The 55773-nt window shown below is 67.3% G+C and carries 54 protein-coding genes and 1 other RNA gene (1 of these 55 only partly in view); 30 read left to right on the top strand and 25 right to left on the bottom strand.

The annotated features are described in order from the left end of the window. The 4 genes from ssrA to ompA all read right to left on the bottom strand — a co-directional run. Positions 1-201, bottom strand: a transfer-messenger RNA (tmRNA) gene (ssrA, locus tag JC881_RS21865); it reaches 186 nt to the left of the window's first position. A gap of 12 nt (positions 202-213) precedes the next feature. After that, positions 214-882, bottom strand: coding sequence for a phosphoglycolate phosphatase (gph, locus tag JC881_RS21860; protein WP_198787781.1), 669 nt, complete (start codon positions 880-882; stop codon positions 214-216). After that, positions 879-1607, bottom strand: a complete 729-nt coding sequence (ubiG, locus tag JC881_RS21855) for a bifunctional 2-polyprenyl-6-hydroxyphenol methylase/3-demethylubiquinol 3-O-methyltransferase UbiG (RefSeq protein ID WP_198787780.1) — start codon at positions 1605-1607, stop codon at positions 879-881. The genes gph and ubiG overlap by 4 nt, the downstream gene beginning before the upstream one ends. Before the next feature lie 129 nt (positions 1608-1736). After that, on the bottom strand, positions 1737-2387 hold the full coding sequence (ompA, locus tag JC881_RS21850; RefSeq protein WP_198787779.1) for an outer membrane protein OmpA: 651 nt from the start codon (positions 2385-2387) through the stop codon (positions 1737-1739). Between the two features lie 224 nt (positions 2388-2611). On the opposite strand from ompA, the gene gyrA reads away from it, so the two are divergent. The 21 genes from gyrA (at position 2612) to mnhG (ending at position 24931) form a co-directional block, all read left to right on the top strand. Beyond that, positions 2612-5257 (top strand): DNA gyrase subunit A, encoded by a 2646-nt coding sequence (gene gyrA, locus JC881_RS21845; RefSeq protein WP_198787778.1) that lies wholly within the window; start codon positions 2612-2614, stop codon positions 5255-5257. After that, positions 5254-5841 (top strand): DUF2059 domain-containing protein, encoded by a 588-nt coding sequence (locus JC881_RS21840; RefSeq protein ID WP_198787777.1) that lies wholly within the window; start codon positions 5254-5256, stop codon positions 5839-5841. The genes gyrA and JC881_RS21840 overlap by 4 nt, the downstream gene beginning before the upstream one ends. A 69-nt stretch (positions 5842-5910) precedes the next feature. Further along, a complete protein-coding gene (gene serC, locus JC881_RS21835; protein WP_233101967.1) occupies positions 5911-6978 on the top strand; it encodes a 3-phosphoserine/phosphohydroxythreonine transaminase in 1068 nt (355 codons plus the stop codon). Between the two features lie 26 nt (positions 6979-7004). After that, positions 7005-8126, top strand: coding sequence for a prephenate dehydratase (gene pheA / locus JC881_RS21830; protein WP_198787775.1), 1122 nt, complete (start codon positions 7005-7007; stop codon positions 8124-8126). 14 nt (positions 8127-8140) lie between these two features. After that, positions 8141-9034, top strand: coding sequence for a prephenate dehydrogenase (locus tag JC881_RS21825; protein WP_198787774.1), 894 nt, complete (start codon positions 8141-8143; stop codon positions 9032-9034). Position 9035: 1 nt separating this feature from the next. Beyond that, the gene (locus JC881_RS21820; protein WP_198787773.1) at positions 9036-11048 is read left to right on the top strand and encodes a bifunctional 3-phosphoshikimate 1-carboxyvinyltransferase/cytidylate kinase; all 2013 of its coding nucleotides are present in this window, start codon (positions 9036-9038) and stop codon (positions 11046-11048) included. A gap of 230 nt (positions 11049-11278) precedes the next feature. Beyond that, complete coding sequence (rpsA, locus tag JC881_RS21815; protein ID WP_012746757.1) at positions 11279-12967, top strand: 30S ribosomal protein S1; 1689 nt, start codon at positions 11279-11281, stop codon at positions 12965-12967. 86 nt (positions 12968-13053) lie between these two features. Continuing rightward, positions 13054-13377, top strand: a complete 324-nt coding sequence (locus tag JC881_RS21810) for an integration host factor subunit beta (protein WP_013540224.1) — start codon at positions 13054-13056, stop codon at positions 13375-13377. A 46-nt stretch (positions 13378-13423) separates the two neighbouring features. Then, the gene (locus JC881_RS21805; protein WP_198787772.1) at positions 13424-13765 is read left to right on the top strand and encodes a LapA family protein; all 342 of its coding nucleotides are present in this window, start codon (positions 13424-13426) and stop codon (positions 13763-13765) included. Further along, complete coding sequence (gene lapB, locus JC881_RS21800; RefSeq protein ID WP_198787771.1) at positions 13755-14924, top strand: lipopolysaccharide assembly protein LapB; 1170 nt, start codon at positions 13755-13757, stop codon at positions 14922-14924. The genes JC881_RS21805 and lapB overlap by 11 nt, the downstream gene beginning before the upstream one ends. A 140-nt stretch (positions 14925-15064) precedes the next feature. Further along, the gene (locus JC881_RS21795; RefSeq protein WP_198787770.1) at positions 15065-15376 is read left to right on the top strand and encodes a ComEA family DNA-binding protein; all 312 of its coding nucleotides are present in this window, start codon (positions 15065-15067) and stop codon (positions 15374-15376) included. Positions 15377-15520: 144 nt separating this feature from the next. After that, complete coding sequence (locus tag JC881_RS21790) at positions 15521-16489, top strand: TRAP transporter substrate-binding protein (RefSeq protein WP_198787769.1); 969 nt, start codon at positions 15521-15523, stop codon at positions 16487-16489. Between the two features lie 21 nt (positions 16490-16510). Then, complete coding sequence (locus JC881_RS21785; protein ID WP_198787768.1) at positions 16511-17020, top strand: TRAP transporter small permease; 510 nt, start codon at positions 16511-16513, stop codon at positions 17018-17020. After that, positions 17013-18314 (top strand): TRAP transporter large permease, encoded by a 1302-nt coding sequence (locus JC881_RS21780; protein WP_198787767.1) that lies wholly within the window; start codon positions 17013-17015, stop codon positions 18312-18314. Before JC881_RS21785 ends, JC881_RS21780 begins: the two co-directional genes overlap by 8 nt. Before the next feature lie 39 nt (positions 18315-18353). Continuing rightward, positions 18354-18731 carry a fluoride efflux transporter CrcB gene (gene crcB / locus JC881_RS21775; RefSeq protein WP_198787766.1) on the top strand — a complete coding sequence of 126 codons (378 nt, stop codon included), beginning with the start codon at positions 18354-18356 and terminating at the stop codon, positions 18729-18731. Between the two features lie 76 nt (positions 18732-18807). Beyond that, positions 18808-21750, top strand: a complete 2943-nt coding sequence (locus JC881_RS21770) for a monovalent cation/H+ antiporter subunit A (protein ID WP_198787765.1) — start codon at positions 18808-18810, stop codon at positions 21748-21750. Next, positions 21750-22100, top strand: a complete 351-nt coding sequence (locus JC881_RS21765; protein ID WP_042582397.1) for a Na+/H+ antiporter subunit C — start codon at positions 21750-21752, stop codon at positions 22098-22100. The genes JC881_RS21770 and JC881_RS21765 overlap by 1 nt, the downstream gene beginning before the upstream one ends. Next, positions 22097-23815, top strand: coding sequence for a monovalent cation/H+ antiporter subunit D (locus JC881_RS21760; RefSeq protein ID WP_198787764.1), 1719 nt, complete (start codon positions 22097-22099; stop codon positions 23813-23815). The genes JC881_RS21765 and JC881_RS21760 overlap by 4 nt, the downstream gene beginning before the upstream one ends. Further along, positions 23812-24303 (top strand): Na+/H+ antiporter subunit E, encoded by a 492-nt coding sequence (locus JC881_RS21755; protein ID WP_198787763.1) that lies wholly within the window; start codon positions 23812-23814, stop codon positions 24301-24303. Before JC881_RS21760 ends, JC881_RS21755 begins: the two co-directional genes overlap by 4 nt. Then, a complete protein-coding gene (locus tag JC881_RS21750; protein ID WP_198787762.1) occupies positions 24300-24578 on the top strand; it encodes a K+/H+ antiporter subunit F in 279 nt (92 codons plus the stop codon). Before JC881_RS21755 ends, JC881_RS21750 begins: the two co-directional genes overlap by 4 nt. Beyond that, positions 24575-24931: a monovalent cation/H(+) antiporter subunit G gene (mnhG, locus tag JC881_RS21745; protein ID WP_198787761.1), complete on the top strand. Its 357-nt coding sequence runs from the start codon at positions 24575-24577 to the stop codon at positions 24929-24931. Before JC881_RS21750 ends, mnhG begins: the two co-directional genes overlap by 4 nt. A gap of 27 nt (positions 24932-24958) precedes the next feature. On the opposite strand, the gene JC881_RS21740 is transcribed toward mnhG, so the two are convergent. After that, positions 24959-25954, bottom strand: coding sequence for an ABC transporter substrate-binding protein (locus JC881_RS21740; protein ID WP_233101956.1), 996 nt, complete (start codon positions 25952-25954; stop codon positions 24959-24961). 109 nt (positions 25955-26063) lie between these two features. On the opposite strand from JC881_RS21740, the gene JC881_RS21735 reads away from it, so the two are divergent. From JC881_RS21735 to JC881_RS21710, 6 genes are all read left to right on the top strand, one after another. After that, entirely contained in the window at positions 26064-26738 is a 675-nt protein-coding gene (locus JC881_RS21735; protein WP_198787760.1) for a TetR family transcriptional regulator, read from the top strand. 97 nt (positions 26739-26835) lie between these two features. Further along, positions 26836-27666 carry an ABC transporter permease gene (locus tag JC881_RS21730; protein ID WP_198787759.1) on the top strand — a complete coding sequence of 277 codons (831 nt, stop codon included), beginning with the start codon at positions 26836-26838 and terminating at the stop codon, positions 27664-27666. Continuing rightward, the gene (locus tag JC881_RS21725) at positions 27663-28712 is read left to right on the top strand and encodes an NAD-dependent epimerase/dehydratase family protein (protein ID WP_198787758.1); all 1050 of its coding nucleotides are present in this window, start codon (positions 27663-27665) and stop codon (positions 28710-28712) included. The genes JC881_RS21730 and JC881_RS21725 overlap by 4 nt, the downstream gene beginning before the upstream one ends. A gap of 4 nt (positions 28713-28716) precedes the next feature. Beyond that, entirely contained in the window at positions 28717-29556 is an 840-nt protein-coding gene (locus JC881_RS21720; protein WP_198787757.1) for a GNAT family N-acetyltransferase, read from the top strand. Positions 29557-29567: 11 nt separating this feature from the next. Further along, positions 29568-30635, top strand: a complete 1068-nt coding sequence (locus tag JC881_RS21715) for a dihydrodipicolinate synthase family protein (protein WP_198787756.1) — start codon at positions 29568-29570, stop codon at positions 30633-30635. Next, positions 30632-31423 carry an ABC transporter ATP-binding protein gene (locus tag JC881_RS21710; RefSeq protein ID WP_198787755.1) on the top strand — a complete coding sequence of 264 codons (792 nt, stop codon included), beginning with the start codon at positions 30632-30634 and terminating at the stop codon, positions 31421-31423. The genes JC881_RS21715 and JC881_RS21710 overlap by 4 nt, the downstream gene beginning before the upstream one ends. Positions 31424-31451: 28 nt before the next feature. Here JC881_RS21710 and JC881_RS21705 read toward each other — a convergent pair whose 3' ends face one another. The 7 genes from JC881_RS21705 to JC881_RS21675 all read right to left on the bottom strand — a co-directional run bounded on the left by JC881_RS21705 (position 31452) and on the right by JC881_RS21675 (position 39142). Further along, positions 31452-32474, bottom strand: coding sequence for an XdhC family protein (locus JC881_RS21705; protein WP_198787754.1), 1023 nt, complete (start codon positions 32472-32474; stop codon positions 31452-31454). 13 nt (positions 32475-32487) lie between these two features. Then, complete coding sequence (locus tag JC881_RS21700) at positions 32488-33138, bottom strand: CoxG family protein (protein ID WP_198787753.1); 651 nt, start codon at positions 33136-33138, stop codon at positions 32488-32490. Positions 33139-33166: 28 nt separating this feature from the next. Further along, on the bottom strand, positions 33167-34381 hold the full coding sequence (locus JC881_RS21695) for a vWA domain-containing protein (RefSeq protein WP_198787752.1): 1215 nt from the start codon (positions 34379-34381) through the stop codon (positions 33167-33169). A 28-nt stretch (positions 34382-34409) separates the two neighbouring features. Next, on the bottom strand, positions 34410-35312 hold the full coding sequence (locus JC881_RS21690) for an AAA family ATPase (protein WP_198787751.1): 903 nt from the start codon (positions 35310-35312) through the stop codon (positions 34410-34412). Between the two features lie 65 nt (positions 35313-35377). Beyond that, positions 35378-36169: an FAD binding domain-containing protein gene (locus tag JC881_RS21685; RefSeq protein WP_198787750.1), complete on the bottom strand. Its 792-nt coding sequence runs from the start codon at positions 36167-36169 to the stop codon at positions 35378-35380. 23 nt (positions 36170-36192) lie between these two features. After that, positions 36193-38631 (bottom strand): xanthine dehydrogenase family protein molybdopterin-binding subunit, encoded by a 2439-nt coding sequence (locus tag JC881_RS21680; protein WP_198787749.1) that lies wholly within the window; start codon positions 38629-38631, stop codon positions 36193-36195. 13 nt (positions 38632-38644) lie between these two features. Continuing rightward, positions 38645-39142 (bottom strand): (2Fe-2S)-binding protein, encoded by a 498-nt coding sequence (locus JC881_RS21675; protein WP_042582408.1) that lies wholly within the window; start codon positions 39140-39142, stop codon positions 38645-38647. A gap of 179 nt (positions 39143-39321) precedes the next feature. Here JC881_RS21675 and JC881_RS21670 point away from each other — a divergent pair, with 179 nt between their 5' ends. Continuing rightward, positions 39322-40458, top strand: coding sequence for a helix-turn-helix domain-containing protein (locus JC881_RS21670; protein ID WP_198787748.1), 1137 nt, complete (start codon positions 39322-39324; stop codon positions 40456-40458). Between the two features lie 22 nt (positions 40459-40480). Here the strand turns inward: JC881_RS21670 and JC881_RS21665 are convergent, their stop codons facing one another. The 9 genes from JC881_RS21665 to JC881_RS21625 form a co-directional block, all read right to left on the bottom strand. After that, positions 40481-40858, bottom strand: a complete 378-nt coding sequence (locus tag JC881_RS21665; RefSeq protein WP_198787747.1) for a nuclear transport factor 2 family protein — start codon at positions 40856-40858, stop codon at positions 40481-40483. Positions 40859-40950: 92 nt separating this feature from the next. Next, positions 40951-42432: a M81 family metallopeptidase gene (locus tag JC881_RS21660; RefSeq protein WP_198787746.1), complete on the bottom strand. Its 1482-nt coding sequence runs from the start codon at positions 42430-42432 to the stop codon at positions 40951-40953. Positions 42433-42437: 5 nt separating this feature from the next. Then, positions 42438-43571: an ABC transporter substrate-binding protein gene (locus JC881_RS21655; RefSeq protein WP_198787745.1), complete on the bottom strand. Its 1134-nt coding sequence runs from the start codon at positions 43569-43571 to the stop codon at positions 42438-42440. Beyond that, entirely contained in the window at positions 43568-44848 is a 1281-nt protein-coding gene (locus JC881_RS21650; RefSeq protein ID WP_198787744.1) for a Zn-dependent hydrolase, read from the bottom strand. Before JC881_RS21650 ends, JC881_RS21655 begins: the two co-directional genes overlap by 4 nt. Positions 44849-45017: 169 nt before the next feature. Beyond that, positions 45018-45731, bottom strand: a complete 714-nt coding sequence (locus JC881_RS21645) for an ABC transporter ATP-binding protein (protein WP_198787743.1) — start codon at positions 45729-45731, stop codon at positions 45018-45020. Beyond that, positions 45728-46498: an ABC transporter ATP-binding protein gene (locus JC881_RS21640; RefSeq protein WP_198787742.1), complete on the bottom strand. Its 771-nt coding sequence runs from the start codon at positions 46496-46498 to the stop codon at positions 45728-45730. The genes JC881_RS21645 and JC881_RS21640 overlap by 4 nt, the downstream gene beginning before the upstream one ends. Further along, entirely contained in the window at positions 46495-47454 is a 960-nt protein-coding gene (locus JC881_RS21635) for a branched-chain amino acid ABC transporter permease (protein ID WP_198787741.1), read from the bottom strand. The genes JC881_RS21640 and JC881_RS21635 overlap by 4 nt, the downstream gene beginning before the upstream one ends. A gap of 5 nt (positions 47455-47459) precedes the next feature. Further along, on the bottom strand, positions 47460-48320 hold the full coding sequence (locus JC881_RS21630) for a branched-chain amino acid ABC transporter permease (RefSeq protein ID WP_198787740.1): 861 nt from the start codon (positions 48318-48320) through the stop codon (positions 47460-47462). Positions 48321-48499: 179 nt separating this feature from the next. After that, complete coding sequence (locus JC881_RS21625) at positions 48500-49705, bottom strand: ABC transporter substrate-binding protein (RefSeq protein ID WP_198787739.1); 1206 nt, start codon at positions 49703-49705, stop codon at positions 48500-48502. Positions 49706-49925: 220 nt separating this feature from the next. Here JC881_RS21625 and JC881_RS21620 point away from each other — a divergent pair, with 220 nt between their 5' ends. Next, the gene (locus JC881_RS21620) at positions 49926-50690 is read left to right on the top strand and encodes a FadR/GntR family transcriptional regulator (RefSeq protein ID WP_198787738.1); all 765 of its coding nucleotides are present in this window, start codon (positions 49926-49928) and stop codon (positions 50688-50690) included. A 9-nt stretch (positions 50691-50699) separates the two neighbouring features. Here the strand turns inward: JC881_RS21620 and JC881_RS21615 are convergent, their stop codons facing one another. After that, entirely contained in the window at positions 50700-51671 is a 972-nt protein-coding gene (locus JC881_RS21615) for a LysR family transcriptional regulator (protein WP_198787737.1), read from the bottom strand. Positions 51672-51779: 108 nt separating this feature from the next. Here JC881_RS21615 and JC881_RS21610 point away from each other — a divergent pair, with 108 nt between their 5' ends. Continuing rightward, positions 51780-53135 carry an aspartate aminotransferase family protein gene (locus JC881_RS21610; RefSeq protein WP_198787736.1) on the top strand — a complete coding sequence of 452 codons (1356 nt, stop codon included), beginning with the start codon at positions 51780-51782 and terminating at the stop codon, positions 53133-53135. A gap of 153 nt (positions 53136-53288) precedes the next feature. Here JC881_RS21610 and JC881_RS21605 read toward each other — a convergent pair whose 3' ends face one another. The 3 genes from JC881_RS21605 to JC881_RS21595 are packed head-to-tail and all read right to left on the bottom strand — an operon-like array spanning position 53289 to position 55707. Further along, positions 53289-54677 (bottom strand): FAD-dependent oxidoreductase, encoded by a 1389-nt coding sequence (locus JC881_RS21605; RefSeq protein WP_198787735.1) that lies wholly within the window; start codon positions 54675-54677, stop codon positions 53289-53291. Positions 54678-54694: 17 nt separating this feature from the next. Beyond that, positions 54695-55120, bottom strand: coding sequence for a GNAT family N-acetyltransferase (locus JC881_RS21600; RefSeq protein WP_198787734.1), 426 nt, complete (start codon positions 55118-55120; stop codon positions 54695-54697). A gap of 20 nt (positions 55121-55140) precedes the next feature. Beyond that, a complete protein-coding gene (locus tag JC881_RS21595) occupies positions 55141-55707 on the bottom strand; it encodes a phosphonate degradation HD-domain oxygenase (protein ID WP_198787733.1) in 567 nt (188 codons plus the stop codon). Positions 55708-55773 lie beyond the last annotated feature (66 nt).

The following is a 55773-nucleotide window of genomic DNA, read 5'->3' as shown; positions in this document are numbered from 1 at the left end:
TGCAGCCGGGAGGATTCAGATTGCTCTGTCACCCCCTTGCCCAGCCCATCGGCCTGCTGTTGCAAAGCTCACTGGCAATTAAGCAGCGAGTGCGAAACGTTCGTCGTTTGCAGTTAGTTTGTTTGAATCTGTTTTACGAGCGCATTCAGCTCGACATGCCCCGCTGCGACTCCGAACCCACGTCGAAACCAGTGCAGCCCCAAGCTTTGCATTTTAGGCGCTATTGAGCAAATGCAAGAGCTCCATGGGCGAAGATATTGACGCATCGGCCTGCCAGAGCGTCGCATCAGCCTGCGAACCCATATAGCCATAGGTCGCGGCGACGGTCCGCATGCCGGCGGCGCGGCCCGCGATGATGTCGCGCTCGTCGTCACCCACGTAGATACATGCCTCCGAAGGAACGCCCAATCGACGCGCCGCTTCGTGCAGCGGTTCGGGATGCGGCTTGGCATGCGGCGTGGTGTCGCCGCTCACGATGGCGCCCGCGCTGGCGAAGAGCGGCATGGCGCGAGTCAATGGGTCGGTGAATCGCATCGACTTGTTGGTGACCACGCCCCAGAGGAGGCCGCGCGCCTGGAGGGCATCGATCAGCGCCTGGACGCCATCGAACACCTGTGTGTTGAGCAGCATGCGGCGCTCGTAGGCGACGAAGAACTCCTCGCGCAACTCAGGAAATTCAGGCGAATCGGGCGTGATGCCGAAGGCCACGCCGAGCATGCCGCGCGCACCCGAGCCCGCATGGGGGCGATAGCGATCGAGGGGATAGGACTCCAGGCCGCGATCGGTCCGCATCTTGTCGGCCGCGGCGCCCAGGTCGGGCGCGCTATCGATCAGCGTGCCGTCCAGGTCGAACAGCACGGCTTGTGTGAGTGAGCCCTTCATCCCTGCGAACCCGGCAGCGCTGGCCTCTGCGTGGCGAACATGTAGTTGACGCTGGTGTCATCGCTGAGCCAGTAGCGGCGGGTCAGCGGGTTGTGCTCCATGCCGCGGGTGTGCCGGAGATCCAGGCCCGCAGCGCGGCAGTAGGCGGCGAGTTCGCTGGGGCGAATCAGCTTCGCGTACTCGTGCGTGCCGCGCGGCAACATACCAAGGATGTATTCCGCACCTACGATCGCCAGCGCGAACGACTTCAGGTTGCGATTGATGGTCGAGAAGAACACCCATCCGCCGGGCTTGACCAGCGTGGCGCAGGCCTGGATCACCGAGGCTGGCTTGGGCACGTGCTCCAGCATTTCCATGCAGGTGACGACATCGAAGCTACCCGGCTGCTCAGCGGCCAGCGCCTCGGCACTGATCTCGCGGTACTTGACGCCGCGCGTGCCGGCTTCGAGCGCGTGCAGTTGCGCGACCTTGAGCGCCTTGCCCGCTAGGTCGATACCCAGCACGTCCGCGCCCTTTCGGGCCATCGAGTCGGCCAGGATTCCGCCGCCGCAACCGATATCGAGCACGCGGCGCTGCGAAATAGGTGCAATACCGTCGATCCATTCCAGACGCAATGGATTGATTTCATGCAGCGGGCGGAATTCGCTTTCCAAATCCCACCACCGATGCGCCAGTTCTGAAAACTTGGCGAGTTCCGCCGGATCGGCATTCACATTTTCTGTCATATGGCAATTATGAAGCGGGCAATGCCCGGCACGCGCAGGACGATCTTGTTCAATTCTTGCCGTCAAATTCGACGGGCATAAAAAAACCCCGCCGAGGCGGGGTTTTCATCATCGATGGAATCGATCGATTTAGTTGGCGCGGGTGCCGACCACTTCGATTTCCACGCGACGGTTCTTGGCGCGGCCTTCCTTGGTGCGGTTGTCAGCCACTGGCTGCTTCTCGCCCTTGCCTTCGGTGTAGACGCGGTTGCGTTCGATGCCCTTCGAGACCAGGAAGGCCTTGACGGCTTCGGCGCGACGCACCGACAGACGCTGGTTGTAGGCGTCCGTACCGATCGAGTCGGTGTGGCCCACAGCGATGATCACTTCGAGGTTGACGCCACGGATCTTCTCGACCAGGTCGGTCAGCTTGGCGCGACCTTCAGGCTTCAGAACCGACTTGTCGAAGTCGAAGAATGCGTCGGCAGCGAAGGTCACCTTCGAAGCAGCGACGGCCGGCGGTGCGCCAGGAGCAACGGGAGCTGCGCCAGGTGCTGCAGGCGCAGCAACTGCGGGAACCAGAGCGCCGTCGCAACCGGCGGCGGCGGTAGCCGGCGTCCAGTTGGCATCGCGCCAGCACAGTTCGTTCGTACCGTTCTTCCAGACCAGTTCGCCGGTGCCGTTTTGCCAGTTGTCGATCGTAGGACCGCCGTCCGCAGCGGTGACACGGGTCTGCGCGCCGGCGGCAGTGGCGAGCGCAGCGACTGCAAACATCATCGCCACTTTATTCAGTTTCTTCATGGTTCTCCTCTTGGGGAAAAAGCCGCAGCCGCGCTGCGAATCAAGGACGCTTTAAGTGACCACCACCCAAAACGTTGAGACGATTGTGCCATAGGGTCTTTGGCAAACAGGCCGCTGGACGCCCCCGAAGCGTAGGACGGAGGCGGAATAGCCGGCTTGTGTTGCGGCGGAGCGACACCCCTCACAGCGTAAAATTTCGCCTTCCTGCCGCCAGCCTCTTGCCCATGACCTCCTTCGCCAAAGAAACCCTGCCCATCAGTCTTGAAGAGGAAATGCGCAGCAGCTATCTCGATTACGCCATGAGCGTGATCGTGGGCCGAGCGCTCCCCGACGCACGCGATGGCCTCAAGCCTGTGCATCGGCGCGTGCTCTTCGCCATGCACGAGCTCAACAACGACTGGAACCGGCCGTACAAGAAGTCGGCCCGTATCGTCGGCGACGTGATCGGTAAATACCACCCGCACGGCGATCAATCGGTCTACGACACCATCGTGCGATTGGCGCAGGACTTCTCCATGCGCCACATGCTGGTGGACGGCCAGGGCAACTTCGGCTCCGTGGATGGAGACAACGCAGCCGCAATGCGTTATACGGAAATCCGGCTGGCCAAAATTGCGCATGAAATGCTGGCCGATATCGACAAGGAAACTGTCGACTTTCAAGACAATTACGACGGCTCCGAAAAAGAACCGAAAGTTTTGCCGAGCCAGTTGCCCAATTTGCTGGTCAATGGCTCGGGCGGTATTGCGGTCGGCATGGCCACCAATATCCCGCCGCACAACTTGAATGAGGTCGTCGACGCCTGCCTGCACCTCTTGCGCAACCCCGAGGCCAGCATCGACGAGCTGATGGAAATCGTGCCCGCGCCCGACTTCCCCACCGCCGGCATCATCTACGGCATCAACGGCGTGAAGGACGGCTACCGCACCGGCCGCGGCAAGGTCGTGATGCGCGCCAAGTGCCACTTCGAGGACATCGACCGCGGCCAGCGCCAGGCGATCATCGTCGACGAGCTCCCCTACCAGGTCAACAAGAAGACGCTGCAGGAGCGCATGGCCGAGCTGGTGCACGAGAAGAAGATCGAAGGCATCAGCCACATCCAGGACGAGTCCGACAAGTCGGGCATGCGCCTGGTGATCGAGCTCAAGCGCGGCGAAGTGCCCGAGGTCGTGCTCAACAACCTCTACAAGCAGACGCAGCTGCAGGACACCTTCGGCATCAACATGGTGGCGCTGGTTGACGGCCAGCCCAAGCTGTGCAACCTGAAGGACCTGATCCAGGTCTTCCTGCAGCACCGCCGCGAAGTGGTCACGCGCCGCACGGTCTTTACGCTGCGCAAGGCCCGCGAACGCGGCCACGTGCTCGAAGGCCTGGCGGTGGCGCTGGCCAACATCGACGAGTTCATCCGGATCATCCGCGAATCGCCGACGCCGCCGGTCGCCAAGGCCGAGCTAATGACCCGCAGCTGGGACAGCAAGCTGGTGCGCGAGATGCTCACGCGTTCGCGCGCCGACGGCGGCGTGATCAACGCCGACGACTACCGCCCCGAAGGCCTGGAGCGCGAATTCGGCATGGGCTCGGACGGCCTGTACCGCCTCTCGGACACGCAAGCGCAAGAAATTTTGCAGATGCGACTGCAGCGCCTGACCGGTCTCGAGCAGGACAAGATCGTTGCCGAGTACAAGGACGTGATGGCCGAGATCGACGACCTGCTCGACATCCTGTCCAAGCCCGAGCGCGTGTCGGTCATCATCGGCGACGAGCTGGGCACCATCAAGCAGGAGTTCGGCCAGAGCAAGCTCGGCGCGCGCCGCAGCCTGGTGGAGCACAGCGCGTTCGACCTCTCGACCGAAGACCTGATCACCCCGACCGACATGGTGGTGACGCTCTCGCACAGCGGCTACATCAAGAGCCAGCCGCTGGGCGAGTACCGCGCGCAGAAGCGCGGCGGCCGCGGCAAGCAGGCCACCGCCACGAAGGAAGACGACTGGATCGACCAGCTCTTCATCGCCAACACGCACGACTACATCCTGTGCTTCTCCAACCGCGGCCGGCTCTACTGGCTCAAGGTGTGGGAAGTGCCGGCGGGGTCGCGCGGCTCGCGGGGCCGGCCGATCGTCAACATGTTCCCGCTGCAGGAAGGCGAGAAGATCAACGTGGCGCTCGCGCTCACCGGCGAGAAGCGCAACTTCCCGGCCGACCAGTATGTGTTCATGTCGACCTCGATGGGCACCGTCAAGAAGACCGCGCTCGACGAGTTCAACAACCCGCGCAAGGGCGGCATCATCGCCGTGAACCTGGACGACGGCGACTACCTGATCGGCGCCGCCCTCACCGACGGCAAGCATGACGTGATGCTCTTCAGCGATGGCGGCAAGGCCGTGCGCTTCGCCGAAGACGACGTCCGCCCGCTCGGCCGCAATGCGCGCGGCGTGCGCGGCATGTCGCTCGATCCGGGCCAGGGCGTGATCGCCATGCTGGTGGCCGAGGACGAGCAGCAGAGCGTGCTCACCGCCACGGAAAATGGTTACGGAAAGCGAACAAGCATTACGGAATACACGCGTCACGGCCGTGGAACCAAAGGCATGATCGCGATTCAACAGAGTGAGCGCAACGGCAAGGTCGTTGCCGCCACTCTCGTGCATGCGGACGATGAGATCATGCTCATCACCGACAAGGGCGTGCTTGTGCGCACCCGGGTTGCCGAAATTCGTGAACTGGGTCGCGCGACGCAAGGCGTCACGCTGATCGGGCTTGACGAAGGCGCCAAACTCAGCGGGCTACAGCGTATCGTCGAAAACGACGCGAACGGCGAGAGCGAGCCGGACGCAGACGATACTTCCACATCTTCAACGGAGAATCCTCAGTGAAAAAAATCAAACTCGCACTTCTGACGGTAGCTTTGGCCAGCAGCTCGATGGCCGCCATGGCCCAGGACAAGGCCACGCTGATCAAGCAGTTCATCGACATCCAGCGCCCCGGCATCGAATCGCTGGCGCGTGGTCTGGTCGAGCAGTCGAGCGCCCCGATCGCACAAGCCGGTTCGCAGTATCTGCAGACGCAAGTGCCTGAAGCCAAGCGCGAGTCCGCCGCCAAGGCCGCCGACGCCGAACTCAAGAAGTACTTCGACGACGCCTACCCCCTCGTGCGCGACAAGGCCGTGCAACTGGCACCGGGCGCCCTCACCCCGCTGCTCGAGCAGAACTTCAGCGAAGACGAACTCAAGCAACTGCTGGCCTGGATCAACTCCCCGCTCAGCAAGAAGTACCAGGACCTGAACCCGAAGATGCAGACCGCATTGACGGAAAAGCTGGTGGCCGAAACCCGCGCTTCCATCGAGCCCAAGATGCGCGCGCTCGACACCAACGTGGCCAAGGCCCTCGGCGCTCCGACCGACGGCGGCCAAGGTTCCGCACCCGCCAAGGCGCCAGCCAAGGCCCCGGCCAAGAAGTAAAGCAACGTGACCCAGCAGCAGACGCCGGCCGGCAAGCGCCCCTACAACTTCTCGGCCGGTCCGGCTGCCATGCCGGAGGCGGTGCTGCAACGCGCCGCCGCCGAAATGCTCGACTGGCAGGGCAGCGGCATGAGCGTGATGGAGATGAGCCATCGCGGCAAGGAATTCGGCGCGATCGCCACGCAGGCCGAAGCCGACATCCGCACGCTGCTGGCCGTGCCCTCCCATTTCCACGTCCTGTTCATGCAGGGCGGCGGCCTTGGCGAAAATGCCATCGTGCCGATGAACCTGTCGCGCGGCACAACCGCGGACTTCGTCATCACCGGCAGCTGGAGCATCAAGTCGCACAAGGAAGCGCAGCGCTATTGCACGGCGCGCGTGGCCGCGAGCAACGCCGACGACCATCACACCAAGCTTCCCGATCCCTCGACCTGGCAACTTGCCAAGGACGCCTCGTATGTGCACCTGTGCACCAACGAGACGATCAACGGCATCGAGTTTCAAGAGCTGCCCGACCTCGCCGCGCTCGGCAGCGATGCGCCGCTCGTCATCGATTTCTCGTCGCACGTGGCTTCGCGCAGCGTCGACTGGAGCCGCGTGGGCCTGGCCTTCGGCGGCGCCCAGAAGAACCTCGGCCCGGCAGGCCTCACGATCGTCGTCGTGCGCGACGACCTCCTGGGCCATGCGCTGGAGATCTGCCCGAGCGCGTTCAACTACAAGACCGTGGCCGACAATAACTCCATGTACAACACCCCGCCGACCTGGGGCATCTACATGGCGGGGCTCACCTTCCAATGGCTGCTTGAGCAGACCGAGGGCACGCTCACTGGCGTGGCCGCGATGGAGCAGCGCAATATCGAGAAGGCGACGCTGCTGTACGACTTCATCGACGGCTCCGACTTCTACGCCAACCGCATCGATGCGAGCTGCCGCTCGCGCATGAACGTGCCGTTCTTCCTGGCCGACGAAAGCCGCAACGAAGCCTTCCTGGCCGGCGCGCGCGAGGCCGGGCTGCTGCAGCTCAAGGGCCACAAGTCGGTCGGCGGCATGCGTGCCAGCATCTACAACGCCATGCCGCTGGCAGGGGTGCAGGCCCTCGTGGGCTACATGCGAGAATTCGAGCGATCGCATGCCTAGGCGCATGCCCTAGCTCTGCTCGCACGATGACCGCCTCCGCACCCACACCGCCCTCCTCCAACGACAACTCCGAAAGCCTTGCCGATCTGCGCGTGCAGATCGACTCGCTCGACCAACGCCTGCTGAGCCTGCTCAACGAGCGGGCCCACGTGGCCGAACTGGTCGGCGAGGTCAAGAAGCGCGAAGGCACGCCGTTCTTTCGCCCTGACCGCGTTGCCGCCGTCATCGACAAGATGCAGAAAAGCAATGGAGGTCCGCTCAAGGACCTCCATGTCGCGGCCATCTGGCGCGAGATCATGTCGGCGTGCCTCGCGCTCGAATCGCCGCAGCGCGTGGCCGTGCTCGGCCCCGAAGGCACTTTCTGCGAGCAGGCCGCCATCGAGTACTTCGGCGGCGCCGCCGACCTGATCTACTGCGCGAGCTTCGACGAAGTCTTTCACGCCACCGCCGCGGGCAGCGCCCAGTACGGCGTGGTCGGCGTCGAGAACTCGACCGAAGGCGTCGTCACCCGCTCGCTCGACCTCTTCCTGCATTCGCCCACCCACGTCGTCGGCGAAGTCAGCTTGCTGGTGCGTCACCATCTCTTGCGCAGCGAGAACTCGCTCGAAGGCATCGAGGCAGTGCTCGCCCATCCGCAGGCGCTCGCGCAGTGCCAGACCTGGCTGTCCAAGCACCTGCCCAACGCCGAGCGCCGCGCCGTCTCGAGCAACGCCGAAGGCGCGCGCCTCGCGGCCACCAACCCGGCCTGGGCTGGCCTCGCCGGCGAACGCGCCGCAACCCGCTTCGGCCTGCACATCGTGGCGCACGCCATCCAGGACGATTCGTACAACCGCACCCGCTTCTCGGTGATCTGCCTGCCGCAGACGCTGGCCATGCCGCCGGCTTCGGGCAAGGACTGCACGAGCCTGATCGTCTCGGTGCCCAACCGGCCCGGCGCGGTGCACGACCTCTTGGTGCCGCTGAAGGCCAACAACGTGTCGATGACGCGCTTTGAATCGCGCCCCGCGCGCACCGGCCAGTGGGAGTACTACTTCTACATCGACCTGGACGGCCACCCCTCGCAGCCCAACGTGGCCGCGGCGCTGGCCGAACTGCGCGGCCTCTGCGCGTTCTACAAGGTGCTTGGCGCCTACCCCGTCAAAGCCTGAGCCGGACAGACACGATGTTCGAGCAACTGGGATTGATCGGCTGCGGCCTCATGGGCGGCTCCTTTGCGCTCGCGCTCAAGCGCGCGAAGCTGGTGAAACGCGTGGTCGGCTATAGCAAGTCGCCCTCCACCACCGAGCGGGCACGCCAGCTCGGCGTGATCGACGTGGCGGCGCCCTCGGCGCTGCTGGCGGTGTCGGGCGCCGACCTCGTGCTGCTCGCCGTGCCGGTGGCCGCCTCGGAAGCCATGTTCAAGGCTATCCGCCACGGCATCTCTAACGACACGCTGGTGATGGACGTCGGCTCGACCAAGGGCGACGTGATCGAGGCGGCGCGCAACGGCCTGCAAAAGCAGTTCGCCAACTTCGTGCCGGCGCATCCGATCGCCGGCAAGGAAGTCTCGGGCATCGAGCACGCCGAAGCCTCGCTCTTCACCGGCCGCCAGGTCGTGCTGACGCCGGTCAAGGCCACGCTGCGCTCCAATGTGCAGCGCGCCTCGCAGGTGTGGAGCGGCATCGGCGCCAACGTGGTCACCATGACGCCCGAGGCGCACGACGCCTCGTTCGCCGCAGTGAGCCACTTGCCCCACCTGCTGGCGTTCGCGTACACCAACGCTCTCACGGCGCAGCCGCAGGGCGACCGTTTTCTCAGCCTCGCGGGACCGGGCTTTCGCGACTTCTCGCGCATCGCCGCGAGCGACCCGGTCATGTGGCGCGACGTGCTGCTCGCCAACCGCGAGCAGGTGCTGCTGCAGTCCCAGGCTTTCCGCAAGGCGCTGGAAGACCTAGAGGCGCTCATGGCCGCGGGCGACCTGCAGGGGCTGGAGCAGTCCATCGCCGCCGCCAGCAAGGCGCGCGCCGCGTGGCGGCCGAACGCCAGCACCGATGCCTCGGCCCAGCAGGACAGCTGACATGTTCTCGACCGCCTTCCTCGACCTTCCGCCCCTCGTGGGCGCCGCCGGCACGGTCCGGCTGCCGGGCTCCAAGAGCATCTCCAATCGCGTGCTGCTCTTGGCCGCGCTCGCGAGCGGCACCACCACGATCCACGACCTGCTCGATTCCGACGACACGCGCGTGATGCTCGACGCCCTGCACGCGCTCGGCTGCGGCATCCAGCCCGCGGGGAGCACGCTGCAGATCACCGGCCTGGGCGGCCAGCTCAAATCCGGTGGGGCGCTGCTGCCCCTCTTCCTCGGCAACGCCGGCACCGCGATGCGCCCGCTGACGGCCGCGCTCTCGCTGCTCGGCGGCGAATTCGAGCTGAGCGGCGTGCCGCGCATGCACGAGCGGCCGATCGGCGACTTGGTCGACGCGCTCACCCAGCTCGGCTGCAACATCGACTACCTCGGCAACCCGGGCTATCCGCCGCTGCGCATCCACCCGGTCCACCACGACGACCTGGCACTCCATGCACCGATCCGCGTGCGCGGCGACGTCTCGAGCCAGTTCCTCACGGCCCTGCTGCTGGCGCTGCCCCTCGCGGCCCGCAACGACATCGTGATCGAGGTGGTTGGCGAGCTGATCTCCAAGCCCTACATCGAGATCACGCTGAACCTGCTCGCGCGCTTCGGCATCACGGTGCGGCGCGACGGCTGGGAGCGCTTCACCATTCCCGCCGGCAGCCGCTACACCTCGCCGGGCGACATCCACGTGGAGGCCGACGCCTCCTCCGCCAGCTATTTCATCGCGCTGGGCGCCATCGCCACGGGCGTGTCCGGAAACAACGGCATCCGGATCGAAGGCGTGGGCGCCGATTCGATCCAGGGCGACATCCGCTTCATCGACGCCGCCCGCCAGATGGGCGCCGAAGTCGACAGCGGCCCGAACTGGCTCGAAGTGCGCCGCGGCGCCTGGCCGCTCAAGGCCGTCGACCTGGACGCGAACCACATCCCCGACGCGGCGATGACGCTCGCCGTCATGGCGCTCTACGCCGACGGCCCGAGCACGCTGCGCAACATCGCCAGCTGGCGCGTCAAGGAAACCGACCGCATCGACGCCATGGCCAACGAGCTCAAGAAGCTCGGGGCGACGGTCGAGGCCGGCCCCGATTTCATCCGCGTGCACCCGCTCGCGCCGGCCGGCTGGCAGGCGGCAAGCATCCGCACATATGACGACCACCGCGTGGCGATGTGCTTCTCGCTCGCGGCGTTCAACCCGGCGGGCATGCCGGTGCGCATCCTCGAGCCGCACTGCGTCGCCAAGACCTTTCCCGATTACTTCGAAACCCTGTTCTCGGTCGCCGAAGCCGCCGAAGTGCCGGTGATCTGCATCGACGGCCCCACCGCCTCCGGCAAGGGCACGCTCGCGGCCGAAGTGGCGCGCCTCCTGGGCTATCACTACCTGGATTCGGGCTCGCTCTACCGCGTGACGGGCTTGGCCATGCGCCGCGCCGGCCTCGTCGCCGATGCGCAGCACGAGGCGCAGATCGCCGCCCTGGCGGCTGCCCTTCCCCTGCAGTTCACCGAGGGCAAGGTGATGCTGGCCGGCGAAGACGTGAGCGACGAGATCCGCACCGAAGCCGCCGGTATGGACGCCTCCCGCGTCTCGACGCTGCCCGCCGTGCGCGAGGCGCTGCTGGCGCTGCAGCAGCGTTTTCGCCAGCTCCCGGGCCTGGTCGCCGATGGCCGTGACATGGGCACCGTGATCTTCCCGGACGCCACGCTCAAGGTCTTCCTCACCGCGAGCGCTGCCCAGAGGGCGGAACGGCGTCATAAGCAGTTGATTTCAAAGGGTATTTCGACTACACTCGACAGTCTTCGCTCCGACTTGGAAGCACGTGACGCCAGGGACTCCTCCCGCAGCGTCGCCCCTCTGAAGCCGGCGCAGGATGCCCGCCACCTCGACAACTCCCAGCTGTCCATCGAGCAATCGATCGATACGGTGTTGGACTGGTGGCAGGAAATTCAACCGTTCAAGCCCGCTTGAGCGGTTTGAAGTGCAGCCTTTCAAGTCCGCTTGAAAAGCTAGCGCCAACCGGTGTTACCGGCTGGCGCCTACCGCTCCAGCAGGCTCTTTTCGCGCGACAGCGCACCGGCCTTCTGGTTGTTCAACCAACCCGGGCACCAGCCCACAAAACCGCCGTCTCCAGATCCACAGCAGCCGCACGCAATTTCGCAAGAGCGCCTGCCAACCCTGCCTGACGGAAGGAACCATAAATGTCTGAATCTTTTGCCGACCTATTCGAAGAGTCCCTGAAGCGTTCCGAAATGCGCACCGGCGAGGTCATCACGGCCGAAGTCGTGCGCGTCGAACACAACCACGTCGTCGTCAACGCCGGTCTGAAGTCCGAAGCGTATGTGCCGATCGAGGAGTTCAAGAACGACAAGGGCGAACTCGAAGTCCAGGCCGGCGATTTCGTTTCCGTTGCCATCGGCAGCGTTGAAAACGGCTACGGCGACACCATCCTCTCGCGCGACACCGCCAAGCGTCTGGCTTCGTGGCTCGCCCTGGAGAAGGCCCTGGAATCGGGCGACTTCGTCACCGGCACCACCAGCGGCAAGGTCAAGGGCGGTCTCACCGTCCTGGTCAACGGCATCCGCGCATTCCTGCCGGGCTCGCTGATCGACACGCGTCCCATCAAGGACCTGACCCCGTACGAGAACAAGACCCTCGAATTCAAGGTCATCAAGCTCGATCGCAAGCGCAACAACGTCGTGCTGTCGCGCCGTGCCGTGGTCGAAGCCAGCATGGGCGAAGAACGCGCCAAGCTGATGGAAACCCTGAAGGAAGGCGCTGTTGTCCGCGGCGTGGTCAAGAACATCACCGAATACGGTGCGTTCGTCGACCTCGGCGGCATCGACGGCCTGCTGCACATCACCGACATGGCATGGCGCCGCGTCCGCCACCCGAGCGAAGTCGTTCAGGCCGGCCAGGAAATCACCGCCAAGATCCTCAAGTTCGACACCGAGAAGAACCGTGTCTCGCTGGGTCTGAAGCAAATGGGCGACGACCCGTGGATGGGCGTTTCGCGCCGCTACCCGCAATCGACCCGCCTGTTCGGCAAGGTCACGAACATTGCCGACTACGGCGCGTTCGTCGAACTCGAACCCGGCATCGAAGGCCTGGTGCACGTCTCCGAAATGGACTGGACCAACAAGAACATCGCTCCGAACAAGATCGTCTCGCTGGGCGACGAAGTCGAAGTCATGGTCCTGGAAATCGACGAAGACAAGCGCCGCATCAGCCTGGGCATGAAGCAGTGCAAGGCCAACCCGTGGCAAGAGTTCGCGCAGAACACCAAGCGCGGCGACCGCGTCAAGGGCCCGATCAAGTCGATCACCGACTTCGGCGTGTTCGTGGGCCTGGCTGCCGGCATCGACGGCCTGGTGCACCTGTCTGACCTCTCGTGGAACGAAGCCGGCGAAACCGCCGTTCGCAACTACAAGAAGGGCCAGGAAGTCGAAGCGATCGTGTTGGCCGTCGATGTGGACCGCGAGCGCATCTCGCTGGGCATCAAGCAACTGGACAGCGATCCGTTCACCACGTTCACCACCGTGAACGACAAGGGCCAGATCGTGACCGGCAAGGTCAAGACGGTTGACGCCCGCGGCGCTGAAATCGACCTGGGCGAAGACATCATCGGCTACCTGCGTGCTTCGGAAATCTCGCGCGACCGCGTCGAAGATGCCCGCAACGTGCTCAAGGAAGGCGACGAAGTCACCGCCATCGTCGTGAACGTGGATCGCAAGACCCGCAACATCCAGTTGTCCATCAAGCAGAAGGACATGGTCGACGAACAAGGCGCCATGGCCAACCTGAGCCAGCAGTCGGCACGCGAAAACGCGGGCACGACGAGCCTGGGCGCCCTGCTGCGCGCCAAGCTCGACAACAACGACAGCAAGTAAGCTGAGTCCGAAGACAGAGCAGGCCAGGCTTTGAGCTTGGCCACTCTGTCTTTTTTTTCGTCCACGTTTTCTCTGCACTGGCCTTTATGACCCGCTCTGACCTCGTCGAAGAACTCGCGGCGCGCTTTGCACAACTCACGCACCGCGATGCCGAGTACGCCGTCAAGACCATCCTGGACGCGATGAGCGACGCGCTGGTGCGCGGGCACCGCATCGAGATCCGCGGGTTCGGCAGCTTCTCGGTCAACCGACGTCCGCCGCGCATCGGGCGCAATCCGCGTTCGGGCGAGAGCGTGCAGATCCCCGAAAAGCGGGTGCCGCACTTCAAGCCGGGCAAGGCCCTGCGCGAGGCTGTGGACGCGAAAACCGCCGAGCTCGACGCCAAGGAAGCCAAGGGCCGCAAGGCCTGATCCGCGTGGATGCAAACGTAGAATGCCTCCGGCAACGGGAATGGCTATGAAATACCTCCTGTGGCTGCTCAAGGCAGCCATTTTTTTTACGCTCTTCGCCTTCGCGCTGAACAACCAGCACGACGCGACCGTCTATTTCTTCTTCGGCACCCACTGGCGCGCACCGCTGGTGCTCGTCGTGCTCGCGGCCTTCGCCGGCGGGCTCGTGGTGGGCGCGCTCGGCATGCTGCCCGGCTGGTGGAAACACCGCGCCGCCGCGGCCGCCCAGGGGCCCTCGGCGAACGAAGCCCTCTCCACAACAACGGCACCGACGGCCGTGACCGCTCAGGCAGCGGCACCGTCCATCTCCGCCACCGACCTCCCCGCCGTACGTCAACATGGACTTTGATCCCAGCTGGCTGCTGATCAGCCTGCCCGTCGCCTTCGTGCTCGGGTGGCTCGCATCGCGCTTCGACATCCGCCAGCTCAAGCTCGAGAACCGGCAGGCGCCCAAGGCCTACTTCCGGGGCCTGAACTTCCTGCTCAACGAGCAGCAGGACCAGGCCATCGACGCCTTCATCGAGGCGGTGCAAAACGACCCCGACACGCAGGAGCTGCACTTCGCGCTGGGCAACCTGTTCCGCCGCCGCGGCGAATACCAGCGCGCCGTGCGCGTGCACGAGCACCTGCTCGGCCGAGGCGACCTGAGCCGCACTGACCGCGAGCGCGCGCAGCACGCGCTCGCGCAAGACTTTCTGCGCGCCGGCCTGCTCGACCGCGCCGAAGCCGCGCTGCAGAAGCTCGAAGGCACGCGCTACGAGAACGAGGCGCGCCTCTCGCTGCTCGCCATCTACGAGCGCTCGCGCGAATGGGCCCAGGCCGCCGACGTGGCGCAGAAGCTCGATGAGTCCGACCAGGCCAGCTACGCCACGCGCCGCGCGCACCACCTGTGCGAACAGGCGACCGAGCGCGTGGCCGCCGGTGACCTCCCCGCGGCAGCGAAGCTGCTCGCGCAGGCCGTCGAACTGGCCCCGCAAGCGCCGCGCCCCGCCATCGACACCGCCAACCTGCAACTGCGCAACGGCGATGCCGCCGCAGCCTTCGACACGCTCGTGGCACTGAGCGACACCGCGCCCCTCGCACTGCCGCTCTACGCGGCCGCGCTGCAACAAGCGGCCGTGGCCGCGCATCGCGAGGCCGACGCGCTCGCGCTGCTGCAGCGGCGCTACGTGGAGTCGCCGTCGATCGACGTGCTCGAGGCGATGATCGCGCTCGGTGGCACCCCCAGCGCCACCGTGGACGCGCCCGAGCCCGCCCCGCGCGACGGCTACATCGCCCACCTTGCGCAGCAGCCCTCGCTGGTCGCCGCATCGCGCTGGCTCGCAGGCGAGAAGTTCGAGCACGAGCAGTTCCATCCGCAGGTGCAGCGCGCGCTCGACCAGGCCACCCGGCCGCTCATGCGCTACCGCTGCGCCGCCTGCGGCTTCGAGGCGCACCAGTACTTCTGGCACTGCCCCGGCTGCCAGGCCTGGGACAGCTATCCACCGCGCCGCGTCGAAGAACTCTGAGCAAGGTTCCGACCACATTCCGGAACAATGGTCACCCGGGCGGCGACCTCGTCAACGCCCCTTTCCCTGACCTCGTTGAACGCCGGCCGACGCTTTTGTCGGCTGTCAGTCATACCTACAAATCAGGGAGTTTTTCAATCATGTTCAAGAAGATCCTGGCCCTCTCGGCCGTGCTGTTCGCGGTCGTTTCGTTCGCCGCCGTCGATGTCAACAAGGGCACCGAAGCCGAGCTGGATGGCCTGAAGGGCGTCGGCCCCGCGATGTCCAAGCGCATCCTCGATGCGCGCAAGCAAGGCGAGTTCAAGGACTGGCCCGACCTCATGCAGCGCGTGAAGGGCGTCAAGGAGAAGAAGGCCGAGAAGCTCTCGGCCGAAGGCCTCACGGTGAACGGCCAAGCCTTCGGTGGCGCAGCGCCTGCGGCACCGAAGGAAGCGAAGGCCGCCAAGCCCTGACCCCGCGCATGCAGCGATAGCCAAAGCCGCCCTCGAGGCGGCTTTTTCATGAGCGCACCAAGGCAGGGAAATGCCTCAGAGATGGCCCGGAATTTGCACGTATGCTCATTTTCGTTTTCACTTTCATACGTTCCGGAGCGCTCAATGAATCACAAGTTCGGCATTGCCCTCGCTGGCCTGACCCTCGGTGCAGCAGCCTTTGCGCAGACCAAGTGGGACCTGCCCACCGCCTACCCCGCAAGCAACTTCCACACGGAGAACATCACCCAGTTCGCCAGCGACGTGGACAAGGGCAGCGGCGGCAAGCTCAAGATCACGGTGCACGCCAATGCGTCGCTCTTCAAGGCGCCCGAGATCAAGCGCGCGGTGCAGGGCGGCCAGGCGCAGCTGGGCGAAATGCTCTTGGTGAACTACCAGAACGAGTGGCAGATGTTCGGTGCCGACGGCATTCCGTTCCTGGCCGACAGCTACGACGCCGCGTGGAAGCTCTACCAGGCGCAGAAGCCCGTGCTCGAGAAGAAGCTGGCCGAGCAAGGCATCCAGCTGCTCTACACGGTGGCCTGGCCGCCGCAGGGCATCTTCGTGAAGAAGGAGATCGCCTCGGCCGCAGACCTGAAGGGCGTGAAGTGGCGCGCCTACAGCCCCGCCACCGCGCGCATCGGCGAACTCGTCGGCGCGCAGCCGGTCACCGTGCAGCAGGCCGAGCTGTCGCAGGCCATGGCCACCGGTGTGATCGAGTCGTACATGTCCTCGGGCTCCACCGGCTACGACACCAAGACCTACGAGTACATCAAGAACTTCTACGACACCCAGGCCTGGCTTCCGAAGAACGCGGTGCTCATGAACAAGAAGGCCTTCGATGCGCTGGACAAGCCCACGCAGGACGCGGTGCTCAAGGCCGCCGCCGATGCCGAGAAGCGCGGCTGGGACCTCTCCAAGAAGAAGAACGTCGAATACCTCGACCTCCTCAAGAAGAACGGCATGACGGTGCACGTGCCCTCGGCGCAGCTGAAGGCCGACATGAAGAAGGTGGGCGACACCATGATCAAGGAGTGGACCGAGAAGGCCGGCCCCGAGGGCCAGGCCGTCGTCGATGCCTACAAGAAGATGTGAGGCGGACTCGAACTGCACCCGATGCGCAAGACGCTTGATCTTCTCTACATGAGCGCCGCCGCATTGGCGGCGCTTTTCATGGTCGGCCTGCTGGTGATGGTGCTCCTGTCCATCATCGGCCGCCAGCTTCACTTCAACATTCCGGGCATCGACGCCTACGCCGGCTACCTGATGGCCGGCGCGGGTTTCCTCGCGCTCGCGCACACGCTCAAGCGCGGCGAGCACATCCGCGTGACGCTGGTGCTGCAGCACCTGCCGCCCGCGGCGCAGCGCTGGCTCGAACGCTGGGCGATGGGCGCCGCGGCGCTGCTCGCGCTGCTCTTTGCCTGGTACAGCGCGCGGCTGGTCTGGCAATCGTTCGACTACCACGACATCTCCACCGGCAACGACGCGACGCCGCTGTGGGTCCCGCAGCTGTCGATGGCACTGGGCACCATCGTCTTCGCGGTCGCCGCGCTCGACGAATTCGTGATCGAGTGGCGCGGCCGCCCAGCCAAGCCCGTCGAGACGGAGGCGCTGCGCCATGAGTGACATCGCCATCGCGGGTCTCCTGATCGCCGCGCTCTTCCTCATCCTGGGCAGTGGCGTGTGGATCGGCCTCACGCTCTCGGGCGTGGCGTGGATCGCCATGCAGATCTTCTCGTCGCGCGCCGCCGGCGACGCGATGGCCGTGACCATCTGGGGCTCGGCCTCGAGCTGGACCCTCACCGCGCTGCCGCTGTTCGTATGGATGGGCGAGATCCTCTTTCGCACGCGGCTCTCGCAGGACATGTTCAAGGGCCTTGCGCCCTGGATGCAAAGCCTGCCGGGCCGGCTGCTGCACACCAACGTGGTGGGCTGCGCGGTGTTCGCGGCGGTGTCGGGCTCCAGCGCCGCCACCTGCGCCACCATCGGCAAGATGAGCCTGCCCGAGCTCAAGCGCCGCGGTTACCCCGACGACATGGTCATCGGAACGCTGGCCGGCGCGGGCACGCTGGGCCTCTTGATCCCGCCCTCGATCATCATGATCGTCTACGGGGTGAGCGCGGACGTGTCGATCGCGCGGCTGTTCATCGCGGGCGTCATCCCGGGCATCCTGCTCGCGCTGCTGTTCTCGGGCTACATCGTGGTCTGGGCGCTGCGCAATCCCGACAAGGTGCCCGCGGCCGACGCGAAGCTGCCGTTCGTGGAAAAGCTCAAGGCCTCGATGTCGCTGATCCCCGTCGCGCTGCTGATCCTGTCGGTGCTCGGCTCCATCTACGCAGGCATCGCCACGGCGACCGAGGCGGCCGCCGTGGGCGTGGTCGGCGCGATGGTGATCTCCGGCGTGCAGGGCTCGCTGACGTGGAGCAGTTTCAAGGAGGCGCTGCTGGGCGCCACGCGCCTGTATTGCATGATGGCGCTGATCCTCGCGGGCGCGGCCTTCCTCACGCTGGCCATGGGCTACATCGGTCTCCCGCGGCACCTGGCCGAATGGATCGGCTCGCTGGGCCTGTCGAAGTTCCAGCTGATCGTGATGCTCGCGGCCTTCTACATCGTGCTGGGCTGTTTCCTGGACGGCATCTCGATGGTGGTGCTGACCATGGGCGTGATCATGCCGACCGTCACCGCGGCGGGCATCGATCCGGTATGGTTCGGCATCTTCATCGTGCTGGTGGTCGAGATGGCGCAGATCACGCCGCCGGTGGGTTTCAACCTCTTCGTGCTGCAGGGCATGACCGGCAGGGACCTGCTCTACATCGCGCGCGTGACGCTGCCGATGTTCTTCCTCATGGTGGCGGCGGTGCTGCTCATCTACTTCGTGCCGCAGCTGGTGACGTGGCTGCCCCAGCAGATGGCACCTTGAACCCCGCGATGCCAGGACCCTCGCGCCGACAATAGACGCATGCTTCTTTCGATTCTTGCGATCTGCGTCGGCGCCTCCATCGGCGCCCTGGCCCGCTGGGGCCTGGCCCTGTGGTTCGGCGCGGGCGGGCTCATGCCCTGGGGCACGCTGGCGGCCAACCTGATCGGCGGCTACCTTATCGGCATCGCCATCGCCGCGTTCCAGTTGCTGCCCGACCTCGATCCGGTCTGGCGGCTCGCGCTGGTGACTGGCTTTCTCGGCGGGCTCACCACGTTCTCCAGCTTCTCGGCCGAGGTCACGACCATGCTGCTCGAAGGCCGGCTCGGCGTGGCCCTGCTCACGGCCGCGGCGCACCTGGGCGGCTCGCTTTTTTGCACCTGGCTGGGCATCCGCACGGTGCAGGCCTTCGCGGCCTGATCGCGCCGGAAACTGCCCCATGTCCTGCGGTTATAGATAGGCCCTCCCAGAGGGGCCGCCGATAGAATCGACCCCAATGCCCCTGGTCTTTCTCGTCGCACTTCCATTCATCGCCAGCGTGCTGGCCGCGTTGATGCCGTCCAACGCGCGCAACAGGGAGTCGACCCTCGCGGGCCTCGTCGCATTGGGCTGCGCCATCCAGGCCGCATGGCTCTTTCCGCAGATCGCGCACGGCAACGTGCTCAGGCAAGAGATCGAATGGCTCCCCGCCCTCGGCCTGAACCTCGTGTTCCGCATGGACGGCTTCGCGTGGCTTTTCTGCATGCTGGTGCTGGGCATCGGCGCGCTGGTGGTGCTCTATGCGCGCTACTACATGTCGGCCTCCGACCCGGTGCCGCGCTTCTTCTCGTTCTTCCTCGCGTTCATGGGCGCGATGATGGGCGTGGTGCTCTCGGGCAACCTCGTGCAGATGGTGCTGTTCTGGGAGCTCACCAGCCTCTTCTCCTTCCTGCTCATCGGCTACTGGCACCACCGGCGCGACGCGCGGCGCGGCGCGCGCATGGCACTCACGGTCACCGGCGCGGGCGGGCTGTGCCTGCTGGCCGGCGTGCTGGTGCTGGGGCGCATCACCGGCAGCTACGAGCTGGACGTGGTGCTCGCCTCGGGCGACCTGATCCGCGCGCATGCGCTCTACCCCGTCGCGCTGGTGCTGGTGCTGCTGGGCGCCTTCACCAAGAGCGCGCAGTTCCCGTTCCATTTCTGGCTGCCGCGCGCCATGGCCGCGCCCACGCCGGTGTCGGCGTACCTGCACTCGGCCACCATGGTGAAGCTGGGCGTGTTCCTCATGGCGCGCCTGTGGCCCGTGCTCTCGGGCACCGAGCAGTGGTTCTGGCTGGTGGGCGGCGCGGGCGCGATCACGCTGCTGCTCGGAGGCTTCATCGCGATGTTCCAGCGCGACCTGAAGGCGCTGCTGGCCTACTCGACGATCTCGCACCTGGGGCTCATCACGCTGCTGCTGGGCCTCAATAGCCCGCTCGCGGCCGTGGCGGCGGTGTTCCACGTCATGAACCACGCGACCTTCAAGGCCTCGCTCTTCATGGCCGCCGGCATCATTGACCACGAGACCGGCACGCGCGACATCCGCAAGCTGAGCGGCCTGATGCGCCTCATGCCGATCACCGGCACGCTGGCCATCATCGCCAGCGCCTCGATGGCCGGCGTGCCGCTGCTCAACGGCTTTCTCTCGAAGGAAATGTTCTTCGCCGAGACGGTGTTCATCCAGTCCACGCCGTGGGTCGATTTCAGCCTGCCGGTCATCGCCACCATCGCGGGCATCTTCAGCGTGGCGTATTCGGCGCGCTTCGTGTTCGACGTGTTCTTCGGCCCGCCCTGCGGCGACGAAGTGCCCAAGCATCCGCACGAGCCGCCGCACTGGATGCGCGTGCCGGTCGAGTTGCTGGTGCTGGTGTGCCTCGTGGTGGGCGTGGTGCCGGCCTGGTCGGTCGGACCGCTGCTGGCGGCGGCCGCGACGCCGGTGGTCGGCGGCACGCTGCCCGAGTACAGCCTGGCGGTGTGGCACGGCTTCAACCTGCCGCTGGTGATGAGCTTCGTCGCGCTCGCGGGCGGCGCCGCGCTCTACCTGCTGCAGCGCCGCCGCCGCGCGGGAGGCGGCCTCGAACACACGCCGCTCCTGCATCGCTTCGACGGCCAGGTCATCTTCGAGCACCTGCTCGCGCTGCTGAGCGAAACGGGCCGCCGCAGCCGGCGCCTGTTCGGCACGCGCCGCATGCAGTCGCAGCTGCTGCTGCTCGTGGCGGTGGCCGTCGCGGGCGCCGCGGCGTCGCTCTGGGCCACGCCCACGGCCCCCGGCACGCGCGAGCTGCTGCCCTTCTCGCCGATGTTCGCGATGATGTGGCTCATCGGCGGTACCTGCGCGCTGGCCGCCGCCTGGCAGGCCAAGTTCCACCGGCTCGCCGCGCTCATGCTGGCCTCCGCTGCCGGCCTCGTCTCGTGCGTGACGTACATCTGGTTCTCCGCGCCGGACCTCGCCCTCACGCAGCTGGTGGTCGAGGCCGTGACCACCGTGCTCATCCTGCTGGGCCTGCGCTGGCTGCCGATGCGCAGCAAGGACGTCATCCAGCCCGCCCGCGCACGCCTTCGCCCCTGGGGCCGCCGCGGGCGCGACCTGCTGGTGGCCACCATCGCGGGCTGCGGCATGGCCGCGCTGGCCTGGGCCCTGATGACGCGCAACTTCCCGCAGAGCATCTCGCCCTTCTTCCTCGAACACGCGCTCACCGAAGGCGGCGGCACCAACGTGGTCAACGTGATGCTGGTCGATTTCCGCGGCTTCGACACCTTCGGCGAGATCACCGTGCTCGGCGTGGTGGCGCTCACGGTGTACGCGCTCTTGCGGCGCTTTCGCCCGGCCATCGAATCGATGGCGCTGCCGATCCAGCAGCGCCAGCAGATCGACGACGGCAGCAGCGACCTCCTGAACCCGCGCCTGGCGAAAGACACCGCCGTCGGCTACCTCATGGTGCCGGCCGTGCTGGTGCGCCTTTTGCTGCCGCTCGCGGTGCTGGTGTCGGTCTACTTCTTCATGCGCGGGCACAACGCGCCGGGCGGGGGCTTCGTCGCGGGGCTGGTGATGTCGGTGGCGCTGGTGCTGCAGTTCATCGTCTCGGGCACCGAGTGGGTCGAGGAGCACCTGCGCATCTACCCGCGCCGCTGGATCGCCATCGGCCTCCTGTTCGCACTGGCCACCGGCAGCGGCGCGGTGTTCCTGGGGTACCCGTTCCTCACCACGCACACCGCGCACGTGCACCTGCCGCTCCTGGGCGAGATCCACGTGCCCAGCGCCCTGTTCTTCGACATCGGCGTGTTCGCGCTGGTGCTCGGCGCCACGATGCTGATCCTCACCGCGCTGGCCCACCAGTCCATCCGCAGCCACCGCTGGGCCGACGAGCAGGCCGAGAAAGAAGCGCAGGCCCAATCCGAAGCCGTGGAGGGAGCGCACTGATGGAAATCGTGCTCGCCCTGGCCATCGGCGTGCTCACCGGCTCGGGTGTCTACCTGCTGCTGCGCCCGCGCACCTTCCAGGTGATCATGGGGCTCACGCTGATCTCGTACGCGGTCAACCTCTTCATCTTCAGCATGGGCCGGCTCAAGGTCGACAGCGAGCCGGTGCTCATCAAGGGCATCGAATCGACGCTGGCCAACACGGCCGACCCGATGCCCCAGGCGCTGGTGCTCACCGCCATCGTGATCGGCTTTGCGATGACGGCGCTGTTCCTGGTCGTCATGCTCGCATCGCGCGGCCTCACGGGCACCGACCATGTGGACGGTGAAGAGCGCAAGGAGGCGGAATGACAGAAGTCTTCCACCTGCTCGACCGGTTTCTGGAGTTCAGCATGCCGCACCTGGTGGCGGTGCCGATCCTCGTGCCGATGCTCACCGCCGCGCTCATGCTGCTGCTGGGCGAGAACCGCCGCCGCGCCAAGTCCGCGCTGAGCGTGGTCTCGGGCCTGGTCGGCCTCCTGGCCGCGCTCGCGCTGCTGCGCTGGGTGAACGCGCCCGACACCGGCGGCGGCCCCGGCTCCATCGGCGTGTACCTGCCCGGCAACTGGCGCGCGCCCTTCGGCATCGTGCTGGTGGCCGACCGGCTCTCCACGATGATGGTGGCGCTCACCGGCGTCATCGCCTTCGCCGCCTCGATCTATTCCACCTCGCGCTGGGACCGCGCGGGCGTGCACTTCCATCCGCTGCTGCAGCTGCAGCTCATGGGCCTGAACGGCGCGTTCCTCACGGGCGACCTGTTCAACCTGTTCGTGTTCTTCGAGGTGATGCTCGCGGCTTCCTACGGCCTCCTGCTGCACGGCTCGGGGCGCCTGCGCGTGCAGGCGGGGCTGCAGTACATCGCGATCAACCTCGCGGCCTCATCGCTGTTCCTCATCGGCGCGGCCATCCTCTACGGCGTGACCGGCACGCTCAACATGGCGGACCTGGGCGTGCGCATCGCCGAGCTCGCGCCGGGCGACCGCGGCCTGGTGCATGCGGCGGCCGCGATTCTTGCGACGGCGTTCTTCGCCAAGGCGGGCGCCTGGCCGCTCAACTTCTGGCTCGTGCCGGCCTACAGCGCGGCGGTGTCGCCCGTGGGGGCCGTGTTCGCATTGCTCACCAAGCTGGGCGTGTACACGGTGCTCAGGCTCTGGACCGTGCTCTTCGCACCCGACACCGGCGACTCGGCCGCCTTCGGACAGGCGGCGCTCGTGGGCATCGGTCTCGCGACGCTGTTCGTCGGCGCCATCGGCATCGTCGGCACGCAGCGGCTGTCGAACCTCGCGGGCTTCAGCGTGCTGGTGTCGGCCGGCACCTTGCTCGCGGCGGTCGGCCTCGGACAACCGGACGTGTGGGCCGGCGCGCTCTATTACCTTCTGAGTTCGACACTCGCGGTGAGCGCTTTCTTCCTTTTGATCGACATGATCGAGCGCTGGCGCAACGCCGGCATGAGCGTCGCGCCGCACGAAGCCGCGGGCAACGCGCCCTTCCTCGCCGAAGACCTGAGCGCCATGTCCGACGTGAACCTGGACGACGAGGCGCAGGCGCTCTACGGCCGCGCGATTCCCGCCGGCGTCGCGTTCCTCGGCCTGAGCTTCATGGGCTGCACGCTGCTGCTGGCGGGGCTGCCGCCGCTGTCGGGCTTCGTCGGCAAGTTCGCGATGCTCTCGGGCCTGCTCGGCGCGAAGGGCGTGGCGATGGCCGGGTGGATCTTCCTGGCGCTCCTGATCGTCTCGGGCTTTCTCTCGCTGATCGCCTTGAGCCGCACCGGCATCCGCCATTTCTGGACGCAGCCGCATCCCACGATGCCGTCGTTGCCCGCGCTCGAAGTGCTGCCGGTGGCCGCGCTGCTCGCCGCCTGCGTGGCGCTGACCGTGTGGGCCGAGCCCGTGATGCAGCATGCCAAGGCCACCGCCAACGGCCTGAAGAATCCCGAGACCTACCGCAACGCCGTGATGGGCGCCACGCAGGTGCCCAACCCAATGGTGGCGCCCGCCAAGGTGCCGGTGAAGGGAGCCGCGCCATGAAACGCTGGATTCCGTCGCCGCCGCTGTCTTTCGCGCTCTTCATCGTCTGGCTGCTGCTGAACCAGTCGCTGGACGCGCCCACGCTGCTCATGGCGCTGGTGCTGGCCATTGCCGTGCCCCTCCTCACCAAGGGCCTGCGCCCGGCCACCGTGCGCATGCGCAAGCCCGGCGTGGCGCTGCGGCTTTCGTTCGTCGTCACCTTCGACATGCTCAAGTCCGCCTGGGATGTGGCCCGGCTGCTGCTCACGCGCCGCAGTTCCCGCATCGGCGCGAGCTTCGTGCAGATCCCGCTGGACATGCGCGACCCCAACGGCCTGGCGGTGCTCGCGATGGTCCTGTGCCTCACGCCCGGCACCGCCTGGGGCGAGGTGGCGTTCGACCGCAGCACGCTGCTGATCCACGTGTTCGACCTGGACGACGAGGCCGCCTTCGTCGCGATGATCAAGACGCGCTACGAGCGCCCGCTGATGGAGATCTTCGAATCATGACGCCGATCCTTTTCTGGGCCCTGAAGGCCGCGCTCTTCCTGCTCGCGGTAGCCATGCTCTGCGCGGTCTCGCGGCTGCTGATCGGCCCGTCGGCGCAAGACCGCGTGATGGCGCTGGACTGCCTCTACGTCAACGGCATGCTCATGATGCTGGTGCTGGGCATCAACTACGCGAGCAACGTGTACTTCGAGGCCGCGCTGCTGGTGGCGATCTTCGGCTTCGTCGGCTCGACGGCGATGGCCAAGTTCCTGCTGCGCGGGGAGGTGATCGAATGACGGACTTCATCGTCGGCCCGCTGCCGCTCTGGGCGGAGATCGTCACTGCCGTATTCGCCGTACTGGGCGCCGCCTTCGCGGCGATCGGCTCCTTCGGCCTCGTGCGGCTGCCCACCTTTTTCCGCCGCATCCACGCGCCGACGCTGGGCGCGACGGTGGGCGTGTGGTGCATGACGATCGCCACCATCGTCTACTTCTCGGTGCAGGGCTACAGCCTGTTCCTGCACGCGATATTGATCGTGCTGTTCATCGCGCTCACCACGCCGATCACCACCATCTTCCTGATGCGCGCGGCGCTCTTTCGCGAGCGGCAAAAGGGCGGCAACGTGCCGCCGCAGGCGAAGTCGGGCTGACGCAGAAGCCGCGCGAAGCGCCCCGCTTCAGTTGGGCGCCATGCGCACGCTCTTGTCGAGGAATTCGTTGGTGAAGAGCGTCGCGGGGTCGTAGGGCTTGTCGATGCCGATCAGCGAGGACACCAGCTCGTAGTCCGCCTTCACCCGCTTGTCGTCGAAGGCGCCGAGCGCCACCTTGGTGGTGGTGTCGTCGCGCATCAGCTGCTTGATGCGATTCCACTGGTTGCGCTGGTTGTCCGGAGTGAGACCGCTCACGCTGGCCGTGAGCGCCTGCAGGCAGGGGTCGAACTCCTTCACGCAGGCGTCGTAGGCGCGCTGCGTCACCGCCACGAACTTCTTCACCTGCGCCGCGTTCTTGGCCAGGTAGGCGCCGTTCACGATCAGCGAGTTGCCGTACACGTTCACGCCCGCATCGCGCCAGGGCTGGAAGCCCAGGTCGGCGCCGAACTCGCGCGCCTTCAGGTCGTGCTCGTTGTAGAAGTCGCTGATGATGTCCACCGACTTGCTCTTGAGCGCCGCCACCTTGGCCTGCGGGCTCACGTTCACGAAGGTGACGCTGGCCGGATCGAGCCCCACCTTCTTGGCGAAGGCCGGCCACATGAGGCGCGCCGCGTCGCCCGGCGGGTTGCCGATCTTGCGGCCCGCGAAGTCCTTGGGGCCGCCGATGCCCGAGGACTTGAGCCAGTAGAAGCCCTGCGGGCTGTTCGCATAGATCACCATCACCGCCTTCACGTCGGCGCCCTTGCCCCTGGCCTGGATGGTGGTGGGCAGGTCGGAAATGCCCAGCTCGCTGCCGCCCGTGCCCACGCGCTGCGCCGACACCGCCGAGCCCTTGCCGGCCTCGATGTTCAGGTCGATGCCCGCTTCGCTGTACCAGCCCTTGGCCTTGGCGTAGTAGATCGGCGCGTGGTCGGCCGTGGGCGTCCAGTTGAGCGTGAGGCCCATGGCATCGGCCGCGAACGCGGCGGGAATCGAGGCCATCAACATCGCGGTGGCGCCGAGGGCCGGCAGCAGCTTTTTCATGCGGGTCGCTCCAAAAGAAGGTAAAAACAGAACCTGAAATTTATATTACCAACTGTTTGGTTGATAGGCAATCGAGACAGCCCCGGCAACAGGCCAGAATCCATCCACCATGCCCGCACCCTCTTCCACACGCACCGCCACCGCCACGGCCGCCGTCGCGGCCACCAAGCGCGAGCGCGACCCGGCTTCGGCCAAGCAGGCGCTCATCGATGCGGCCGTGGCCGAGTTCGCCACCAAGGGCTTCGCGGGCGCGCGCGTCGACGAAATCGCCTCGGCCGCCGGGGTCAACAAGCAACTCGTCTATCACTACTTCGACAACAAGCAGGGCCTGTACCTGGTGGCGCTCGAGTCGGTCTACGCCGAGATCCGCGAGAAGGAAAAGAAGCTCACGCTCGGCGAGCTCGAGCCCATGGAGGCGATGGCGCAGCTGGTCGCGTTCTCCTTCGACTACCTAGCCGAGCACCCCGAGTTCATCGCCCTCCTGGCTGACGAGAACCGCAACCACGGCACGCACCTGCGCGCATCGGAGCGGCTGCAGAAGATGCACTCGCCCTTCATCGAGATGCTCGAAGCCACGCTGGAGCGCGGCGTCGCCTCGGGCGTGTTCCGGCCCGACTTCGATGCGATCAACCTGTACATCTCGATCGCGGGCATTTCGTATTTCTTCTTCTCCAACAACCACACGCTGTCGGCCATCTTCGGCAAGGCGCTGGACTCGCGCGGCGCGCTGCTCAAGCGCCGGCGGCACGTGGTGGAGTTCGCGCTGAACGCGCTGCGTCCCTGAAAACCCTCGCTCTCGAAATTTATCAACCAGTTGGTTGACTCGGGTCGACGCGAATCCTATGATTCGCCGCATTGCTTTCCAAGACCCAGGAATCGAGATGACGGCACCTGACGGCGCGCTGGCGCCCCCTGCTCCCGCGCCCCGCCCGGAGGTTTCGCCCGTTTTGGGCGAGCGCCCCGAATGGCAGCGCTGGGCTGCCGTCGTCGCGGTGCACCTGGCGGGCATCGCGCTGTGGGAAGTCGTGGTCCGGGTCTTCGCGATCCAGCCTTTCATCCTGCCCGCTCCGTCCAAGGTGCTGGCCACGCTGGCCAACCCGAACTACAGCTGGCTCAAGAACACCGGCGTCACGGCGCTCGAAGTGTTCGGCGGCTACGCGCTCGGGCTCGCGCTGGGCATCCTCTGCGCGCTGCTCTTCATCACCAGCCGCCGGCTGATGCTGCTGGTGTTTCCGCTCCTGGTCACGCTCAACATGATTCCCAAGGTGGCGATGGGCCCGCTGGTCATCGTGTGGTTCAGCTACGGCATCGGGCCGAACATCCTCATCACCTTCAGCCTGTGCTTCTTCCCGATCCTGCTGACCACCATCCGCGGCCTGAACGAGACCGAGCCCGAGCTGCTGGACCTCGTGCGCGCGCTCAAGGGCTCGCGCTGGCAGCTGTTTCGCTACATCCAGCTGCCGGGCTCGCTGCCGTACCTGTTCTCGGGCATGAAGGTCGCGACCATCCTCGCCGTGGCGGGCGCGGTGGTCGGCGAGTTCATCGCCTCGGAACGCGGCCTGGGCTACCTGATGATCCAGGTCCAGGCCTCGCTGGACACGCCCGCGGTCTTCATGGCCGTGCTGCTCATCACGGGCCTGGGCGTGCTGCTCTGCCTGCTGGTGCTCCTGCTGGAGCGCCTCTTCATCACCCAGGACGCAAGAATCCAATGACCACATCCGCAGTCCTCGACGACCTCCCCTTTCCCGAGCGCTTCGAGACCGAAGCCGCGCTGGAAGACTATCTGGCCACGCCCTCGCGCGACCTCGTGCGCGACATGGCGCGCATCGATGGCGACCTCATGATCCTGGGCGTCGGCGGCAAGATGGGCCCCACCCTCGCGCGCCTGGCGAAGAACGCGATGCCCGGGCGCCGCGTGATCGCCGTCGCGCGCTTCAGCGAAGCCGGCGTGCGCGAGGCGCTCCAGGCGCACGGCATCGAGACCATCGCCTGCGACCTGCTCGACCGCGCCGCCATCGCCGCGCTGCCGCCCTGCGCCAACGTGGTCTTCATGGCCGGCCGCAAGTTCGGCGCGGACGCCAACAACCCGCTCACCTGGGCCATGAACGCGCACGTGCCGGCGCTGGTGGCGGAGCACTTTCGCGCCTCTCGCATCGTGGCCTTCTCCACGGCCTGCGTGTACCCCTTCGTGCCGGTGATCGGCCAGGGCGCGAGCGAGGGCGATGCGCCCAATCCGCCCGGCGAGTACGCCAACTCGTGCGTGGGCCGCGAGCGCATGTTCGAGTATTTCTCGCAGCAGCACGGCACGCCGGGGCGCCTCTTTCGCCTGAGCTACGCCATCGACCTGCGCTACGGCGTGCTGGCCGACGTGGCGCTCAAGGTGTGGCGCGGCGAGGCGGTCGACGTCACCATGGGGCACGTCAACGTGATCTGGCAGGGCGACGCGAATTCGCAGGCGCTGCGCTGTCTTGCGGCCGCGACGGTGCCGACCTCGCCGCTCAACGTGAGCGGACCCGAGACGACCTCCATCCGCTGGCTCGCCGAAGAATTCGCGCGGCAGTTCGCAAAGCCCGCGACGATCAGCGGCCAGGAAGCGCCCACTGCCTGGCTCATGAACACCGGCGAAGCCGAGCGCCTGTTCGGCTACCCGCGCGTGCCGCTCGCCCAGCAGATCCGCTGGGTGGCCGACTGGATCTCGCGCGAGCAGCGCCAGTACGGCAAGCCGACCAAGTTCGAATCGCGCGACGGAAAGTACTGACGCCGTGGCCACGCCCGCTGTCCAGACGCTCGCATCGATCGCGCCGGCCGACGCGCCGATGCTCGACGCGCTGGTCGCCGCCAGCGGCTGGAACCAGACGGCGCGCGACTGGCGGTTGTTCGAGCGCCTGGGCACGGTGCATGTGGTTCGCGACGACCGGGGCATCATCGTCGCCAGCGGCGCGGTGCTGCCGATGGAGGGCGTGGCCTGGATCAGCATGATCCTCGCGATGCCCGCCGCGCGTGGGCAGGGCCTGGGCCGCGCCGTGTTCGCGCGCTGCCTGCAGCAAGTGGAAGACGCGGGCCTCGTCGCCATGCTCGACGCCACGCCGCAGGGCGAGCCGCTCTACGCCAGTTTCGGCTTCACGCCGATGTGGCGCCTCACGCGATGGCTGCGGGAAGCCGGCGCGCAGAGTGCAACGGCATTGCCCACGGACAAGCCCGCCGTCGACGGCTTCGCGGCACTGGACGCCCAGGCGCTCGGCATCGCCCGCCCCGCCGTGCTCGCCGACCTGCTCGGCCGCGAAGACAGCCGCTGCGTGCGCAACGGCCTGGCGTCCGGGCTGGTTCGCACGGGACGCACGGCCCACCACATCGGGCCGCTGCTCTCCGCACAGGAGCACACCGCCGCGGCCTTGCTGCTGGAGGCCGCGCGAGGCCTGGGCGGCCGCATCTACGTCGACGTGCCCGATGACCGTCCCGTCATGGCACAGGCGCTGCGCGATGCGGGCTTCGTGCCGCAGCGCGGCTTCGCACGCATGGCGCTGGCCACGCGCAACGGCACCGCACCGCCCCTCGGGCAGCCCGCCTTCATCCACGCCATCGCCGGACCCGAGTTCGGCTGAGGACTTTCCAGATGCCACTGAACCGCTCCGACCTGCCCGCCGACGTTCTTGCGCTGCTGTCGCAAGGCACGGTGATTCCCGCGCATCCGCTCGCGCTCGATGCCTCGCGCCAGTTCGACCGCCGGCGCCAGCGCGCGCTGACCCGTTACTACGTGGACGCCGGCGCCGGCGGCCTGGCGGTGGGCGTGCACACCACGCAGTTCGCGATCCGCGAACGCGGGCTCTACCCCACCGTGCTCGAAGCCGCGATGCAGGACCGCCTCGCATGGAGCGACCGGCCGATGGCCATGATCGCCGGCCTCTGCGGCCCGACCGCGCAGGCAGAGGGCGAGGCGCGCACGGCGGTCTCCCTCGGCTACCACGCCGGACTGCTGAGCCTGGCCGCGCTCGCGGGCGCGTCGGAAGACGCGCTCATCGCGCACTGCGAAGCAGTGGCGCGCGAGATTCCGCTGATCGGCTTCTATCTTCAGACCGTGGTCGGCGGCCCGATCCTCTCGAGCGACTTCTGGCGGCGCTTCGCATCGATTCCGAACGTGCTCGCCATCAAGGTCGCGCCGTTCAACCGCTACCGCACCATCGACGTGGTGCGCGGACTGGTCGATGCGCGCGCCGACGAGCGCGTGTTCCTCTACACGGGCAACGACGATCACATCGTGCTCGACCTCGCGCTGCCGTTTGCGGCGATGCGCGACGGCGCGCCGGTGCAGGTGCGCTTTCGCGGCGGGCTGCTCGGCCACTGGTCGGTGTGGACATCGAGCGCGGTGAAGCAGCTGCAATCGATCAAGGCCGAGCTCGCGGCCAACGGCGGCACGCTGAGCCCAAGCCTCCTGGCCCTGGATTCGCGCGTGACCGACTGCAACGCGGCGTTCTTCGACGTGGCCAACAACTTCCACGGCTGCATCGCGGGCTGCCACGAAGTGCTGCGCCGCCAGGGCCTGCTCGAAGGCATCTGGTGCCTCGATGCGGCCGAAGGGCTGGGCCATGGGCAGTCGGATGAAATCGACCGCGTCTACCGCCAGCACGGCGACCTCGGCGACGACGCCTTCGTGCGCGACAACCTCTCGCGGTGGCTGGCATGAGCGCCGTGCTGCAGACGCCGCAGGCCGCGCCGCTCATCCGCATGCGGCAGCTGCGCAAGGTCTACCGCAAGCGGAATGAAGAATTCCTCGCCGTCTCCGACGTCACGATGGACGTGAACGACGGCGACCTCGTCTCGCTGGTCGGGCCCTCGGGCTGCGGCAAGTCGACGCTGCTCAAGATCCTCTCGGGCCTGCACGGGCACGACGGCGGCACGCTCGAAATCGGCGGCCCCGACGGCCGCGGCTTCAACGCGGGCCGCGACGTCGGCATGGTGTTCCAGCAGCCGCTGCTGCTCAAGTGGCGCACCATCCTGGAGAACGTGCTGCTGCCCGCCGACATCCTCGGGCTGGAGCGCCGCGCCGCCACCCGGCGCGCGCACGAGCTGCTCGAGATGGTCGGCCTCACTGGCTTTGCCGACAAGCTGCCCTACGAGCTCTCGGGCGGCATGCAGCAGCGCGCCGCGATCGCGCGCGCATTGATCCACGACCCGAAGCTGGTGCTGATGGACGAACCCTTCGGCGCGCTCGACGCATTGACGCGCGAGAAGATGAACCTGGAGATGCTGCGCATCTGGGCCCAGAGCCGCAAGACCTTCATCGTCGTCACCCACAGCATCCAGGAAGCGGTGTTCCTGGGTTCGCACTGCGCGGTGCTGACGGCAGGGCCCGCGCGCATGGCCGACTTCTTTCCGATCGACCTGCCGGAGCCGCGCAAGCTGCACGTGAAGACCAGCCCCGAGTTCGGCGAATACGTGCGCAGGATCTACGACCTGCTGGGCGTCGAATAGGCCGCGAATCAGCGCGCCCGCAGGCGCATCAGCTCATCGCGAGCTGCTGCATGCCCTTGGCGCGCGCCACTTCCACTTCGCGCGGCAATGTGACTGCGTTCTTTACCGCAAGAATTTCCGCCATCACGCTCACCGCGATCTCCGGCGGCGTCTTGCTGCCGATGTAGATGCCGATGGGCCCGCGCAGCCGCGCGAGTGATTCGGCCGTCTGGTCGAAGTGCTCGATCATGCGGTCGCGCCGCGCGTCGGCATTGCGTCGCGAGCCGATAGCGCCCACGTAGAAAGCCTCGGTCTGCAGCGCCTCGAGCAGCGCGAGGTCGTCCAGCTTGGGATCGTGCGTGAGCGCGACCACGCAGCTGCGGCGGTCGGGCCGGAAGGCCAGCACCGCGTCGTCGGGCATCTCGGTGGTGATCGTCACGCCCGGCAGCGACCAAGCGGTGCGGTACTCGGCGCGCGGGTCGCACAGCGTGACCGCGAAGCCGCTGAACTTGGCCATGGTCGCGAGGTATTCCGCGAGCTGGCCGGCACCGATCAGCAGCATGCGGTACTCGGGGCCGAAGGTGTTGGTGAGCTCGGTGTCGTCCACCTTGAGCTCGTCGGGCGCGGTGGCCTCGGCGAGCTTCACCGCGCCGCTCGCGAGCGCCACGGTGCGCTGCATGAGCCGGCCTTTTTCGAGCTCGGCCACGAGCGTGTCGAGCGAGGCGGCGTCGGGGTCGTATTCGAGCAGCAGCTCCAGCGTGCCGCCGCAGGGCAGGCCGAAGCGGTGCGCCTCGTCGGCGGTGATGCCGTACTTCACGAGCGCGGGCGGGGTGCCAAGGGGCACTTCTTCGCCGTTGCCGTGGGCGTGGCTGTAGCGCGCGATCAGGTCGTCCTCGATGCAGCCGCCCGAGACCGAGCCGACCACCGCACCGTCGTCCGCCAGCGCCATGATCGAGCCGACCGGCCGCGGCGACGAGCCCCAGGTGCGCACCACCGTGGTCAGCAGCGCGCGCTTGCCGGCCTGCCGCCAGTCGCGCAGCGTGCGCAGGACCATGACGTCGAGGTTTTCCATGGCGTCGTTGTCTTCAGTTCGCGTCGTTCGACGCGGGATCGCCATCCTTCTTGCCCAGACCCATCTTCTTCATGAGGCCGGACATCATGCCGGCCTTCTCGGCGGGCGCCTCGGCCGCGTCCGCGGCGGCGGCCGGCGGCGGGCCGTAGCGGCTCTGCATCTCGGCTTCGAAGCGCTTGAAGAAATCGTCGGCGGTGGACTTGGCGGCGCCGTCGATCAGGCGCTGGCCCAGCTGGGCGATCTTGCCGCCGACCTGCGCCTGCACGGTGTAGTCGAGCTCGCAGCCGACGGGCGCCGCGACCGCTTCGGCAGGGGCACCGTCGACGGGCGCGGCATCCGCCGCAACAGGCGCTTGCGTTGCGCCGGCGAGCTGCTTGAGCGTCACGCTCGACGAGCCCTTGGCAAACCCCGCCACGCCGCCCTGCCCCTCGAAGGTGAGCTTGTAGCCATCGGGCGCCACGATGTCCGACAGCACCACCTTGCCGCTGAACTTGGCCGACACCGGGCCGATCTTCAGTGCGAGCGCCACGCTGTACTGGTTGTCGCCGGTGAGCTCGAACTTGTCGCAGCCGGGAATGCACTTCTTGAGCGTCTCGGGGTCGTTGAGCGCTTCCCAGGCCTGTTGTTGCGTGACGCCGAGGCGGCGGTTTCCGAGCATTTCCATGGTGGTTCTTCCTTGTTGTCTTGCGGCCCTAGCGGCCGGACCGCATCAGGGCGGCGAGGCTCGTGGCGAGTTGTTCGAGGGCACTGAGATTGTGGACCGCGAGCATCGCGTCCGCATGCCGGTGCAGCACGGTGGCCCCACGCGCCAGAGGGGCGTAGCCCTCGAAGCGCAGCAGCGGGTTGAGCCACAGCAGCCGGCGCGAATGGCGCTTGAGCCACAGCAGCTCGTTCTCCAGCACCGCGGGCTCGCCGGTGTCCAGGCCGTCGCTGATCACCAGCACCAGCGTGCGGCGGCCCGTGAGGCGGCGTGCGTGGAAGCGCCGCAGCTCGGCCAGCGAACTGCCCAGCCGCGTGCCACCCGCGAAATCGTCGATGGCGAGGCTGGCCGCGCCGAGCATCGCGTCGGTGTCGGCGAGCCGGAAGGCGGGCGTCAAATCTGTCAGCCGGGTGCCGAAGGCGAACACGTCGCGCCGCCCGGCCCGGCGCGTGGACGCATGCAAAAACGCGAGCAGCAGGCGCGCATAGCGCTCCATCGAGCCCGACACGTCCACCAGCACCAACAGCGGCAGGGGCTGCTCCCGCCGGGCCAGGCGCGGCAGCCGCAGGATCTCGCCGCCGGTGCGCGCGGCCTCGTGCAGCACGCCGGGCCAGTGCATGCGCGCCTGCTGCCGGCCCGCGTCGCCCGCCACGCGCAACCGGCGCGAGGGCAACGAGGGAATCGGCAGCGTCACGTCGCGCGCGAGCCGCTCGACCAGCCGGTATTCGGAGGCGCCGAGCGCGTTGAAGTCCGCATGCTGCAGGCGCTGGCGGTCGCTCGATGTCATCGCGGCATCGAACTCGATCTCCTTGTCGGGCTTGGCCGCCACGGCCGGCTTCGCGGGATCGCGCGGGGCGGTCAACGCCTCGCGCACGCGCGGGCGCCGCTTGGAAGGCTCGGCCTTGCCTTCGGCGCTCGGCAGCATCTGCGCAAGCAGCTTGTTCGCGAGCTCCGGGTCGCGAAACCATGCGTCGAAGAGTTCGCGGAACACCATGCGGTCCTGCTCGCGGCTGACCATCACGGCTTCCATCGCGGCGCTCAGGTCCAGCTTGTCTTCCACGCCCACCAGCGTGACCGCCTCGGCGGCGAGCGCGATGCGCATGGCATCGGTGCGCACGCCCGCGCGCCGCAGCGCACGCCCGAACGCGGTGATGTTGCCGGCCAGCTTGCCGCTGCGGACGTCACCGAGTTGCTGGATGCCGGCCATGCGGAGCCGCCTCGAACGTCGGCCACGCTCAGGGCGCGACCGGCTCCTCGGGTTTCAGCAGGTCCGACGCCAGCTCGCGCGTGAGCGCGGCCACGTCGTCGCGCTGCTTGAAGAGGATGCCGGCGGTGTCGACCACCACTTCGGGATCGAGCTCCACGGTGTCGAGCGCGATCAGCGCCCTCGCCCACTCGACGCTCTCGGCGATGCCGGGGGCGCGCTGGAAGGCGTTGATGAACGGTGCATCGCGCAGCCGCGCGACGAAGGCGGCCACCTGCGCCGAGAGCTTCTCGCTCGCCTGCGGCACCTGGGCCCGCACGATCGCCAGCTCGCGCTCGCGTTCGGGGTAGTCGAGCCAGTGGTAGAGGCAGCGGCGCTTGACCGCATCGTTGAGCTCGCGCGTGCGGTTGCTCGTGAGGATGGTGACCGGCGGCACGACAGCGCGCACCGTGCCGAGTTCGGGAATGCTCACCTGGTATTCGCCCAGGTACTCGAGCAGGAAGGCCTCGAAGGGCTCGTCGGCGCGGTCCACTTCATCGATCAGCAGCACGGCGCCGGGCGCGGGCGTCTGCAATGCCTGCAGCAGCGGGCGGCGGATCAGGTAGTGCGGCTGGTAGACCTCGGCTTCCACGTCGCGCGCCGCGCCCGTCGCTTCGGCCGCGCGCATGTGCAGCAATTGCGCCGCGTAGTTCCATTCGTAGAGCGCCTCGCGCTGCTCCAGCCCGTCGTAGCACTGCAGGCGCAGCAGCTCGCGGCTCAAGGCCTTCGACAGTGCCTTGGCCAGCTCGGTCTTGCCGACGCCCGGCTCGCCCTCGAGCAGCAGCGGACGCTGCAGCTTGAGCGCGAGGAACACGGCGGTCGCCAGGCGCCGGTCGGCGAAATAGCCGGCCTGCATCAAGCCTTCGGAGAGGGAGTCGATGGTCGGGAAGATCATGGCAAAGGGTAGCGGAAGACGCGAGGGTGTCGCGCCTTCCGGCAGTCAGCTTGCGGCTCGCTGCTTCAGCCGAGGGCCTTGGTCACGGCGCGCTGCGTGAGCACGCTGATCAGGTTCGCGCGGTAGGCCGCCGATGCATGCAGGTCGCTGTTGAGTTCGCTCGCATCGATCTTCACGGCCGCGGCGGCTGCCGCGGTGAAGCTCTTGTTGAGCGCATCCTCGAGCCCCGCATGGCGGAACACGCCGTTGCCCGCGCCGGTGACGGCCACGCGCACGCCGCTGTCGGACTGCGTGAGGAAGATGCCCACGAGCGGGAAGTGCGAGGCCTTCTGGCGCAGCTTCTCGTACACGGCGCGCTTGGGGACCGGAAAGCGAATGGCGGTGATCAGCTCGTCTTCTTCGAGCGCCGTGGTGAAGAGGCCGAGGAAGAAATCGTCGGCCGCGATCTCGCGCTTCGACGTGATCACGGTGGCACCCGAGCCCAGCACCGCGCTCGGATAGCAAGCGGCCGGATCGTTGTTGGCCACCGAGCCGCCGATGGTGCCCATTGCGCGCACCTGCCGGTCGCCGATGCGCGAGGCCAGGTCGGCCAGCGCGGGGAAGGCGGCTTTCACGTCAGCGTTGTTCGCCACGTCCAGGTGGCGCGACATGGCGCCGATGGTGAGCGTGCCGCCATCCTTCCTGATGCCGGAAAGTTCCTTGATGCCGCTCAGGTCCACCAGCTGCTCGGGCGCGGAGAGCCTGAGCTTCATGGAGGCCAGGAGCGTCTGGCCGCCGGCGAGCGGCTTGGCGCCCGCGGCGATGAGTTTGGCCGCATCGGCCACGGTGGCGGGCCGTTCGAGTGTGAAGGCGTACATGGTGTGTGATTCCTTCTGTGTTGTTATGGAGCGGGACGGCCTTGGGTGCTGGCAGCGAGCGAGGGCGCTTGCGCGTCCTGCGGGTTGCCGCCCTTCTGCATCGCCTCCCAGACGCGGCTGGAAGAGGCAGGCATGTCGAAATCCTTGACGCCCAGCGGCGCCAGCGCATCGAGCACCGCGTTGATCACGGCCGGCGGCGAACCGATGGCCCCCGCCTCGCCGCAGCCCTTGGTGCCCAGCGGGTTGTGCGTGCACGGGGTGCACACGGTGTCCAGCTTGAACTGCGGAAAGTCGCCGGCGCGCGGCATGGCGTAGTCCATGAAGCTGCCGGTGAGCAGCTGGCCGGTCTCGTTGTCGTAGACGCAGTTCTCCAGGAGCGCCTGGCCGATGCCCTGCACCAGCCCGCCGTGCACCTGGCCCTCCACGATCATCGGGTTGATGATGGTGCCGAAGTCGTCCACCGCGGTGAAGCGGTCGACCTTCACTTCGCCGGTCTCTTTGTCGATCTCGACCTCGCAGATGTAGGTGCCGCCCGGGAAGGTGAAGTTGGTCGGGTCGTAGAAGGCGGTTTCGTTCAGGCCCGGCTCCAGCTTGTCCAGCGGGTAGTTGTGCGGCACGTAGGCCGTGAGCGCCACCTGGCCGAACGGGATCTTCTTGTCGGTGCCCTTGACGGTGAATTCGCCGTTGGCGAACTCGATGTCGGCGTCGCTCGCCTCCATCAGGTGCGCGGCGATCTTCTTGGCCTTGGTCTCGATCTTGTCGAGCGCCTTCATGATGGCCGCGCCCCCCACCGAGATGGAGCGCGAGCCGTAGGTGCCCATGCCGAAGGGCACGCGGCCGGTGTCGCCGTGCACCACGTCCACGTTGTCCACCGGAATGCCCAGGCGCGCCGCGACGACCTGCGCGAAGGTGGTCTCATGCCCCTGGCCGTGGCTGTGCGAGCCGGTGAACACCGTCACGCTGCCGGTCGGGTGCACGCGGATCTCGCCGCACTCGAAGAGCCCCGCCCGCGCGCCGAGCGCACCCGCGATGTTCGAGGGCGCGATGCCGCAGGCCTCGATGTAGCTGGAGTAGCCGATGCCGCGCAGCTTGCCCTTGGCTTCGGTCGCCGACTTGCGCTGCGCATAGCCCTCGACGTCGGCGAGCACGCGCGCCTTGTCCATGCACGCATGGAAGTCGCCGGTGTCGTACTGCAGCGCCACGGGCGTCTGGTAGGGGAAGGTGGTGATGAAGTTGCGCTTGCGGATCTCGTCCTGGCCCAGGTTCATTTCCCAGGCGCAGCGCGACACCAGGCGCTCCAGCAGGTAGGTGGCCTCGGGCCGCCCCGCGCCGCGGTAGGCATCGACCGGCGAGGTGTTGGTGAACCACGCATCGACCTCCACGTAGATCTGCGGCGTCGTGTACTGGCCCGCGAGCAGCGTCGCGTAGAGGATGGTCGGCACCGCGGTCGAGAAGGTCGAGAGGTACGCGCCCAGGTTGGCGTCGGTGTGCACGCGCATCGCGAGGAACTTGCCGTCCTTGTCCATCGCCATCTCGGCGTGGCTCACATGGTCGCGGCCGTGCGCATCCGAGAGGAAGCACTCCGAGCGCTCCGCCGTCCACTTGATGTTGCGGTTGAGCTGCTTGGCGGCCCAGGTGAGGCACACGTCTTCGGCGTACAGGAAGATCTTGGAGCCGAAGCCGCCGCCCACGTCGGGCGCGATCACCCGCACCTTGTGCTCGGGCAGACCCAGCACGAAGGCCGTCATCAAGAGGCGCTCGACGTGCGGGTTCTGGTTCGACACGTAGAGCGTGTAGTCGTCGGTGCCGCGGCTGTAGCTGCCGATGGCCACGCGCGGCTCGATCGGGTTGGGAATGAGCCGGTTGTTGACCAGGTCGAGCTGGGTGATGTGCGCGGCCGTGGTGAACACGTTGTCCACCGCCGCCTTGTCGCCGAGCACCCACTTGTAGCACTGGTTGTCGGGCGCCTCGTCGTGCAGCGTGGTGCTGCCGGTCTTCTTCGCGGCGTCGGCCACGCTCACCAGGGCGGGCAGCACGTCGTAGTCGACGACCACCGCTTCGGCCGCGTTCTTGGCCTGCTCGACCGTCTCGGCCACCACCATGGCCACGTGGTCGCCCACGTAGCGCACCTTCTTGATCGCCAGGATCGGGTGCATCGGCTCCTTCATCGGGGTGCCGTCGGGGTTGTTGATGAGCCAGCCGCAGGGCAGCCCGCCCATCTTTCCCTCGATGTCCTTGCCGCTGAAGATGCCGACCACGCCGGGCATCTTCAGCGCCTCGGCGATATCGATCGACTTGATCGCAGCATGGGCGTGCGGCGAGCGCACGAAGACCGCATGGCTCTGGTTGGCCAGCGTGATGTCGTCGGTGTAGTTGCCCGCGCCGGTCAGGAAGCGGTAGTCTTCCTTGCGCCGGAGGGCCTCGCCGATATGGGGCAGGTTCGAGAAGTCGGAAGCACCCATGATGTCGCTCCCTTCAGGCCGTGACGGTGGCTTTGACCGGAGTGCCCGAGGCCATCGCCTCGCCGCCCATCTTCACGGCCTTCACGATGTTCTGGTAGCCGGTGCAGCGGCACAGGTTGCCGTCCAGCAGCTCCCGGATCTCCGATTCGCTCGACTTGGGGTGGTGGGTGCACAGGTCGATGGCGCTCATGACCATGCCGGGGGTGCAGAAACCGCACTGCAGGCCGTGGCACTCCTTGAAGGCCGCCTGCATGGGGTGCATGGTGCCGTCGGCTTCGGCGATGCCCTCGATGGTGGTGATGTCGGCACCGGCCGCCTGGGCGACCAGCACGTTGCATGACTTGACGGCCCGGCCGTTGACGTGGACGGTGCAGGCGCCGCACTGGGCGGTGTCGCAGCCGACGTGGGTTCCGGTGAGGTGAAGGTGCTCGCGGATCGCGTGCACAAGGAAGGTGTTTGGCGGTGCGTCGACCGTGACTGGGCGGCCGTTGACCTTGAAAGCTACCTGCATGTGGCTGTCTCCGTGATAGGTGATGGCTGGTTCAGCGAAAGGCATCTTGGATGCCCACCTTTCGCACTATCCTAGGCAAAACCCTTGACACTTGCGCAGTGCCCGCGAAATTCTCAAAATGAAACAGCTTGCCCCCCGGTGAGCCCGGAAAAGCCGCCCCACCCGCGCGAACCCACACGATGAACGCCTCTCTCGTTTCGCCCCCTCCCGAGCGTTCCCTGGCCATTGCCCAAGCCCGGCGCGAGCTGCTCCACGGCGATGCGCCGCGCGCCCGCAACGCCCTGCGCATCGACCCCTGGATCACCCGTTCATGGCAGCGCTGCATCGAGGCCGGCCGCCGCCCGCAGCAGCGGGTGAGCTTCGAGCCGGTGAGCTCCTCGGCCGTACGGGAGCTCGCCGAGCGCAACCGGGCGCTGGTCGCGGCGGCCCGGCCGGTGATCGCCCGGCTGTCCCGCGCCATTGCCGACACCCGCTATTTCGCGGTGCTGACCGACGCCGCGGGCATCGTGATCGACGTGGGCGCGCTGCCCGACGGCACCGACACCGCCAGCCGCTATGCGCGCGACATCGGCCGGATCGGGGTCGATCTTTCGGAACGCGCGATCGGCACCTCCGCCATCAGCACCGCGCTGGCCGAGCAGGAATCGGTGTGGCTGCACCGCGGCGAGCACTTCTTCGACGACACCAGCGTCTACAGCTGCGCCGGCGCGCCGCTCTTCGGCCCCCGGGGCGACTGCATCGGCATGCTCGACCTGAGCGGCGTGCAGACGGTGGAGCGCCCCGAGCTGCGCCACCTGGCGGCGCTGTCGGCGCGCAGCATCGAGAACATGCTGGTCATGCAGGAGGCCTGCGAACTGCGGCTGCACCTGGCCTGGCCGGGCCACCCGGGCGGCGAGGCCACCGAGGGCCTGGTCTGCATCGATGCGAGCGGCAACGTGACGGGCGCCAACGCCACCGCGCGGCAGATGCTGCACCAGCCCCTGGCGCGCGGCCAGCAGGCCCTGCATTTCAACGACCTCTTCGCGCTCCCGCTGCACATGATGTTCGACGCCGCCCGGCGCGGCGATGCGGCGCTCGAGGTGCCGCTCTGGTCGGGCCTGCGGGTGCAGGTGCGCCCCCAGCGCGGCGGCAGCGGCACGGCCGATGCGGCGCCCGATGCGCGGCCGCGGCTGCGCGACGTGGAAACCGCGCTGATCCGCAAGGCCGTGGCAGACGCCCGCGGCAACGTGGCGGAGGCTGCGCGCGCGCTGGGCATCAGCCGCGCAACGGTGTATCGCAAGCTCTGGCGCGGCCGGCCTGCTGGCGCGCCGGACTGAACGACCGGCGTTCAGCTTTCGTTCAGGCGCCGACCGGCACCTTGTCCAGAAAGCCCGTCACCGACCGCAGCTTGCCCGCATCGAGCTGCGCGAAGTCGGTGCCCTGGATCAGGTCTTGCGCACCGCTCGGGCCGAGCGTCCACGAAAAGCGCAGGTTGTCGCCGTGCGCCTCGGCCTTGCCGAGCAGGTTGAAGCGAAAGCCCGGGTAGCGCTGCTGCACCGCGCCGACCAGCGCACTGATCTGCTCGCGGCCGCTGGCCTGGGCGATGGGGTCCACGTAGTGCGCATCGGCGGTCCAGCCGGCCTCGATCAGCGCGGCGCGGCGTGCGCCATCGGTTTCGTTCCAGACGGCGATGTAGCGTTGGGCAATCGTGGCGGCGTCGTGTGCGGCGGTGTTCATGGTGACCATTCCTTTTCGAGGGTTCGACCCGCAACATCGCGGGGTGAAGGAATGGTCGCGCCGCGCGCGCGCAGCGTCCATGACGCGGGAGGTTATGCGGCCAGTTCCGCGTCCAGTGGAAACACGGGACGACGCACCTTGCTGAACGGGAACAGGCTGTAGTCCGAGCTCGTCACGCCCGGGCTGTCGCACTCCACCAGCGCCGCAGAGAGCGGCTCGAACACCGGCCGGCAGTACATGCGCGACTTGAGAAGAAGAAAGCGTTCATTGCGCGGATCGAGCCCCGCGCATTCGAAGACGCCGATGTCCCACGGCTCCTGCGTGCGCTCGGTCACCACGATGCGCGCCGCGCCGATGTCGAACAGCACCGTGCGGCCCATGCTGCTGCGCTGGCCGGTGTAGGTGGGGCCGGTGATCACGTACTCGCCGTTGCTGATGAACCGCACCGTGCCAGTCAGTTGCACCGGCGTCTTCTCGAGGCCGATGCCCTCGAGCGAGACCTTGTTGCCGAGCGCGACCGTCACCTGGGCGCCCTCGCCTGCCGCGATCAGTTCGGCCACCGCCTCGGGGTCGCACAGCGGGCCGACGCCGATGCCATGCAGGCCCTGTGCGAGCGCTTCCTGCAGCACGTCCATCGTGTCGCAGCTGCCGCCCGACATGCAGTTGTCGCCGTGGTCCAGCAGCAGCACCGGGCGTGTCGCGCCCTCGGCAATGCGCTTGGCGCGGGCCACCGATTCGGCCAGCGGCTCGCTGCGGTAGATGAAGGCCTCGCGCTCGGCCCACATCTGACCGGCGATGCGGTCGGCCGTGGCCTGCGCGCGCTCGGGCGATTGCGCATCGACCACCACCACGCTCATGCAGGGCGCCTCGATGTCCGACAGCGAGAAGCCCGCGAAGATCGAGACCGCGAGCGACTCCGAAACCTCGGCCGCGCGCGCCGCGTCGATCGCCCGCTGCATCGCGCCGGTGAACGAGGCGCTGCGCAGCGTGTGCGCCATCAGCGGCAGCGGGTGCCAGCGCAGCGCGGGCTGGCTGCGGCCCGCGAGCAGGTCGAACAACAAGCGGCCGGCATGTTCGCCGGTCTCGTACATGTCGATGTGCGGATAGGTCTTGAAGCCGACGATCACGTCGGCATGGCCGACCATCGCGGGCGTCACGTTGGCATGCAGGTCGAGCGCGACGCCGATGGGCACGCCCGGCGCCGCGGCGCGCAGCCGCACGAGCAGGTCGCCTTCGCCATCGACGCTGTTCTCGGCCACCATTGCGCCGTGCAGGTCGAGCAGGATGGCGTCGCAGCCCGGCGCCGCATCGACGATGCATTGCGTGAGCGTGGTGTAGGCCTTGGCATCGACCGGCCCGCTCGGGTTGGCCGAGGCCGACACCGGCGTGACCAGCGTCGCGCCGGCCGCTTCGGCCAGGTCGATGAAGGCCGACATCGCGGTGCGCATGCCCTTGTTGTCCCGGTAGGCCTCCTGGCCGAACGTGGGCCCGTCGGGCCCGAAGGCCGCGAGCGGCGTGGGCACCGGCGAGAAGGTGTTGGTCTCGTGGTTGAGACGCGCGACGAGGACTTTCATTGCTTTCATTGAGCGAACTTTCCGGCGCTTCCGAGCATGGTGATGTCGCCGAAGCTGGAGCCGTTGCGGTTGTCGGGGCGGAATGCGACCTGGAAGCCGTTCAGGTTCATGGGCGGCGAGTTCTCGATGCTGCGGCGCAGCGACTCGGTGGTGATCGGCCCCTTCACGCGCTGCAGCGATTCCGCAAAGGCCTTGGCCGTGATGTAGCCCTCCAGCCCCAGGTAGGAGCCTTCGCTGGTGCTGCCCGCGGTCTTCAGCGCGCGCTGGTATTCATCGACGATCGGAAAGCGCGTCTTCCAGAACGGCGGCATCACCTGCGACAGCACGATGCCGCGGCTCTTGTCGCCCAGCTCCTTGTAGAGCAGGAACGAGCTCGCCACCGAGTTCGTGTAGATCTGCGGATGGATGGGCGCGGCCACCAGCGAGCGGATGATGTTGATGGCGGGCGTTCCGGCCGCGATGACGTACACCGCCTGCGCCCCGCTCGCAATCACCTGCTGCGCAATCGCCGGGTGGTCCTTTTCCTTCGGGTCGAAGCGCAGCGACAGCAAGGCCGGATGCTGGTTCTTCTCCAGCGCGGCCACGGCGTCCTTCTCGATGCCCTTGCCATAGGCGTCGTCGCTGGAGACGATCGCGATGCGCGTCACGCCGATGGTGGTCAGGTGGGTCATCACCCGCAAGACCTCGTCGGCATACGACTCGCGCACGTGATAGATCGGCACCTTCGGCCCGCGCAGCACCGCCGCGCCCGTCAGCCCGCCGAAGATGAAGCTGTCGTACTTCGCCGCCACCGGCACCATGGCCGCGCCGATGCCCGTGCCCATCGTGCCGAACAGGCACACGACGCGGTCGGTGCCCAGCAGCTTCTCGGCATTGGCCGCGGCCTTCTCGGCGATGTAGGCATCGTCGTAGGTGATCATCTTGACGGGCCGGCCGCCGACGCCGCCCGCCTTGTTCAACTGGTCGAAGAACAGCGTCTGGCCTTCCATGAACGCAAGGCTGTTGGGCGTGAATGGGCCGGTGAGCACCGCGGACTGGCCGACCAGGATCGGCTCGCCGGCGGCCAATGCGGCCGTGCAGGCCGCGGCCATGCCCAAGGCCATGCCCGACCCCAGGATGCGCCGAAACAGCGCCCTCATGCTGCCACTCCCGCGCTCTGCAGCATCGCCTGCAGCAGCACGTTGCAGCCGGCTTCCAGGTGCGCGGGCTCGGCGTCCTCGATCTCGTTGTGGCTGATGCCGTCCAGGCACGGCACGAAGATCATCGCGGTGGGGCACACGCGCGCGAGGTACACCGCATCGTGGCCCGCGCCGCTGATCACGTTCATCCAGCTGAGGCCCTGCGCCTGTGCCGCCTCGCGCACCGCGGACACCAGCCCGGGCGTGAAGGGCTGGGGCGGGAAGTACACGACCTGCTCGACCGTCGCCCCCACCTTGCCGCCGCCGGCCAGGCGATGCACGGCCTCCTTCAGCGCCGCGTCCATGGCCAGCAGCACCATGTCGTCCGCCGCGCGCAGGTCGACGCTGAGCTTCACGCGCCCCGGGATCACGTTGCGCGAGTTCGGGTAGTTGTCGATCCAGCCGACCGTGCCGCGCGCATGCGGGGCGTGCGCGAGCGCGATGCGGTTCACCTCGATCACGAGTTCGGCCGCGGCGAGCAGCGCATCCTTGCGCAATTCCATGGGCGTGGGGCCGGCATGCGCTTCCATGCCCTGCACCACGACGTCGTACCAGCGCTGGCCGAGCGCACCCTCGACCACGCCGATCACGCGTTCGTTGGCTTCGAGCACCGGGCCCTGTTCGATGTGGGCTTCGAAATACGCGCCCACGGGCGACGTTGCGGCCGAGGCGGGCACCTGGCCCGCGTAGCCGATCGCATCGAGCGCCTGCGCCACGCTCACGCCCTCGGTGTCGCGCTGCGCGAGCGCATGCTCCAGCGTGAAGGCATCGACGAACACGCCCGAGCCCATCATCACCGGCACGAAGCGGGAGCCCTCCTCGTTGGTCCACACCGCCACTTCGAGCGGCGCTTCGGTCACGACCTTCGCATCGTTGAGCGCGCGGATCACTTCCAGCCCCGCGAGCACGCCGTAGTTGCCGTCGAACTTGCCGCCCGTGGGCTGCGTGTCGATGTGGCTGCCGGTGGTGACGGGCGGCAGCGCGTTGTTGCGGCCGGCACGGCGCGCAAAGATGTTGCCGATGGCGTCCACGCGCACCTCGCAGCCGGCCTCGCGCGCCCAGCGCGTGAAGAGGTCGCGGCCCTGGCGGTCGAGGTCGGTCAGCGCGAGGCGGCACACGCCGCCCTTCTCGGTGGCGCCGACCTGGGCGAGCTGCATCAGCGAATCCCAGAGGCGCTGGCCGTCGATGCGCAGGGCGCGCACATCGGGTGCGGAAGAAAGTTCAGTGGTTGAGTTCATGGCTTTGAGAAAGATCCGGGAGGCGAAACGCTGGTGCGAATGGGTGATTGCTCAGCAAGACAAGAGCCATTGGGCTGAAACAAGAGCCGTTCGGGCTGAGCTTGTCGAAGCCTTGCGCGGCGCTTCGACAAGCTCAGCGTGAACGGGCGGGAGGCAAACGCGCCGGCCATCACGCGAGACCGACGCCGAGGTAGCGGTCTTTCACTTCGTGGTCGGCCATGAAGGCGGCGTTGCCGGCCTCGTGCACGATCACGCCCTGCTCCACGATGTAGTGGCGGTCGGCGAGCTGCACGCACACCTCCACGTTCTGCTCGACCAGGAGGATGGCGACGCCCGCGGCCTTGATGGTTTTCAGCTGCGCGACGATCTCCTCCACGATCACCGGCGCGAGGCCTTCGACCGGCTCGTCCAGGATCAGGAGGCGTGGATGGTTCATCAGCGCGCGGCCGATCGCCAGCATCTGCTGCTCGCCGCCCGAAAGCTGTCCGCCGCCGTTGCGGCGCCGCTCGTTCAGGCGCGGAAAGATGCGGTAGATGTCGGCCAGCTGCCAGGGCGAATCGCGCCGCTGGCCGAGCAGCAGGTTCTCCTCGACCGTGAGCAGCTTGAAGATGCCGCGGTGCTCGGGCACCAGGCACACGCCGCGCGTGGCGATGCGGTGCGCGGGCTGGCCGGCAATGTCGGCGCCTTGGAAGCGCACGCGCCCTTTCGTCGGCGTGACAGCGCCTGCAATGCTCTTGAGCGTGGTCGACTTGCCCGCGCCGTTGCGGCCGAGCAGCGTGACCAGTTCGGCCTCGCCCACGGTCATCGACACGCCCTGCAGCACGTGGCTCTTGCCGTAGTGCGCATGCAGGCCTTCGACTTCGAGAATGTTCCCGCCGCTCATGCCTTGCCCCCGGTGATCATGTTGCCGAGGTACGCCGATCGCACGCGCGCATCGGCGCGGATATCGCCCGGCAGTCCTTCGGCCAGCACGCGGCCCAGCTGCATCACGGTCACGGTGTCGGAGATGTCCATCACGATGTTCATGTTGTGTTCGATCAGCACCACCGTGTGCGCATCGCGCAGGCTGCGGATCAGGCGCTTCATGTCGTCGAGGTCGTCGATGCCCATGCCCGAGGTCGGCTCGTCGAGAAAGATCGCCTTCGGTTTCGCAGCAAGCGCCATGCCCACTTCGAGGCGGCGCTGCTGGCCGTGCGAGAGCACGTTGGCGGGCGTGTCGGCCAGCCGTTCGAGGCCGACGCGCGCGAGCACCTCGGCCACGGTCTCGGCGCAGGCGCGGTCGCCGACCGGCGCGCGCCAGCAGTTCATCGCCTGGCGCGGCGCGATGCCCTGCGCCGCGACGCGCAGGTTCTCGCGCACCGAAAGGCTCGGGAAGAGGCTGGTGACCTGGAACGAGCGCGCCATGCCGCGCTGCACGCGCCGGTGGTCGGGCTCGTGCGTCACGTCGTGGCCGTCGAACAGGATGCGCCCGCCCGTGGTGGTGCCGGTGCCCGTGAGCATGTGGAACAGCGTGGTCTTGCCCGCGCCGTTCGGGCCGATCACCGAGTGCACGGTGTTGGGCTTGATCTTCAGGTCCACGCCGCCGAGCGCGGCGAACTTGCCGTAGTGCTTGGTGACGCCGATGGCTTCGATGAGAACGGGCTGCGTCATGCTTTTTCTCCCTGCGCTTCGGATGCGGCCGGGGCGGAAAGCGTCCTGCGGAACACGCGCCGCCATGCGGCCTCGCCCAGCCCCCAGAGGCCGCGCTGCATGCCGATGCTCACGCCGATCAGCAGGAGCCCCAGCAGCAGCAACCACCGCGGCCACAGCGTGGAGAGCCAGTCGGCCAGCAGCACGTAGAAGGCCGAGCCCAGCACCGAGGCGAATAGGTTGCCGGTGCCGCCGATCACGGTGATGACCAGGATCATCTCGCTCGTGTGGTACTCGGCGTTCGAGAGCGGCGCGATGCCGGTCATCATCGCGTGCAGGCCGCCTGCGAGGCCCGTGACGGCGCCCGAGATCACGAAGGCCAGCAGCTTGAAGCGCTTGAGGTTGTAGCCCACGGCCGCGGCGCGGTCCTCGTTGTCGCGGATGGCCAGCAGCGTGCGGCCGAAGACCGAATCGGTCACCTTGAGCAGCAGCGCGAACGCGATGAGGAACATGACCGCGACGAAGGCGTAGTACTTCCACGGCGTGTCCATGAACGCGGGACGCGGCACGTCGAGCAGGCCGTTGTCGCCACCCGTGAGGCCCGAGGCGGTGTACGCCACGAAATAGAACATCTGCGCGAAGGCCAGCGTGAGCATCACGAAGTACGTGCCGCGCTGGCGGATGGCGACCCACCCGACCACCGCCGCGCCGAGGGCCCCCATGCCGATGGCAGCGAGCAGCGCAAGAGGCATCGGCAACTGCAGCCGCGTGAGCAGGATCGCGATGGTGTAGCTGCCCAGGCCAAAGAAGATGCCCTGCCCGAACGACAGGAGCCCCGTGTAGCCCAGCAGCAAATTGCAGCCCAGCGCGGCCAGCGCGTAGATCAGCACCTCGCTCGCGAGCGAGCCCGAGCGCATCAGGAGCGGCAGCGCGAGCGTGACGGCGAGCGCCAGCAGGAATGTATATTTTCTCGGCATGGCCATCATCCTTTGCGGCCGAGCAGGCCATGCGGGCGCAAGAGCAGCACGGCCGCCATCGCGATGTAGATCATCAGGCTCGCGCCGGGCGGCCAGATGGTGCTCATGAGGCTCTGCACGATGCCGATCAGCAAGCCGCCGACCAGCGCGCCGCCGAAGCTGCCCAGGCCCCCGATCACCACCACCACGAAGGCGACGCCGAGCGCCTCGACGCCCATGAAAGGTTCCGCGCCGCGAATGGGTGCGGCCAGCACGCCGGCCAGCGCCGCCGTGGCCGCGCCCAGCGCGAACACCAGGCTGAACACGCGGAACACGTTGATGCCCAGGAGCGACACCATCTCGGTCGATTCGCTCCCCGCGCGCACCGCGCTGCCGAGGCGCGTGCCTTCGAGCACCCACCACAACAGCACCGCGAGCACGGCGGTGAAGCCGATCACGAAGAGCCGGTACTTCGGGTACACGAAGTCGCCCCACATCACCACGCCCTGCAGAAGATCGGGCGTCGCCACACTGTTGCCCAAGGGGCCCCAGAACACGATGACGATCTCCTGCACCGCGAGCGCGAGGCCCACGGTCACCAGGATGTGGAACTCGTGCGGCTTGGCGTACACGCGGCGCAGCAGCAGCTTCTCGGCCAGCCAGCCGAGCGCGCCGACGAACAGCGGCACCAGCACCAGCGCGGCCCAGAAGTTGAGGCCCCACTGCATCGCCTGGAAGCACAGGTAGGCACCCAGCAGGTAGAAGGCGCCGTGCGCGAAGTTCACGAATCGCAGCAGGCCGAACACGATGGACAGGCCAACGGCCAGCAGGAAATACAGCATGCCGATGCCGATTCCGTTGATGGTCTGGAGCAGGTAGACGGTCATGGAGATTCAGTGGATTCGTGGACTGCGAAGGATCGGAATGCAGGCAGGCGCCTCCCCCACCCCGTTCGCCCTGAGCCTGTCGAAGGGCTGGGCGCGGCGTGAAAGGCTTCGACAAGCTCAGCCCGAACGGTGGGCGGGCACTGCCAAGGCTGCCCAGGCGGGGTGGGATGCACTTGGGTTCAGGCCAGCTTGCAGCCGGTCTTGTCTGCGGCGAGGAACGACTTGCCCGAACTCACCACGTCCACGTAGTCCGCCGCGTCCTTCATCTTCGACTTGGCCTTGCCCTTGAGCAGGTAGTAATCCTTGATGACCTGGTGGTCGGCCTTGCGGATTTCCTCGGTGCCGGTGAGCCCGTCGAACTTCATGCCTTCGAGCGCGGCGATGACGGCCTTCTGGTCGACCGTGCCGGCCTTCACGATGCCGTCGATCAGGATCTTGGTGCAGATGTACGAGCCCGCGAGGCTGTAGTTGGGCACGATCTTGAGCTTGTCGGCGGTGCGCTTGACCAGGTCCTTGTTGAGCGTGGTGTCGGCGGTGTGCCAGTACTGCGCGCCGAAGTAGACGCCGTCGCACAGGTCCGCGCCGAGTTCATCGAACTGCTCCAGGCCCGAGGCCCAGGCCATGAGGATCGTCATGTTCTTGTGCATGCCGAAGCTCACCGCCTGGCGCAGCGCGGCCGACGACTGCGCGCCGAAGTCCAGGAGCAGCAGCACGTCGGGCTTGGCTGCCATCGCGTTGGTGAGGTAGCCGCTGAATTCCTTCTCGTTGAGCGAGTGGTAGCTGTTGCCCACGTGCTCGATGCCCTTCTCCTGGAAGATGTTCTTGGCGGCACTCAGGAGGCCATCGCCGAACACGTACTGCGGCGTGATGGTGTACCAGCGCTTGGCCTTGGGCATCGAGGCGATCAGCGGGCGCACCGTCTGCTCGATCGCGCCGAAGGTGGGCACCGACCAGCGGAAGGTGGCGGGGTTGCAGTCCTTGCCCGTGATCTCGTCGGCACCCGCGGTGGTGATGAAGAGGCCGCCGGCCTTCTCGGCTTCCTTGCCCATGGCGAGCGCTTCGGACGAGAGGATGCCGCCCGCGAAGAACTTGGCGCCCTGCTGCTGCGAGGCTTCCTGCACCTTGCGCACGGCGGTGGCGGGCTTGCCCTCGGTGTCGAGCACCGTGTAGGCGAGCGGGCGCTTCAGCACGCTGCCGTACTGCTCGATCGCCAGCTTCATGCCCAGGTCGGCGAACTTGCCGTTGGCCGCGAAGGCGCCCGACATCGGGACCGGGCAGCCGAAGCGGATGGCGTCCGCCGATTGCGCGAAGACCGAGCGGCTCGCCAGGAGCGAAGCCGGGGCGGCCGACAGGGCGGCCAGCTGAAGAAGGTGTCTGCGTTGCATGGGAGTTCTCCGGTCGTGGTGTGGAAGTAAGTGGAAGGGGTGCCTGAAAGGGGGGCCTGCGGGTGCCGGCGAATTTAAGCGGATAAATAGGATTAATATGTTGGTAAAAACCCGCTAGCAAGCCTTGTGCCCAAAACCAACTGGACCCACCCATGACGCCGTTTAAGATCGCGCGCTGTTGCGCATCCCGCGCATCTCCCGATGGGCATGGAGCGTGTGAATGACAGTGGGCCAACACCGCCCCAAACGGCAAAAGCTCTCGGACGTCATCGTCGAAGACGTCAAGCGATGGATCGTTGCCGAGAGGAAGCAACCCGGCGATCGCCTGCCGAACGAGAAGGAACTGATCGAGCTCTTCGGCTATTCGAAGAGCACGGTGCGCGAGGCGTTGAAGGCGCTGGAAGTGCGCGGGCTCATCTCGATCCGCACCGGCCCCGGGGGCGGTGCCTATCTACAGCAGGTGTCCGTGGACCATGCCTCGGAACCGCTGCGCAACTTCCTGCACTTCCATCATCTGGACGGACATCACATCTACCAGCTGCGCAAGGTGCTGGAGCCCGAGCTGGCCGTGAGCGTGGTCGGCCGCCTGACGACCGCGCAGTTCGATCAGCTCGAAGAGAACGTGCGCCTGTGCACCATCGAGCCCACCAACGAGGACGAGCTGCGCATGCAGCGCGAGGCCGAACTGGCGTTCCACACGATGCTGGCCGAGAGCTGCCCCAACCCGGTGCTCTCCTTCATGTGCCGTTTTCTCAACGACCTGCTGCGCGACCTCGTGGTCTACAAGAAGGCGCTGGACCATCACCACTTCGGCGAGGCCAACGTCGACTATCACACGCAGCTGCTGGCGGCCTACCGCAAGGAAGATGCGGAAGAAGTGCGGCGCCTCATGGCCGAGCACATGGTCGATGCCGAGGCGCACATGCACGAGATGGAGGCGCACATCGGCGCCAAGCACCTGCTGCTGCCGAGCGGGCAGCGCTGAGGTGAACAGCTAGCGCGCGTGCGCTTTCTCCAGGCACGCCTGGAACGCCAGCACCGCGCGCGACGGCTTGGGCGAGCGCCGCAGCAGGCTCACGAACCGGCACGCGTAGTTGAAGCGCGCCGGCAGCACCGCCTTCATGAGCCCGCGCGCTTCGAACACCTGCGCATAGTGATCGGGCAGAAAGCCCAGGAAGCGCCCCGAAAGAATCAGCGTCGCGATCGCCTCCTGGTCGAAGCCGGTCGCCTTGCGCGAGAGCCGCGCGCGGTGGCTCAGTTCCATGTTCGGCGAGTGATAGCCGAGGCCCGCGAAATGGTGCTCGCCCAGCTTCGACCAGGTGAGCTTCGCGTGCGGGCTGTCGAACAGCGGATGGCCCTTGCCGCAATACAGCAGCATCGTCTCGTCGAACAGGTCCGCATACACGAGGCTCTTGGAGCTGCGGTGCGCCGGGATGATGCCGATCTGGAAGTTGCCCTCCAGCACGCCCTGCTCGATCGCGTTGATCGAGCCCACGTGCACCGCCAGGTTCACCTCGGGCGCGATGGCGGTGAAGCGCGCGATGGCCTCGCCGATGCGCGCCTTCGGGTTGGTGGCCGTCTTGTCGAAGAGCGCGACCTCCAGCTGCCCGCCCATGCGGTTGTGGATGTCGTCGATGCTGCCGCGGAAGGCATCGACCGACGCCAGCAGCCTGAGCGTCTCGTCATAGACGCGCTGCCCCTCGGCCGTGAGCGCGAAGCCCGCGCGCCCGCGCCGGCAGAGCACGAGGCCCAGCCGCGTCTCCAGGTCCTTCACATGCCGGCTCACGGTCGAGGTGCCGATGTTGAGCTCCAGCTCGGCCGCCGCCATGCCGCCGCAATCGACCACGCTCTTGAACACCTTGAGCAGGCGCAGGTCCATGTCGCTGAGCTGACCCAGGACCGCACGGTTTCGGGCGCTGGGGGCACTGTTATGGGAGGCTTGCGGAGCTTTGGCCTTTACTTGCATGGATCGTCAAGTGAACATTGATATTGCGCCATTCTCCACACTGAAGGCACTGCGAACAATCGGCGCATTCCTTCACCCCCCGGAGCCCGCCTGCATGCGGGAAGCGCCATGACCCTCGCCACGCCCGCCATCGAACCGACGCCCACCGCGCGCACCGACGCCGCCTGGCTCGAAGCGCACTGGATGCCCTACACGGCCAACCGCAGCTTCAAGGCCGATCCGCGGATCATCGTGGAGGCCAAGGGCGCGTACTTCACCGACAACGAAGGCCGCAAGATCTTCGACGGCCTCTCGGGCCTGTGGTGCTCGGGCCTGGGCCACGGCCGCCCCGAGATCACCGAGGCGGTGAGCCGCCAGATCGCCAGGCTCGACTACTCGCCCGCCTTCCAGTTCGGCCACCCGCTCTCGTTCGAGCTGGCCAACAAGATCAAGGAGCTGACGCCCGCGGGCCTGGACTACGTGTTCTTCACCGGCTCGGGCTCCGAGGCAGCCGACACGTCGCTCAAGATGGCGCGCGCCTACTGGCGCACCAAGGGCCAGGCCAGCAAGACGCGCCTGATCGGCCGGGAGAAGGGCTACCACGGCGTGAACTACGGCGGCATTTCCGTCGGCGGCATCGCGGCCAACCGCAAGCTCTTCGGCCAGGGCGTCGAAGCCGACCACCTGCCACACACGCAACTCGCATCGAACGCCTTCACGCGCGGCATGGCCGAGAGCGGCGCGGAGCTGGCCGACCGCCTGCTCGACCTCATCGCGCTGCACGACGCCTCGAACATCGCGGCCGTGATCGTGGAGCCCTTCGCGGGCTCGGCCGGCGTGGTGATCCCGCCCAAGGGCTATCTGAAACGCCTGCGCGACATCTGCACCGCGCACAACATCCTCCTGATCTTCGACGAGGTCATCACCGGCTTCGGCCGCTGCGGCGCGCTCACCGGCGCGGAAGCCTTCGGCGTGACGCCCGACATCATGAACATCGCCAAGCAGGTGACCAACGGCGCGCAGCCGCTGGGCGCCGTGGTCGCGAGCAAGGAGATCTACGACACCTTCATGGCGGCCGGCGGCCCCGACTACATGCTCGAATTTCCGCACGGCTACACCTACGGCGCGCACCCGGTGGCCTGCGCCGCGGGCATCGCCGCGCTCGACGTGCTGCAAAAGGAAGACATGATCGGCCGCGTGCAGACGCTGGCCCCGCACTTCGAGAACGCGGTGCACAGCTTGAAGGGCAGCAAGCACGTCACCGACATCCGCAACTTCGGCCTCGCCGCCGGCCTCACGATCGCGGCGCTGCCGGGCGAGCCCGCGCGCCGCCCGTACGAGATCGCGATGAACTGCTGGAAGAAGGGCTTCTACGTGCGCTACGGCGGCGACACGATCCAGCTCGCGCCGCCCTTCATCGCGGAGAAGGCCGAGATCGACCGCATGGTCAACGCGCTGGCCGACGCGCTCGCGGAAACCAACTGATCTCACTCATCCGTTCGCTCTGAGCCTCGCCCCTGCCCGTTCGCCCTGAGCCTCGCTCCTGCCCGTTCGCCCTGAGCTTGTCGAAGGGCTGTTCGACGCGGGCGCAAGGCTTCGACAAGCTCAGCCCGAACGGTGCCCGTGGCGTGTTGCGGCTCAGGCCTTGTCGGCCTTGCCCGCGGCGTTCGCGAGCTTGCTGAGCATGCGGTCCACCAGCCACGGCTGGCGGTCCTGGTCCTCGGCGAGTTCCTTGCGGCGGATCGCGTTGCGCACGACGATCGAGCCCACGTAGCGCATCGGCTCCGGCGGAAAGTGTCCGAGCGGCCCGTTCGTGATCGGGCTGCGCGTCCATGCGTTGTCTTGGTCGAGCACCAGCGACGAGAGGATCTGCCCGCCCATGTAGGTCGGCCCGACGCCGTTGCCCGAGTAGCCGAAGCCGTAGTAGATGTGCGGCGCCCCATCGAGTTTTCCGAAGAACGGAAAGCCGGTGACCGAGCGGTCCGACGGACCGTTCCAGCTCGCGGTGATCGGCGTTTCGCGCAGCGCCGGAAAGAAGGCATGCAGGGCCTGCGTGAGCTCGGCCTCGTAGGGCGAGCGCTCGTCGAACACCTTGGCCATGCGGCCGCCCCACGCGAAGGTGTTGCCGCCCTTGCCCAGCATGATGCGGCCGTCCACCGTGCTGCGGTAGTAGTAGACGAAGGTGCGCGAGTCGAGCACCGAGACGCCGTCGGTCAGGCCGATCTGCTGGAGCAACTGCGGGCACCGCTCGGTGATGATCATGTCGCTCGACACGATGGCGATGGTCCGCTCGAACTGCGGGAAGGTGCTGGCCATCCACGCATTCATCGCCAGCACCAGCTTCTTCGCGCGCACGCTGCCGGCCGGCGTGCGCACCACCACCGGATGGCCGGTGCTGAAGTCCAGCATCGGCGTGCGTTCGTGGATGCGGATGCCCATGGCCAATGCCACGCGCCGCAGGCCCCGCACCAGCTTGCCTGGATGCACGGTGGCGGCGATCGGCGAATACACGCCGGCCAGGTTGCGCGCGGAGCCCGAGCGCCGCGCCACTTCATCGGGCGGCAGCGTGCGGTAGGAATGGATGCCGCGCGCCTCCAGCGCCTGCATCATCGGATCGAGCGTGCCGATCTGTGCCTGCGAAGTCGCGGTGTAGAGCGTGCCGTCCTGCCGCAGTTCGGCATCGATGCCGTGCGCCGCGCAGAAGTCCGCGATGTGCTGCACCGCCGCCTCCGACGCCTTCACGAGACGCACTGCCTCGTCTTCGCCGAACAGCCGGCGCAGCGTCAGGAACTTGGCCGACCAGGTGAGGAGGCAACCGCCATTGCGGCCGCTCGCGCCGGCGCCGCAGAGGTCGCTCTCGAGGATGACGATGTCCAGCGCCGGCGCCTGCAGCTTGGCCTGGATCGCCGTCCACAGGCCGGTGAAGCCGCCGCCGACGATGCAGACATCGGCGCTGTGTTCGCCCTGCAGCGCGGGCGCGAGGTCGCCGTCGTTGAAGAGGGCCTGTTCGATCCAGAAAGGGCGCATGTCGGGCTCGCAGGTTTTCAGGGCTTGCGCCGCATGTCGAAGGAAAACTCGGACTCGCGCTCGACGACGAACCCGAAGCGTTCGTACAGCGCCTTCGCCGGATTCGCCTTCAGCACGCTGAGCGTGAGGTCGACACCGGCGCGCGCGGCCTCGTCGATGACTTCGGCCAACAGGCCGGCTCCGATGCCGCCGCCCTGGTAACCAGGTGCCAGCTGGATCTGGATGACTACCCACTCCTGCGGATCGCGCGACACCTTGAGCAGGCCGACCGGCGCGCCCTCGTGCAGCAGGACCTCGGCGCACTCGAAGCGATGCATCAGCCGCGTCATGTGATGCGCGTCGCTGATCTCGCCTCCGGACGCCAGTACGTGGGCGTTCATCGTCTGCTGCCGCAGGTCGAGCAGGAAGGGAATGTCGTCCGGCCCCGCCTTGCGGCGCTGCATTGCCGATGCCCGCGGGACGCTCACGGCTGCGCCGTGGCAACGGGCTTCGCGGCGATCGCCAGGTGTCGCGCGTAGTGCGCGAGGTCGGGCGTCTTCGCATCGGCCAACTTGGCTGTGTCGTCCCAGCGCCGCAGGCGCACCGCATCCATTGCATACGGCAGGGCCTCGAAAGCACTGGCCTGCGCGGAGTCGAAGACGCCGCCCTGCAGTTGCAGGCTGCGCTTCGAATCGGGCGACAGCGCCTCCAGGTAACCGGGCACGCGCGCGCACAGGAAGCGCTTGGCGTCCACATGCAGGCGGATCGGCTCCAGCGTGGCCGGCCCGAACAGCGCGCGAAGAAATGGCAGGCAGCGGTACTGGTGCAGGTCGTCGAGCCCCTGCTGCGTCGGCGTGCCGCCGAAGTCGTGCAGCAGGTGGCCCAGGTCGTGCAGCAGCGAGGCCGCGATCAGCGCGCTGCCGGCGCCCCCCTGCTCGGCCAGGTGCGCCGACTGCAGGGCGTGTTCGAGTTGCGTGACGGGTTCGCCGTCGTACTGCGCGTGGCCCTTCGTTTCGAAGAGGCCGACGATGTCGTCAAGGCTCAGGCTCATGATGCTTGCGATTACCAGGGCAGCGAATAGGTCTTGGTGTTGGTGAAGCTCTTCATCGCCTCGAGC

The sequence above is a fragment of the Variovorax sp. IB41 genome (genome assembly GCF_016405905.1).
Lineage (GTDB): Bacteria > Pseudomonadota > Gammaproteobacteria > Burkholderiales > Burkholderiaceae_C > Variovorax.
Note: the sequence above shows the minus strand (reverse complement) of the source record. Positions and strands in the feature narration are given on the sequence as shown.

What these genes read in the sequence shown, in the direction of transcription:
- gph (WP_198787781.1), bottom strand. Translation starts at nt 882, where the DNA reads ATGAAGGGCTCACTCACACAAGCCGTGCTGTTCGACCTGGACGGCACG.
- ubiG (WP_198787780.1), bottom strand. Translation starts at nt 1,607, where the DNA reads ATGACAGAAAATGTGAATGCCGATCCGGCGGAACTCGCCAAGTTTTCA.
- ompA (WP_198787779.1), bottom strand. Translation starts at nt 2,387, where the DNA reads ATGAAGAAACTGAATAAAGTGGCGATGATGTTTGCAGTCGCTGCGCTC.
- gyrA (WP_198787778.1), top strand. Translation starts at nt 2,612, where the DNA reads ATGACCTCCTTCGCCAAAGAAACCCTGCCCATCAGTCTTGAAGAGGAA.
- serC (WP_233101967.1), top strand. Translation starts at nt 5,911, where the DNA reads ATGCCGGAGGCGGTGCTGCAACGCGCCGCCGCCGAAATGCTCGACTGG.
- pheA (WP_198787775.1), top strand. Translation starts at nt 7,005, where the DNA reads ATGACCGCCTCCGCACCCACACCGCCCTCCTCCAACGACAACTCCGAA.
- JC881_RS21825 (WP_198787774.1), top strand. Translation starts at nt 8,141, where the DNA reads ATGTTCGAGCAACTGGGATTGATCGGCTGCGGCCTCATGGGCGGCTCC.
- JC881_RS21820 (WP_198787773.1), top strand. Translation starts at nt 9,036, where the DNA reads ATGTTCTCGACCGCCTTCCTCGACCTTCCGCCCCTCGTGGGCGCCGCC.
- rpsA (WP_012746757.1), top strand. Translation starts at nt 11,279, where the DNA reads ATGTCTGAATCTTTTGCCGACCTATTCGAAGAGTCCCTGAAGCGTTCC.
- JC881_RS21810 (WP_013540224.1), top strand. Translation starts at nt 13,054, where the DNA reads ATGACCCGCTCTGACCTCGTCGAAGAACTCGCGGCGCGCTTTGCACAA.
- JC881_RS21805 (WP_198787772.1), top strand. Translation starts at nt 13,424, where the DNA reads ATGAAATACCTCCTGTGGCTGCTCAAGGCAGCCATTTTTTTTACGCTC.
- lapB (WP_198787771.1), top strand. Translation starts at nt 13,755, where the DNA reads ATGGACTTTGATCCCAGCTGGCTGCTGATCAGCCTGCCCGTCGCCTTC.
- JC881_RS21795 (WP_198787770.1), top strand. Translation starts at nt 15,065, where the DNA reads ATGTTCAAGAAGATCCTGGCCCTCTCGGCCGTGCTGTTCGCGGTCGTT.
- JC881_RS21790 (WP_198787769.1), top strand. Translation starts at nt 15,521, where the DNA reads ATGAATCACAAGTTCGGCATTGCCCTCGCTGGCCTGACCCTCGGTGCA.
- JC881_RS21785 (WP_198787768.1), top strand. Translation starts at nt 16,511, where the DNA reads ATGCGCAAGACGCTTGATCTTCTCTACATGAGCGCCGCCGCATTGGCG.
- JC881_RS21780 (WP_198787767.1), top strand. Translation starts at nt 17,013, where the DNA reads ATGAGTGACATCGCCATCGCGGGTCTCCTGATCGCCGCGCTCTTCCTC.
- crcB (WP_198787766.1), top strand. Translation starts at nt 18,354, where the DNA reads ATGCTTCTTTCGATTCTTGCGATCTGCGTCGGCGCCTCCATCGGCGCC.
- JC881_RS21770 (WP_198787765.1), top strand. Translation starts at nt 18,808, where the DNA reads ATGCCCCTGGTCTTTCTCGTCGCACTTCCATTCATCGCCAGCGTGCTG.
- JC881_RS21765 (WP_042582397.1), top strand. Translation starts at nt 21,750, where the DNA reads ATGGAAATCGTGCTCGCCCTGGCCATCGGCGTGCTCACCGGCTCGGGT.
- JC881_RS21760 (WP_198787764.1), top strand. Translation starts at nt 22,097, where the DNA reads ATGACAGAAGTCTTCCACCTGCTCGACCGGTTTCTGGAGTTCAGCATG.
- JC881_RS21755 (WP_198787763.1), top strand. Translation starts at nt 23,812, where the DNA reads ATGAAACGCTGGATTCCGTCGCCGCCGCTGTCTTTCGCGCTCTTCATC.
- JC881_RS21750 (WP_198787762.1), top strand. Translation starts at nt 24,300, where the DNA reads ATGACGCCGATCCTTTTCTGGGCCCTGAAGGCCGCGCTCTTCCTGCTC.
- mnhG (WP_198787761.1), top strand. Translation starts at nt 24,575, where the DNA reads ATGACGGACTTCATCGTCGGCCCGCTGCCGCTCTGGGCGGAGATCGTC.
- JC881_RS21740 (WP_233101956.1), bottom strand. Translation starts at nt 25,954, where the DNA reads ATGAAAAAGCTGCTGCCGGCCCTCGGCGCCACCGCGATGTTGATGGCC.
- JC881_RS21735 (WP_198787760.1), top strand. Translation starts at nt 26,064, where the DNA reads ATGCCCGCACCCTCTTCCACACGCACCGCCACCGCCACGGCCGCCGTC.
- JC881_RS21730 (WP_198787759.1), top strand. Translation starts at nt 26,836, where the DNA reads ATGACGGCACCTGACGGCGCGCTGGCGCCCCCTGCTCCCGCGCCCCGC.
- JC881_RS21725 (WP_198787758.1), top strand. Translation starts at nt 27,663, where the DNA reads ATGACCACATCCGCAGTCCTCGACGACCTCCCCTTTCCCGAGCGCTTC.
- JC881_RS21715 (WP_198787756.1), top strand. Translation starts at nt 29,568, where the DNA reads ATGCCACTGAACCGCTCCGACCTGCCCGCCGACGTTCTTGCGCTGCTG.
- JC881_RS21710 (WP_198787755.1), top strand. Translation starts at nt 30,632, where the DNA reads ATGAGCGCCGTGCTGCAGACGCCGCAGGCCGCGCCGCTCATCCGCATG.
- JC881_RS21705 (WP_198787754.1), bottom strand. Translation starts at nt 32,474, where the DNA reads ATGGAAAACCTCGACGTCATGGTCCTGCGCACGCTGCGCGACTGGCGG.
- JC881_RS21700 (WP_198787753.1), bottom strand. Translation starts at nt 33,138, where the DNA reads ATGGAAATGCTCGGAAACCGCCGCCTCGGCGTCACGCAACAACAGGCC.
- JC881_RS21695 (WP_198787752.1), bottom strand. Translation starts at nt 34,381, where the DNA reads ATGGCCGGCATCCAGCAACTCGGTGACGTCCGCAGCGGCAAGCTGGCC.
- JC881_RS21690 (WP_198787751.1), bottom strand. Translation starts at nt 35,312, where the DNA reads ATGATCTTCCCGACCATCGACTCCCTCTCCGAAGGCTTGATGCAGGCC.
- JC881_RS21685 (WP_198787750.1), bottom strand. Translation starts at nt 36,169, where the DNA reads ATGTACGCCTTCACACTCGAACGGCCCGCCACCGTGGCCGATGCGGCC.
- JC881_RS21680 (WP_198787749.1), bottom strand. Translation starts at nt 38,631, where the DNA reads ATGGGTGCTTCCGACTTCTCGAACCTGCCCCATATCGGCGAGGCCCTC.
- JC881_RS21675 (WP_042582408.1), bottom strand. Translation starts at nt 39,142, where the DNA reads ATGCAGGTAGCTTTCAAGGTCAACGGCCGCCCAGTCACGGTCGACGCA.
- JC881_RS21670 (WP_198787748.1), top strand. Translation starts at nt 39,322, where the DNA reads ATGAACGCCTCTCTCGTTTCGCCCCCTCCCGAGCGTTCCCTGGCCATT.
- JC881_RS21665 (WP_198787747.1), bottom strand. Translation starts at nt 40,858, where the DNA reads ATGAACACCGCCGCACACGACGCCGCCACGATTGCCCAACGCTACATC.
- JC881_RS21660 (WP_198787746.1), bottom strand. Translation starts at nt 42,432, where the DNA reads ATGAAAGTCCTCGTCGCGCGTCTCAACCACGAGACCAACACCTTCTCG.
- JC881_RS21655 (WP_198787745.1), bottom strand. Translation starts at nt 43,571, where the DNA reads ATGAGGGCGCTGTTTCGGCGCATCCTGGGGTCGGGCATGGCCTTGGGC.
- JC881_RS21650 (WP_198787744.1), bottom strand. Translation starts at nt 44,848, where the DNA reads ATGAACTCAACCACTGAACTTTCTTCCGCACCCGATGTGCGCGCCCTG.
- JC881_RS21645 (WP_198787743.1), bottom strand. Translation starts at nt 45,731, where the DNA reads ATGAGCGGCGGGAACATTCTCGAAGTCGAAGGCCTGCATGCGCACTAC.
- JC881_RS21640 (WP_198787742.1), bottom strand. Translation starts at nt 46,498, where the DNA reads ATGACGCAGCCCGTTCTCATCGAAGCCATCGGCGTCACCAAGCACTAC.
- JC881_RS21635 (WP_198787741.1), bottom strand. Translation starts at nt 47,454, where the DNA reads ATGCCGAGAAAATATACATTCCTGCTGGCGCTCGCCGTCACGCTCGCG.
- JC881_RS21630 (WP_198787740.1), bottom strand. Translation starts at nt 48,320, where the DNA reads ATGACCGTCTACCTGCTCCAGACCATCAACGGAATCGGCATCGGCATG.
- JC881_RS21625 (WP_198787739.1), bottom strand. Translation starts at nt 49,705, where the DNA reads ATGCAACGCAGACACCTTCTTCAGCTGGCCGCCCTGTCGGCCGCCCCG.
- JC881_RS21620 (WP_198787738.1), top strand. Translation starts at nt 49,926, where the DNA reads ATGACAGTGGGCCAACACCGCCCCAAACGGCAAAAGCTCTCGGACGTC.
- JC881_RS21615 (WP_198787737.1), bottom strand. Translation starts at nt 51,671, where the DNA reads ATGCAAGTAAAGGCCAAAGCTCCGCAAGCCTCCCATAACAGTGCCCCC.
- JC881_RS21610 (WP_198787736.1), top strand. Translation starts at nt 51,780, where the DNA reads ATGACCCTCGCCACGCCCGCCATCGAACCGACGCCCACCGCGCGCACC.
- JC881_RS21605 (WP_198787735.1), bottom strand. Translation starts at nt 54,677, where the DNA reads ATGCGCCCTTTCTGGATCGAACAGGCCCTCTTCAACGACGGCGACCTC.
- JC881_RS21600 (WP_198787734.1), bottom strand. Translation starts at nt 55,120, where the DNA reads ATGCAGCGCCGCAAGGCGGGGCCGGACGACATTCCCTTCCTGCTCGAC.
- JC881_RS21595 (WP_198787733.1), bottom strand. Translation starts at nt 55,707, where the DNA reads ATGAGCCTGAGCCTTGACGACATCGTCGGCCTCTTCGAAACGAAGGGC.